This window comes from Parapusillimonas sp. JC17 (assembly GCF_052180245.1).
GTDB lineage: Bacteria > Pseudomonadota > Gammaproteobacteria > Burkholderiales > Burkholderiaceae_B > Parapusillimonas.
Genome location: NZ_CP197474.1, coordinates 2,085,406 through 2,140,821 on the forward strand (window position 1 = coordinate 2,085,406; position 55,416 = coordinate 2,140,821).

Annotated in this window: 53 protein-coding genes (2 of these 53 cut by a window edge); 32 read left to right on the forward strand and 21 right to left on the reverse strand. The window is 62.5% G+C overall.

What is annotated here, in order from left to right; genetic code table 11:
- Positions 1-907: the 3' portion of a M20 family metallopeptidase gene (locus ACSBPU_RS10085; RefSeq protein ID WP_442597773.1), read on the forward strand. It extends 563 nt beyond the left edge of the window; the window shows 907 of its 1,470 coding nt (coding positions 564-1,470); the start codon falls outside the window, past its left edge; the stop codon is at positions 905-907.
- Between the two features lies 1 nt (position 908).
- On the opposite strand, the gene ACSBPU_RS10090 is transcribed toward ACSBPU_RS10085, so the two are convergent.
- The 5 genes from ACSBPU_RS10090 to ACSBPU_RS10110 all read right to left on the reverse strand — a co-directional run bounded on the left by ACSBPU_RS10090 (position 909) and on the right by ACSBPU_RS10110 (position 5,721).
- Positions 909-2,015 carry an amino acid ABC transporter permease gene (locus ACSBPU_RS10090; RefSeq protein WP_442597775.1) on the reverse strand — a complete coding sequence of 369 codons (1,107 nt, stop codon included), beginning with the start codon at positions 2,013-2,015 and terminating at the stop codon, positions 909-911.
- Between the two features lie 6 nt (positions 2,016-2,021).
- Positions 2,022-3,200 (reverse strand): amino acid ABC transporter permease, encoded by a 1,179-nt coding sequence (locus ACSBPU_RS10095; protein ID WP_442597777.1) that lies wholly within the window; start codon positions 3,198-3,200, stop codon positions 2,022-2,024.
- A 69-nt stretch (positions 3,201-3,269) separates the two neighbouring features.
- Positions 3,270-4,295 carry an amino acid ABC transporter substrate-binding protein gene (locus tag ACSBPU_RS10100; RefSeq protein WP_442597779.1) on the reverse strand — a complete coding sequence of 342 codons (1,026 nt, stop codon included), beginning with the start codon at positions 4,293-4,295 and terminating at the stop codon, positions 3,270-3,272.
- Between the two features lie 245 nt (positions 4,296-4,540).
- Positions 4,541-5,266, reverse strand: coding sequence for a hypothetical protein (locus ACSBPU_RS10105; protein ID WP_442597781.1), 726 nt, complete (start codon positions 5,264-5,266; stop codon positions 4,541-4,543).
- A complete protein-coding gene (locus ACSBPU_RS10110) occupies positions 5,263-5,721 on the reverse strand; it encodes an Lrp/AsnC family transcriptional regulator (RefSeq protein ID WP_442597783.1) in 459 nt (152 codons plus the stop codon). The genes ACSBPU_RS10105 and ACSBPU_RS10110 overlap by 4 nt, the downstream gene beginning before the upstream one ends.
- Positions 5,722-5,853: 132 nt before the next feature.
- Here ACSBPU_RS10110 and ACSBPU_RS10115 point away from each other — a divergent pair, with 132 nt between their 5' ends.
- The 5 genes from ACSBPU_RS10115 to ACSBPU_RS10135 all read left to right on the forward strand — a co-directional run bounded on the left by ACSBPU_RS10115 (position 5,854) and on the right by ACSBPU_RS10135 (position 10,210).
- Positions 5,854-6,750, forward strand: coding sequence for a DMT family transporter (locus ACSBPU_RS10115; protein WP_442597785.1), 897 nt, complete (start codon positions 5,854-5,856; stop codon positions 6,748-6,750).
- Positions 6,751-6,824: 74 nt separating this feature from the next.
- Complete coding sequence (locus ACSBPU_RS10120; protein WP_442597787.1) at positions 6,825-7,202, forward strand: CidA/LrgA family protein; 378 nt, start codon at positions 6,825-6,827, stop codon at positions 7,200-7,202.
- Between the two features lie 4 nt (positions 7,203-7,206).
- Positions 7,207-7,932 (forward strand): LrgB family protein, encoded by a 726-nt coding sequence (locus ACSBPU_RS10125; RefSeq protein WP_442597789.1) that lies wholly within the window; start codon positions 7,207-7,209, stop codon positions 7,930-7,932.
- Positions 7,933-7,991: 59 nt separating this feature from the next.
- Entirely contained in the window at positions 7,992-9,653 is a 1,662-nt protein-coding gene (locus ACSBPU_RS10130; RefSeq protein ID WP_442597791.1) for an acyl-CoA synthetase, read from the forward strand.
- Between the two features lie 74 nt (positions 9,654-9,727).
- On the forward strand, positions 9,728-10,210 hold the full coding sequence (locus ACSBPU_RS10135; RefSeq protein WP_180069671.1) for a YajQ family cyclic di-GMP-binding protein: 483 nt from the start codon (positions 9,728-9,730) through the stop codon (positions 10,208-10,210).
- Positions 10,211-10,266: 56 nt separating this feature from the next.
- Here the strand turns inward: ACSBPU_RS10135 and ACSBPU_RS10140 are convergent, their stop codons facing one another.
- The gene (locus tag ACSBPU_RS10140) at positions 10,267-11,028 is read right to left on the reverse strand and encodes an ABC transporter permease (protein ID WP_442597793.1); all 762 of its coding nucleotides are present in this window, start codon (positions 11,026-11,028) and stop codon (positions 10,267-10,269) included.
- Positions 11,025-11,951, reverse strand: a complete 927-nt coding sequence (locus ACSBPU_RS10145) for an ABC transporter ATP-binding protein (RefSeq protein ID WP_442597795.1) — start codon at positions 11,949-11,951, stop codon at positions 11,025-11,027. Before ACSBPU_RS10145 ends, ACSBPU_RS10140 begins: the two co-directional genes overlap by 4 nt.
- Positions 11,952-11,993: 42 nt before the next feature.
- Here ACSBPU_RS10145 and ACSBPU_RS10150 point away from each other — a divergent pair, with 42 nt between their 5' ends.
- Entirely contained in the window at positions 11,994-13,472 is a 1,479-nt protein-coding gene (locus ACSBPU_RS10150) for an NAD(P)H-hydrate dehydratase (RefSeq protein ID WP_442597797.1), read from the forward strand.
- Here ACSBPU_RS10150 and ACSBPU_RS10155 read toward each other — a convergent pair.
- The gene (locus tag ACSBPU_RS10155; protein ID WP_180069659.1) at positions 13,461-14,291 is read right to left on the reverse strand and encodes a universal stress protein; all 831 of its coding nucleotides are present in this window, start codon (positions 14,289-14,291) and stop codon (positions 13,461-13,463) included. The genes ACSBPU_RS10150 and ACSBPU_RS10155 overlap by 12 nt on opposite strands.
- 239 nt (positions 14,292-14,530) lie before the next feature.
- On the opposite strand from ACSBPU_RS10155, the gene ACSBPU_RS10160 reads away from it, so the two are divergent.
- The 5 genes from ACSBPU_RS10160 (at position 14,531) to ACSBPU_RS10180 (ending at position 19,333) form a co-directional block, all read left to right on the forward strand.
- Complete coding sequence (locus ACSBPU_RS10160) at positions 14,531-15,379, forward strand: haloacid dehalogenase-like hydrolase (protein WP_180069656.1); 849 nt, start codon at positions 14,531-14,533, stop codon at positions 15,377-15,379.
- 19 nt (positions 15,380-15,398) lie between these two features.
- Positions 15,399-15,860 (forward strand): tRNA adenosine(34) deaminase TadA, encoded by a 462-nt coding sequence (gene tadA, locus ACSBPU_RS10165; protein WP_442598301.1) that lies wholly within the window; start codon positions 15,399-15,401, stop codon positions 15,858-15,860.
- A gap of 79 nt (positions 15,861-15,939) precedes the next feature.
- On the forward strand, positions 15,940-16,887 hold the full coding sequence (locus tag ACSBPU_RS10170; RefSeq protein WP_442597800.1) for an LD-carboxypeptidase: 948 nt from the start codon (positions 15,940-15,942) through the stop codon (positions 16,885-16,887).
- Positions 16,888-17,094: 207 nt separating this feature from the next.
- The gene (locus ACSBPU_RS10175) at positions 17,095-18,696 is read left to right on the forward strand and encodes an ABC-F family ATPase (protein WP_442597802.1); all 1,602 of its coding nucleotides are present in this window, start codon (positions 17,095-17,097) and stop codon (positions 18,694-18,696) included.
- Between the two features lie 28 nt (positions 18,697-18,724).
- The gene (locus tag ACSBPU_RS10180; RefSeq protein WP_442597804.1) at positions 18,725-19,333 is read left to right on the forward strand and encodes an IMPACT family protein; all 609 of its coding nucleotides are present in this window, start codon (positions 18,725-18,727) and stop codon (positions 19,331-19,333) included.
- 80 nt (positions 19,334-19,413) lie between these two features.
- Here the strand turns inward: ACSBPU_RS10180 and ACSBPU_RS10185 are convergent, their stop codons facing one another.
- Entirely contained in the window at positions 19,414-20,322 is a 909-nt protein-coding gene (locus tag ACSBPU_RS10185; protein WP_442597806.1) for a LysR family transcriptional regulator, read from the reverse strand.
- 100 nt (positions 20,323-20,422) lie between these two features.
- On the opposite strand from ACSBPU_RS10185, the gene ACSBPU_RS10190 reads away from it, so the two are divergent.
- From ACSBPU_RS10190 to ACSBPU_RS10200, 3 genes are read left to right on the forward strand one after another with little or no spacing between them, the layout of a single operon-like run.
- The gene (locus tag ACSBPU_RS10190) at positions 20,423-22,120 is read left to right on the forward strand and encodes an acyl-CoA dehydrogenase family protein (protein WP_442597808.1); all 1,698 of its coding nucleotides are present in this window, start codon (positions 20,423-20,425) and stop codon (positions 22,118-22,120) included.
- 51 nt (positions 22,121-22,171) lie between these two features.
- On the forward strand, positions 22,172-23,167 hold the full coding sequence (locus tag ACSBPU_RS10195; protein ID WP_442597810.1) for a Bug family tripartite tricarboxylate transporter substrate binding protein: 996 nt from the start codon (positions 22,172-22,174) through the stop codon (positions 23,165-23,167).
- 11 nt (positions 23,168-23,178) lie between these two features.
- Positions 23,179-24,348, forward strand: coding sequence for a CaiB/BaiF CoA transferase family protein (locus ACSBPU_RS10200; RefSeq protein WP_442597811.1), 1,170 nt, complete (start codon positions 23,179-23,181; stop codon positions 24,346-24,348).
- Between the two features lie 103 nt (positions 24,349-24,451).
- Here the strand turns inward: ACSBPU_RS10200 and trxA are convergent, their stop codons facing one another.
- Entirely contained in the window at positions 24,452-24,838 is a 387-nt protein-coding gene (gene trxA / locus ACSBPU_RS10205) for a thioredoxin (RefSeq protein WP_442597812.1), read from the reverse strand.
- Between the two features lie 155 nt (positions 24,839-24,993).
- Complete coding sequence (locus ACSBPU_RS10210) at positions 24,994-26,286, reverse strand: NCS2 family permease (protein WP_442597813.1); 1,293 nt, start codon at positions 26,284-26,286, stop codon at positions 24,994-24,996.
- An 89-nt stretch (positions 26,287-26,375) separates the two neighbouring features.
- Here ACSBPU_RS10210 and tsaD point away from each other — a divergent pair, with 89 nt between their 5' ends.
- On the forward strand, positions 26,376-27,431 hold the full coding sequence (gene tsaD, locus ACSBPU_RS10215) for a tRNA (adenosine(37)-N6)-threonylcarbamoyltransferase complex transferase subunit TsaD (protein ID WP_442597814.1): 1,056 nt from the start codon (positions 26,376-26,378) through the stop codon (positions 27,429-27,431).
- Between the two features lie 148 nt (positions 27,432-27,579).
- Here the strand turns inward: tsaD and plsY are convergent, their stop codons facing one another.
- Positions 27,580-28,221: a glycerol-3-phosphate 1-O-acyltransferase PlsY gene (gene plsY, locus ACSBPU_RS10220; RefSeq protein ID WP_442597815.1), complete on the reverse strand. Its 642-nt coding sequence runs from the start codon at positions 28,219-28,221 to the stop codon at positions 27,580-27,582.
- Between the two features lie 108 nt (positions 28,222-28,329).
- On the opposite strand from plsY, the gene surE reads away from it, so the two are divergent.
- From surE to rlmD, 6 genes are all read left to right on the forward strand, one after another.
- Positions 28,330-29,088 (forward strand): 5'/3'-nucleotidase SurE, encoded by a 759-nt coding sequence (surE, locus tag ACSBPU_RS10225; protein WP_442597816.1) that lies wholly within the window; start codon positions 28,330-28,332, stop codon positions 29,086-29,088.
- Positions 29,073-29,891 (forward strand): protein-L-isoaspartate(D-aspartate) O-methyltransferase, encoded by an 819-nt coding sequence (locus tag ACSBPU_RS10230; RefSeq protein WP_180069618.1) that lies wholly within the window; start codon positions 29,073-29,075, stop codon positions 29,889-29,891. The genes surE and ACSBPU_RS10230 overlap by 16 nt, the downstream gene beginning before the upstream one ends.
- A gap of 89 nt (positions 29,892-29,980) precedes the next feature.
- Positions 29,981-30,703, forward strand: coding sequence for a peptidoglycan DD-metalloendopeptidase family protein (locus ACSBPU_RS10235; RefSeq protein WP_442597817.1), 723 nt, complete (start codon positions 29,981-29,983; stop codon positions 30,701-30,703).
- Positions 30,700-31,476 carry a 3'-5' exonuclease gene (locus ACSBPU_RS10240; RefSeq protein ID WP_442597819.1) on the forward strand — a complete coding sequence of 259 codons (777 nt, stop codon included), beginning with the start codon at positions 30,700-30,702 and terminating at the stop codon, positions 31,474-31,476. Before ACSBPU_RS10235 ends, ACSBPU_RS10240 begins: the two co-directional genes overlap by 4 nt.
- A gap of 121 nt (positions 31,477-31,597) precedes the next feature.
- A complete protein-coding gene (locus ACSBPU_RS10245) occupies positions 31,598-32,239 on the forward strand; it encodes a hypothetical protein (RefSeq protein WP_442597821.1) in 642 nt (213 codons plus the stop codon).
- A gap of 122 nt (positions 32,240-32,361) precedes the next feature.
- Entirely contained in the window at positions 32,362-33,696 is a 1,335-nt protein-coding gene (rlmD, locus tag ACSBPU_RS10250; protein WP_442597823.1) for a 23S rRNA (uracil(1939)-C(5))-methyltransferase RlmD, read from the forward strand.
- Positions 33,697-33,774: 78 nt separating this feature from the next.
- On the opposite strand, the gene argH is transcribed toward rlmD, so the two are convergent.
- The gene (gene argH / locus ACSBPU_RS10255; protein WP_442597825.1) at positions 33,775-35,217 is read right to left on the reverse strand and encodes an argininosuccinate lyase; all 1,443 of its coding nucleotides are present in this window, start codon (positions 35,215-35,217) and stop codon (positions 33,775-33,777) included.
- Positions 35,218-35,317: 100 nt separating this feature from the next.
- On the opposite strand from argH, the gene ACSBPU_RS10260 reads away from it, so the two are divergent.
- The 3 genes from ACSBPU_RS10260 to ACSBPU_RS10270 are packed head-to-tail and all read left to right on the forward strand — an operon-like array spanning position 35,318 to position 37,563.
- Positions 35,318-36,658, forward strand: a complete 1,341-nt coding sequence (locus ACSBPU_RS10260; RefSeq protein ID WP_442597827.1) for a mechanosensitive ion channel family protein — start codon at positions 35,318-35,320, stop codon at positions 36,656-36,658.
- Between the two features lie 28 nt (positions 36,659-36,686).
- Positions 36,687-37,025, forward strand: coding sequence for a P-II family nitrogen regulator (locus ACSBPU_RS10265; protein ID WP_180069597.1), 339 nt, complete (start codon positions 36,687-36,689; stop codon positions 37,023-37,025).
- Between the two features lies 1 nt (position 37,026).
- Complete coding sequence (locus ACSBPU_RS10270) at positions 37,027-37,563, forward strand: YaeQ family protein (protein WP_442597830.1); 537 nt, start codon at positions 37,027-37,029, stop codon at positions 37,561-37,563.
- 84 nt (positions 37,564-37,647) lie between these two features.
- On the opposite strand, the gene ACSBPU_RS10275 is transcribed toward ACSBPU_RS10270, so the two are convergent.
- Entirely contained in the window at positions 37,648-38,241 is a 594-nt protein-coding gene (locus tag ACSBPU_RS10275; RefSeq protein WP_442597832.1) for a chorismate--pyruvate lyase family protein, read from the reverse strand.
- Between the two features lie 36 nt (positions 38,242-38,277).
- Here ACSBPU_RS10275 and ACSBPU_RS10280 point away from each other — a divergent pair, with 36 nt between their 5' ends.
- Entirely contained in the window at positions 38,278-39,012 is a 735-nt protein-coding gene (locus ACSBPU_RS10280) for a pseudouridine synthase (RefSeq protein WP_442597834.1), read from the forward strand.
- 57 nt (positions 39,013-39,069) lie between these two features.
- Here ACSBPU_RS10280 and ACSBPU_RS10285 read toward each other — a convergent pair whose 3' ends face one another.
- Together ACSBPU_RS10285 and ugpQ are read right to left on the reverse strand one after the other, a co-directional pair.
- Positions 39,070-39,924, reverse strand: a complete 855-nt coding sequence (locus ACSBPU_RS10285) for a 23S rRNA (adenine(2030)-N(6))-methyltransferase RlmJ (protein ID WP_442597836.1) — start codon at positions 39,922-39,924, stop codon at positions 39,070-39,072.
- A gap of 40 nt (positions 39,925-39,964) precedes the next feature.
- Positions 39,965-40,729, reverse strand: coding sequence for a glycerophosphodiester phosphodiesterase (gene ugpQ / locus ACSBPU_RS10290; protein WP_442597838.1), 765 nt, complete (start codon positions 40,727-40,729; stop codon positions 39,965-39,967).
- Between the two features lie 221 nt (positions 40,730-40,950).
- Here ugpQ and ACSBPU_RS10295 point away from each other — a divergent pair, with 221 nt between their 5' ends.
- Positions 40,951-42,912: a SurA N-terminal domain-containing protein gene (locus ACSBPU_RS10295; protein WP_442597840.1), complete on the forward strand. Its 1,962-nt coding sequence runs from the start codon at positions 40,951-40,953 to the stop codon at positions 42,910-42,912.
- A 200-nt stretch (positions 42,913-43,112) separates the two neighbouring features.
- Here the strand turns inward: ACSBPU_RS10295 and ACSBPU_RS10300 are convergent, their stop codons facing one another.
- Complete coding sequence (locus ACSBPU_RS10300) at positions 43,113-43,757, reverse strand: arylesterase (RefSeq protein ID WP_442597842.1); 645 nt, start codon at positions 43,755-43,757, stop codon at positions 43,113-43,115.
- On the opposite strand from ACSBPU_RS10300, the gene ACSBPU_RS10305 reads away from it, so the two are divergent.
- Complete coding sequence (locus ACSBPU_RS10305) at positions 43,756-44,478, forward strand: ABC transporter ATP-binding protein (RefSeq protein WP_442597844.1); 723 nt, start codon at positions 43,756-43,758, stop codon at positions 44,476-44,478. The two genes, ACSBPU_RS10300 and ACSBPU_RS10305, sit on opposite strands and share 2 nt — an antisense overlap.
- A gap of 2 nt (positions 44,479-44,480) precedes the next feature.
- On the opposite strand, the gene ACSBPU_RS10310 is transcribed toward ACSBPU_RS10305, so the two are convergent.
- Genes ACSBPU_RS10310 through ACSBPU_RS10320 form a run of 3 tightly spaced genes read right to left on the reverse strand, consistent with a single transcriptional unit; the run spans position 44,481 to position 47,258 of the window.
- On the reverse strand, positions 44,481-45,782 hold the full coding sequence (locus ACSBPU_RS10310; RefSeq protein ID WP_442597846.1) for a TRAP transporter large permease: 1,302 nt from the start codon (positions 45,780-45,782) through the stop codon (positions 44,481-44,483).
- Entirely contained in the window at positions 45,775-46,278 is a 504-nt protein-coding gene (locus ACSBPU_RS10315; protein WP_442597848.1) for a TRAP transporter small permease, read from the reverse strand. Before ACSBPU_RS10315 ends, ACSBPU_RS10310 begins: the two co-directional genes overlap by 8 nt.
- Positions 46,279-46,280: 2 nt before the next feature.
- Entirely contained in the window at positions 46,281-47,258 is a 978-nt protein-coding gene (locus tag ACSBPU_RS10320) for a TRAP transporter substrate-binding protein (protein WP_442597850.1), read from the reverse strand.
- 181 nt (positions 47,259-47,439) lie between these two features.
- Here ACSBPU_RS10320 and ACSBPU_RS10325 point away from each other — a divergent pair, with 181 nt between their 5' ends.
- The 4 genes from ACSBPU_RS10325 to ACSBPU_RS10340 all read left to right on the forward strand — a co-directional run bounded on the left by ACSBPU_RS10325 (position 47,440) and on the right by ACSBPU_RS10340 (position 53,164).
- A complete protein-coding gene (locus ACSBPU_RS10325; RefSeq protein ID WP_442597852.1) occupies positions 47,440-51,093 on the forward strand; it encodes a hydantoinase B/oxoprolinase family protein in 3,654 nt (1,217 codons plus the stop codon).
- Between the two features lie 191 nt (positions 51,094-51,284).
- Positions 51,285-52,097, forward strand: coding sequence for a peptidoglycan DD-metalloendopeptidase family protein (locus ACSBPU_RS10330; protein ID WP_442597854.1), 813 nt, complete (start codon positions 51,285-51,287; stop codon positions 52,095-52,097).
- A 42-nt stretch (positions 52,098-52,139) separates the two neighbouring features.
- Positions 52,140-52,817 (forward strand): AzlC family ABC transporter permease, encoded by a 678-nt coding sequence (locus ACSBPU_RS10335; protein ID WP_442597856.1) that lies wholly within the window; start codon positions 52,140-52,142, stop codon positions 52,815-52,817.
- Positions 52,818-52,819: 2 nt separating this feature from the next.
- A complete protein-coding gene (locus tag ACSBPU_RS10340) occupies positions 52,820-53,164 on the forward strand; it encodes an AzlD domain-containing protein (protein ID WP_442597858.1) in 345 nt (114 codons plus the stop codon).
- A 6-nt stretch (positions 53,165-53,170) separates the two neighbouring features.
- Here ACSBPU_RS10340 and ACSBPU_RS10345 read toward each other — a convergent pair whose 3' ends face one another.
- Positions 53,171-55,416 carry the 3' portion of a RelA/SpoT family protein gene (locus ACSBPU_RS10345; RefSeq protein ID WP_442597860.1) on the reverse strand. Its footprint extends 25 nt past the window's final position, so 2,246 of the gene's 2,271 nt are visible here — the last part of the coding sequence; its start codon lies beyond the right edge, outside the window; it ends in the stop codon at positions 53,171-53,173.

Consider the following 55,416-nt stretch of genomic DNA (forward strand, 5'->3'; position numbering starts at 1 on the left):
CGACGCCCTGCGCCATCGGCTGGGCAATGTCGCATTGGTGGTCTGTCTGGATTCGGGTGCCGGCAATTACGATCAGTTATGGATGACGAGTTCTCTGCGCGGCATGGTCGCGGGCACGCTGGAAGTGCAGGTTCTCGACGAGGGTGTGCATTCGGGGGACGCCAGTGGCGTCGTGCCGTCCAGCTTCCGCATTCTGCGTCACTTGCTCGATCGGCTCGAGGACAGCGCCACCGGCCGCCTGCTGCCGCAAAGTTTCCATTGCGAGATCCCCGCCGAACGCATCGAACAGGCCGAGGCCACGGCGCGCATACTGGGCGATGAAGTCTGGCGGCGCTTTCCCTGGAGCTGCGGGGCGGACGGCGGGTTCGTGCTGCCCATGACCACCGAGCCGCGCGAGGCGCTGCTCAATCGTACTTGGCGGCCCACCTTGTCGGTGACCGGTGCGGAAGGCCTGCCGCCGCTCGGCAGCGCGGGCAATGTCCTGCGACCCAGAACCGCATTCAAGCTGTCGCTGCGGCTGCCGCCGCTCATCGACGCCGTCAAGGCGTGCCAGGAACTCAAGGCGCTGCTGGAAGACGATGCGCCCTACAACGCCAAAGTGCTGTTCCGCCCGGATCCCGGGCAGGCGACGGGCTGGAATGCGCCCGCCACGGCGCCCTGGCTGGCGCGCGCGCTCGATAGTGCATCGCAGGCATATTACGGCGCCCCTTGCGGCCATATCGGGCAGGGAGGCACCATTCCGCTCATCAATCTTCTCCAGGAAGGTTTTCCCAAGTCGCAGTTCATGGTCTGCGGCGTGTTGGGGCCGCAATCGAATGCGCACGGCCCCAACGAGTTCCTGCATGTGCCCTATGGCAAGCGGCTGACGGCCGCGGTCGCGCAGACCATCGCCGCCATGCCGGTGTAGATCAGCGCGACTGGCGCATGTTGATGCGTTTCTCGATCCACTGGCTGTAGCGGGACATGCCGTAGCAGCACACCAGGTAGATCATGGCGATGAACAGATAGCCTTCGATGAAGAAGGCTTTCCAGTTCGGGTCGCCCAGGGCCAGCCGCAGGGCGCCGGTCAGGTCATAGAGACTCACCACGGTGACCAGCGAGGTGTCCATGAAGGTGCTGATGAAGGTATTCACCATCGGCGCCACCACGACGCGCAAGGCTTGCGGCAGGATGATCTTGCGCACGGTTTGCCAATATCCCAGGCCCATGGAGGCCGCGGCTTCATACTGGCCCTTGGGGATGGCTTGCAGCCCGCCCCGTATCGTCTCGGCAAGATAGGCTGCCGTGAACAGGATGATGCCTATCTGTATGCGCAGCAGGACGTCGATGTTGTACTGCGGCGGCAGGAAAAGCGGGAACAGGAAAGAGGCGGTGAACAGCACGGTGATCAGTGGGATGCCGCGAATGATTTCCACGTAGAACACGCAAAAGACGCGTATGGCCTTCAGCTTGGAGCGCCGCCCCAGTGCGATCAGGACGGCCAGGGGCAGGGCGAAGAAAAGGCCCACCACCGTCAGCATCAAGGTAAGGGGAAAGCCGCCCCAAAGATTGGTTTCCACGTAGCTCAGGCCGAAGACGCCGCCGCGCATCAGCACCAGGAAGGCGCCGAGCGCCGCAGCCCAGAGCAGCACCAGCCATTTGCGCCAGAAGCGCCGATAGCAGCTGATGGCCAGCGCCCCGACCATGATCACCGTGGCCGCGAGCGGGCGCCATTGTTCCAGATAAGGATACCGGCCGAAGAAGATGAGGCGCGATTTCTCGGCGATCATGCCCCAGCAGGCACCTTCCCGCGCGACCGCGCGGCAGGCCATGAAGTCCGGTGCGAAGACGGCGTTGCCGACCGCCCATTGATAGATGTCCGGAACGATGCTGATGGCCAGCCAGAGGATGGCCAGGGTGACCAGCGTGCTTTTCCAGCCCGAGAACAGGTTGGCGCGCAACCAGCCCAGGGCACTGGAGCGGACGACAGGCGCGGGACGAGGATGGGCGGTGGCGGGCGGAGGGAGAACGGACATGTCGGCTTACCTCTCCACCAGCGCCACGTGGTTGTTGTACCAATTCATGTAGGCGGCGATCAGCAGGCTGATGCACAAGTAGACGAGCATGATGATGGATATGCATTCAAGCGCCTGGCCGTTCTGATTGATGGCGGTATTGGCCACCGATACGATGTCGGGGTAGCCCACCGTCACGGCCAGCGAGGAATTCTTGGTCAGGTTCAGGTATTGATTGGTCAGCGGTGGAACGATGACGCGCATCGCCTGCGGCAGCACCACCAGCCTGAGCGTCTGGGCCCGCGACAGGCCCAATGCCGAGCTGGCTTCGAGCTGGCCGGCGGAAACGGCGAGAATGCCGGCGCGGACGATTTCCGCAATATAGCTGGCGGTGTAGAGCGTCAGGCCGATCAGCAGAGCAAGGAATTCAGGGGTCAACGATACGCCGCCGCTGATATTGAACACCGTGACTTCCGGAACATCGAACTCGCTTGGGGCGCCGCCCAGCAGCCAGCCGATCACCGGCAGAGCGACGAGACACAAAGCGCCCATCAGGCCGCTGCGGGGCGCCTGGCCGGTGCGCTCCTGACGGCGCCGCGCCGTCCGTCGCAAGAGAAGGGCGCACGCCACGCCGGTCACCAGGCCGGCGATCGCCCAGATCCAGCCGGCCGACCACACCGGCACGGGCAGTTGCAGGCCGCTTTTGCTGAGATAGGTATGCGGCAAGGGATGGAAGGCATCGTGCGCCGAAGGCAGCAGCTCGGTGATGATCAGGTAGGTCGCCAGGAGCTGGATCAGCAAGGGTATGTTCCGCAGGGTCTCCACATAGGTATCGCAGAGCTTGCGCAACAAAAAATTCTTGGACAGACGTCCGATGCCGACCAGTGTGCCGAGTAGGGTTGCAAGCACGATGCCGGCCAGTGACACCCGCAGCGTATTGCCGACGCCCACCAGGAATGCGCGCAGATAGGAGTCGCTGGATACATAGGAAAAAATGGTCTCGCCAATGTCGAAGCCGGCGCGCTGCGACAGGAAGCCAAAGCCTGACTTCACCTGCATGGCATCGAGGTTGCGGGCGGTATTGGAAAACAGGTACCAGCCCAGCAACGCCAGGATGGCGACGGCAATGATCTGATAGATGAGGCCGCGGCCGTTTTCGGTCGACCATGAAAACGAACGCTTCGGTCTGTTGTGCGAGGGGGGCATTGCGATGGTTCCAAACACAGAAGGAACAGGCGGGCCTGTTCCTTCCGGCTAACGCATGAGTCGTCGGTCTTAGCGGATGGGTGGCGCGTACATCAGCCCGCCGTCGTTCCACAGCTTGTTCACGCCGCGCGGCAGCTTCAGCGGCGAGTTTTCACCCATGTTGCGGTCGAAGCTTTCGCCATAGTTGCCCACCTGCTTGACGATGCGGTAGGACCAGTCCTTGTCCAGGCCCAGCAGCTTGCCCATGTCTTCGCCGGTGCCCAGCAGACGCTGAACATTGGGATCCTTGCTGTCAGCCTTGGTCTTGTCCACGTTGCCCTGCGTAATGCCCATCTCTTCGGCATTCTGCATGGCGAAGAGCGACCATTTCACGATCGCGAACCATTCGTCGTCGCCGCGGCGCACCGCGGGGCCGAGCGGCTCTTTGGAGATGACGTCGGACAGGATGACGTAGTCGTCGGCGTTGGGGCTTTGGGTCCGGATGCCTGCAAGTTCGGACATGTCGGTCGAAATCACCTGGCAGCGGCCCGAGAAAAACGCCGTGTGGGCGGCTTCGGGAGAGTCGAACACCACGGACTTGTAAGGAATGCCGTTGGCATTGAAATAGTCGGCCACGTTCTTTTCGGACGTCGTGCCCGATTGCAGGCAGATTTCAGCGTTCTTCAGCTGCTTTGCGCTGCTGACGTTGAATTTCTTGGGCACCATGAAGCCCTGGCCGTCGTAGTAGTTGATGGCCGTGAACACCGCGCCGACCGAAGCGTCGCGCGTCAGCGACCAGGTGGTGTTGCGGGCCAGCATGTCGATTTCGCCCGACTGCAGCGCGGTGAAGCGTTGCGGCGGATTCAAAGGTACGAATTTCACCTTGGAGGCATCGCCCAATACCGCCGCGGCAACGGCGCGGCAGACATCGACGTCGAGACCGTGCCATTCGCCTTTGCTGTCCGTGCCGGAGAAGCCGGGCGCCGAGGTGTTCACGCCGCACACGACCTGGTCCTTGGCCTTGACCGAGTCCAGTACCTTGCCGGCGTGCGCCGCGCCGCCCGCCGCCACGGCCATGCCGAGGAGGGCGGTGGAAAGAAGAGAAGTAGTTTTCATATTGGTCGCTCTTTTTATAATGGTTGCCGTGGTCGGGCAGAAGGCGCATTCGTGCGCCGAAAGGACGAATTATAGTGATTTGTGACCGCTTTGCAGCAACTGAAGCTTGAGGGGTCGGACCCCATGCGGGGTCCGACCCCTTTGACTTCTGCTGGGGTCAGACCCCGTACGGGGTCTGACCCCTCGACCTCTGCTCCGCATGGGGTCTGACCCCTCGGCTTTCGCGCCGTACGGGGTCTGACCCCTCAGCGCACGGGCAGGAAATTGAAGAAAAGCAGCCCCTGCATGTAATTGATCCCCACGCGGCGCAGGTTTTCGTCCAGCAGGTTGGCGATGAGATCCAGGCGGCCGATGAGCTGGCCGAATTCCCGCTCGAAACTCAGGTTGGTGGCGCCATCCGATATTTCATTCGCCAGCAGCAGCGGACGGCCATCGCCCAATCGCTTGCTGGCGAGCAGCCAGGCGGCGATTTCCACGTTGCGCGCGGCGTTATAGACATGCTGGGCATTCAGGACGTCGGTCACGTAGAAGCGCGTCTTGCCGTCGTGGGCGTTGATGATGGTGCTTGCCATGCCGGCAACGAAGGCGCCCACCCGGTCGCCGCGGTAGTTAGGATCCAGCGCCACCGACAGGATCTCGATGTCGCGCAAGCCGGCCAGCTCGGGCGGCGCCCGTCCTTCCCGTATGGCTTTGCGCCCTTGCTCGATGGCGGCTTCGATATCAGGTGCGCCCGTCTTGCGCCACTCGGCCGGGTTGCGCCGGTAGAGTTTTTCGAGCAGGCGGGCCAGGCTTTCGAGATTGTCGCGCATCGCTACCGAGACCGTCCGGTTGAAGTCGGTCTGCGCGAATTGCTCGATGGAGAGTTCTTCGGTGGACGGCCGGGAAGATACCGTCGCACCCTGAGGCAGGGCACAGCCCCCCAGCGCTGCCGCCGTGAAGAGAATCGCCGTGCACATGCGTATTCTTTTCATGCCGCATCGGAATCCGGCGAGGTGAGAGGCGGCAGGCGGCGCTTGACCGGCGTCGATTTCACAATGGAAGTGTTGGTTTCCGCCTGGTCGATGAGGGTATCAAGAATGGCATCGAGCTGTTCCATGGATCGAACGGCCAGGCGAGCCACGAAACAGTCCTCGCCGGTGACCTTGTCGCATTCGGTAAACTGCGGCGTTGCCTGGATGAGTCTTTCGATGGCGGGAAGGCGCCCCGGCATGGGCTTGATGCGCACGATGGCCTGCAGTTGGTAGCCGAATGCCTTGGGGTCGATGGTGACGGTGTAGCCGGTGAGCAGTCCCCGCGTTTCAAGACGCCTGAGGCGTTCAGCCACGCTGGGGGACGACAGCCCGCTGATTCGGGCCAGGTCTTTCAGCGTCCGGCGCGAGTCCTCGGTAAGCGCATTGATCAGGATACGGTCTATTTCGTCGGGCATGGGCTGGTTGATAAAGTAAAAATCTGAATTGCTTTACAAGAAAAAAGCAGAATACCGATTTTGCCTTGGAATTGCTATGGATCGCGAGATGGGAAAGGATCACACTTACGCCTGTCGCATCAGGAGCAGGAAATGGAAGAACAAGTAAAGCGCGGTTCGCTGGAGATGGCAAGCGCGATGCTCATATCGGGCACGATAGGCTGGTTTGTAGTGATGTCGGGGCAACCCGTCCTGGAGGTCGTATTCTGGCGCTGCCTGTTTGGCGCCGTCACCTTGCTCTTCATCTGCGGCGCCATGGGCCACCTGCGCCGCGGGATGCTCGATCGCACCACGCTGGGCTGGGCCGTCGTCAGCGGCGTTGCCATCGTCGGCAACTGGGTCTTCCTGTTCGCGGCCTACTCGCGCGCATCCATCGGTATCGCGACCGCGGTATACAACACCCAGCCCTTCATGCTCGTGGCCCTGGGCGCCGTATTCCTGGGCGAGCGCATCACATCGGACAAGATGCTGTGGCTGGGGGTGGCATTCGCCGGCATGCTGGCCATTACGGTTCAGGAAGGGGCGCCGGCATACGGGGCGGGCGCCTACCTGGTGGGCATCATGTTGTCCCTGGGCGCCGCCTTTCTGTATGCCGTGGCGGCCATCTTGGTCAAGCACTTGAGCGGGGTGCCTCCGCATCTGATCGCCTTGATCCAGGTGTGCACCGGCGTTCTGCTGCTGTCGCCCTTCGTGGGGCTCGGCGCCCTTGAATCCTCATCGCCGTTCACGTGGTTCACCCTGGTTTCAATGGGCGTGGTGCACACGGGTTTGATGTATGTGCTGTTATATGGCGGCATACAGAAGCTGCCCACGACCATGACGGGAGCCTTGTCCTTCATGTATCCGATTGTTGCGATACTGGTGGATTGGGCGGCATTCGGCCAGCATCTGCGCTGGCTGCAATGGGTCGGGGTGGCCGCGATATTCCTGGCGGTGACGGGAATGCGCCAGGGCTGGAAGCCTTTCTCATCCGTCTTCGCAAGACCATGAAAGCGTCTATGGATTCGCGCAGCGCTCTGTGCTAGTGTTTGGCGCTGCGCCATCCATTTATGGGCCATGCTTACATGCCGGTACTGCTAGCCGTCTTTTCTCTGTTTTTCATGCAAATCGCGGGCGAGACGCTGGTGCGCCTGACCGCGCTGCCCCTGCCGGGCCCTTTGGTGGGGATGCTGCTCATGCTTGTCGCCCTCATGGCATATGGGAAAGTGCCCGACGGCCTGCGCCATACGTGCCAGCATCTGCTCAAGCACCTGATGCTGCTGTTCATTCCGGCGGTCGCGGGAATCATTGCGTATTTCGGCACGCTGCAGCGCGAATGGATACCCTTTCTTGCGGCCTGCATCGGCGGCGTGGCGCTTACCATCGCCGTCACGGCGCTTACTCTGCGCTGGATGATGCGGCGCAGTAAAGGATCAGAGCCCATTGACCTCACCAGGCCCTAGGCTCATGAGCACGGCGCTTCAAGAATCATGGGCGTATCTCGCGGATTCCACCTTGTTCTGGCTGGCATTCACGGTGGCGGCCTACCTGATTGCGCTGAAGGCGTACCTGCGCTGTCGCGGCAATCCGCTGCTGCTGCCCGTATTGACGGCGGTGGCCATGGTGGTGGCGGTTCTATATGCCACCGACACACCTTATGAGGCGTATGCCGGGCATACCTGGTTTCTTACTTTCCTGATCGGGCCCGCCACTGTCGCGCTCGCGATACCGCTGTATGGCCAACTGGGCCGTCTCAAGCGGATGATGGCGCCGCTTTGCGTCGCGCTGCTGGCCGGTTCCGCCACGGCCATCGTGACGGGCATGGGCATCGCATGGATGCTGGGCGGCAGCCTGCAGACTCAATTGTCGATCGCTCCGAAATCAGCCACCATGCCGATTGCGATGGAGGTTGCGGCCTTGACCGGCGGTCTGCCTTCGTTGACCACGATAGCCGTTGCAGTGACGGGCATCGCGGGAGCGATTCTTTCGGGATTCCTGCTGCGGCTGCTGCGCATCGCGGACCCGGCGGCGCAAGGATTCTCGCTTGGCCTGAGCGCCCATGCCATCGGTGTGGCGCGGGCTTTCCAGGTGAATGAAACCGCCGGCGCATTCGCCGCGCTGGGCATGGGCCTGAACGGCATCGCCACGGCGATCCTCATTCCCTTCTGGCTGGCGCTACTGGCGCTTTTCTAGGCGCGGGACTATCATTTTATGTAAGCCCCGGCTGCCATAAGAACCACAGGAGACCAGGAATGTCCAGTATTTTCGACCGCGGTTTGCCGCAGACTCCGGCAAACCATGCAGCGATCACTCCGCTGTCCTTCATCGAACGCTCGGCTGCCGTGTATCCGGACCGGCTTGCGATCGTCCATGGCTCGGGGTCGCAAGCCTTGCGCCGGACCTGGTCCCAGCTGTACGCCCGCTGCAGGCGCCTGGCGAGCGCCCTGGAACAGCATGGAATCGGCAAGGGAAGCACCGTGGCGGTGATGCTGCCCAATACGCCTCCCATGGTAGAGGCCCATTTCGGTGTTCCCATGGCCGGCGCCGTGCTCAATGCCATCAATACCCGGCTGGATCCCTCCACGGTCGCATACATGCTGGACCACGGCGAAGCCCGGCTGGTCATCGTCGATACCGAGTTTGCGCCAACCATGAAGAAAGCGCTCGAACTCAGGCAGTCGCGCGAACCGATCACGGTCGTCGATGTCGTCGACCCTTTATATACCGGCGGGAACCCGCCCATCGGCACCCTCGAGTACGAAAGCCTGCTTTCCCAGGGCGATCCCGACTATGACTGGGCGCTTCCCGGCGATGAATGGGACGCGATTGCTTTGAACTACACCAGCGGCACCACCGGCAATCCCAAAGGGGTGGTCTACCACCACCGCGGCGCCGCGACCGCCGCCATTTCGAACATTCTTGAATGGGACATGCCCAAGCACGCCATCTATCTCTGGACCTTGCCCATGTTCCATTGCAACGGCTGGTGTTTTCCGTGGGCGGTTGCTGCCCGCGCGGGCGTGAACGTGTGTTTGCGCCGGGTCGAGGCACAGGCGATTTTCGACGCCATCCGCGAGCACGGCGTCGATCATTATTGCGGCGCGCCCATTGTCCACAGCATGCTGGTCAATGCGCCGCAGTCGATGAAGGAGGGCATGCCGTCCGGCGTGAAGGCCATGGTGGCCGGCGCGGCTCCGCCCGCGTCCATGATCGAGGGCATGGAGCGCATGGGCTTCGATTTGCTGCACGTCTACGGCCTGACTGAAGTCTACGGCCCGGCCACCGTTTGCGCCAAGCACGATTCCTGGAACGACCTGGACATCGGCGAACGCGCCCGCCTGAACGCGCGCCAGGGCGTCACCTACCATCTCGAACGAGGCATCGCCGTCATGGACCCAGCCACCATGCAGCCCGTGCCGGCCGACGGGCAGACCATGGGCGAGATCATGTTCCGCGGCAACATCACCATGAAGGGCTACCTGAAGAACCCCAAGGCCACGCAAGAAGCGCTTGCCGGAGGCTGGTTCCATAGCGGAGACCTGGCGGTGATGGATCCGGACGGCTACGTGAAAATCAAGGACCGCAGCAAGGACATCATCATTTCCGGCGGCGAAAACATCTCCTCCATCGAGGTCGAGGACGTCCTTTATCGTCATCCGGACGTACTCGCCGCCGCTGTTGTGGCGCGTCCCGACGAACGCTGGGGCGAGACACCCTGCGCCTTTGTCGAACTCAAGGAAGGCGCACGCGCCACCTCGGACGCCATCATCGAGCATTGCAAGAAACACATGGCGGGCTTCAAGGTGCCGCGCACGGTGGTGTTCTGCGAATTGCCCAAGACCTCCACCGGCAAGATTCAGAAATTCGAGCTGCGCAAACTGGCCGAAACGCTGGAACCCGCCAGCGCCGCCTGATTCCCCCACAGGCCGGCTTCGCGTCGGTCGGGTAAACTCGTTTTTTGTCGTTCTCGTATTCAAGGATTTGTTGTATGCCTTCGTTTGATGTCGTCTCCGAAGTAGACAAGCATGAGCTGAGCAATGCCATTGACCAGGCCAATCGCGAACTTTCGACGCGCTTCGACTTCAAGGGCACGAATGCCACCTTCGAGCTCGAAGGCTATGTGGTGACGCAGTCCGCGCCCAGTGTGTTCCAGCTGAACCAGATGCTAGACATCTTGCGCGGCCGGCTTTCCGCGCGAGGCATCGATGTACGTTGCCTGGACATCGGCGAGCCGCTGGAAAACGTCTCCGGCGCGCGCCGCAAGGTAACGGTGAAGCAGGGCATAGAGCAGGCGGTTTCCAAGAAACTGATCGCCGAGATGAAAAGCGCCAAGCTGAAAGTCGAGGCGCAGATCAATGGCGACAAACTGCGGGTAAGCGGGAAGAAGCGCGACGACCTGCAAACCGCGATTGCCCTGCTGAAAAAGACCGAGGTCGAACTGCCGCTGCAGTTCAATAATTTCCGGGATTGATGAAGGGGTCAGACCCCGTACGGGGTCTGACTCCTTGACCCCTCGGCTTCCCGCGCCTATCTTTTCAGCTTATACCCGGTCTTGAAGATCCATCCCACAATGGCCAGGCACAGTGCCAGGAAGACCAGCGTCATCGCCAGGCTGGTGTAGATGCTGACGTCGGCGACGCCGTAGAAGCTCCAGCGGAAGCCGCTGATCAGATACACGACGGGATTGAACAGCGTTACCGTCTGCCAGATGGGCGGCAGCATATTGATGGAATAGAAGCTTCCGCCAAGAAAAGCCAGGGGCGTGACGATGAGCAGCGGGACCAGCTGCAGTTTCTCGAAACCGTCGGCCCAGATGCCGATGATGAAGCCGAACAGGCTGAAGGTGACGGCGGTCAGGATCATGAAGGCGATCATCCACAGCGGATGATCGATGCGCAGCGGCACGAAGAAGGCGGCGGTCGCCAGGATGATGAGCGCCAGGATGACGGACTTCGTCGCGGCGGCGCCGACGTAGCTCAGCGTGATTTCCAGATACGAAACCGGCGCGGAAAGCACTTCGTAGATGGTGCCGGTGAATTTCGGGAAATAGATGCCGAAAGACGCATTCGAGATGCTCTGCGTGAGCAGGGACAGCATGATCAGGCCCGGCACGATGAAGGCACCATAGCTGATGCCGTCGATCTCGGTGATCCGGTTGCCGATCGCGCCGCCGAAGACGACGAAATACAGGGAAGTGGAAATGACCGGCGCGACGATGCTTTGCAGCAGCGTGCGCCACGCCCTCGCCATTTCGAAAACATAAATCGCGCGGATGGCGTGCAGATTCATTTTGCTTCCCGTACCAGTTTCACGAAGATTTCCTCCAGCGAGCTTTGCTTGGTGTGCAAGTCCCGGAATTCGATGCCGCTGCGCACCAGCGCGCCGAACAGTCCCGCTATATCGTGGTGGCCGCGCTGGGTGTCGTAGGTGTACACGATGCGGGAACCGTCGGCGTCCAGTTCCAGCCGATAGTCGGCCAGGGATTCGGGCAGGCTCTCCAGCGGGTGCTGCAGCTCCAGGGTAAGCTGTTTTTCGCCCAGCTTGCGCATGAGTTCCGCCTTCTTTTCCACCAGCACGATTTCGCCATTGTTGATGACCCCGACCCTGTCCGCCATTTCCTCGGCTTCTTCGATGTAATGCGTGGTCAGGATGACGGTGACGCCCGTGGCGCGCAGGGAGCGCACGACCTCCCACATCTCCTTGCGCAGCGACACATCGACGCCCGCCGTGGGCTCGTCAAGGAACAGGATGCGGGGCTCATGCGACAGGGCCTTGGCGATCAGCACGCGGCGTTTCATGCCGCCCGACAGCGTAATGAGCTTGTTGTCTTTCTTGTTCCACAGGGAAAGCGCCTTCAGCACCTTCTCGATGTGTGCGGCATCGGGTGGCTTGCCGAACAGGCCGCGACTGAAGCTGACAGTGGCCCAGACCGTTTCGAAGGCGTCGGTGGTCAATTCCTGTGGTACGAGGCCAATCAGCGAGCGCGCTTGACGGTAATCCGAGATGATGTCATGGCCGTCGGCCAGCACGGTGCCGGAAGTGGGCTGCGCGAGGCCGCAGATGATGCTGATCAGTGTGGTCTTGCCGGCGCCATTGGGACCCAGCAGGGCGAAGATTTCCCCGCGCTCGATGTCCAGGTTGATGTGTTTCAGGGCTTGCAGCCCCGTGGGGTAGGTTTTAGAGAGATTGCGTACGGAAATGATGGGTGGCATGGTGATTTCCAGGCGGCTCTGTTGCACAATAACATAATGACCATGACTTTATCCGAACGGGGCTGCGCCCTGCTGACGCCCGCCCAGATGGGGACGGCGGACCAGCTCGCCATCAAGGGCGGCGTGCACGGTGGCGCGCTGATGGAAGCGGCGGGAGCGGCGGTCGCCAATGCGGTGGCTCAGCGCTGGCGCAAGTGTCCGGTGCTGGTGCTGTGCGGTCCCGGCAACAACGGAGGCGATGGCTTCGTCGCAGCGCGTCATCTCGGTTTGGCCGGATGGCCGGTACGCGTCGGCTTGCTGGGCGACAGGCGGCTGCTGTCCGGCGATGCCGCCTATCATGCCGCGCAATGGAAGGGTCCGGTCGAGCAGATCGCGGTCGAAATGCTGGACGACGCAAAGCTGGTCATCGACGCCTTGTTCGGCGCCGGTATCAGCCGTCCATTGGCCGGCGTGGCCGCCGATCTGCTGAACACGGTCGTCGCACGCGGCTTGCCGCTGTGCGCGGTCGATGTGCCCAGCGGCCTGGACGGCGCCAGCGGCGAGGTCCTGGGCATGGCGCCGCGCGCCGACCTCACCGTCACTTTCTTTCGCTCCAAGCCGGGCCATTTCCTGATGCCGGGAAGAGCATTGTGCGGCGAACTCGTCGTGGCTGATATCGGCATCCCGGACGACGTGCTTGCCACGGTCCGGCCAGACACCTTCCATAATCGGCCGGCGTTGTGGGCCCGCCGTTACCCATGGCCCGCGATGGACGGTCACAAATACCAGCGTGGCCACGTGCTGGTGGTCGGAGGGCAGCTCATGACCGGCGCGGCACGCCTGGCGGCGCGGGCGGCATCCCGTGTCGGCGCCGGGCTGGTGACGATCGCGGCGCCTGCAGCGGTGTGGCCGATTTATGCCAGCGCGTCCCTGAGCATCATGGTGCAGGCAATACGCGAATCGGGCACGATCGAAGACATTTTGTCGGATCCGCGCAAGAACGCCATCGTGGTCGGGCCGGGCGCCGGTGTGCTGGACATCACCCGCAAGCACGCTTTGCAGGCCCTGGCGAGCAAACGCGCCGTCGTGCTCGACGCCGACGCCATCAGTGTCTTCGGATCCGACCCCGAGGCCTTATATAAGGCCATTGCGGGTCCCTGCGTACTTACGCCGCACGAGGGCGAGTTCAATCGAATTTTCGCCACGCGCGGCAACAAGCTGGAACGCGCCCGGCGCGCCGCGGCACAAAGCGGGGCGGTCGTCGTGCTTAAGGGTACGGACACGGTGATCGCGGCGCCGGACGGCCAGGCGATCATCAACGACAACGCGCCGCCCGAATTGGCCACGGGCGGGACCGGCGATGTACTGTCGGGATTCATCGCCGGCTTGATGGCGCAAGGCATGGAGCCGTTTCTCGCGGCTGCGGCGGCGGTCTGGCTCCATGGCGAATCGGCCCGGCGCTTCGGGCCGGGGCTGGTCTCCGAGGACCTCCCCGAATGCCTGCCCCGCGTACTGCGCCGGTTGAAAAGCTCAATGCGATAGCAGCACCGGCACCGTCATGGAGCCGAGCAGGACCTCTGACGCGCCGCCCATGATCCAGCGGCGCATGCGGCTGTGGCCGTACGCACCCATGACGATGAGGTCGCTGCCGTGATCGGTAGCGGTATTGAGGATGACGTTGCCCACCCCTATGCCTTCGCTTTTCTTGATGGTCTCTAGCGGCTTGGGATAGCCGCGCGCCGCGCAGAATGCCGCGAAGTCGTCGGCTTGCACATCGTTGTAGCGCAGGTCGCCCGGTTCGTGGTCGACGCAGAGCACGACGAGTTCCGAGCACGATTCCAAGAACGGGGCGGCGTCCGCAAAGGCGCGCGCCGCTTCGCGCCTGTGATCCCAGCAGAAAAGGATGCGTTTGCCGATGCTCGGAATGGCGCCCACCGCGGGAATCATCAGCACGGGGCGGCCGGCCGCCATGATGACCGCTTCGGGCAGCGAAGCGTTGAATTCGTTCACCGCCTCTTTGCCGACCTTGCTCATGACGAGCAGATCGCAATAGCGCGCATGCAGCGCCAGGGAGTCCTCGGCCGGCCCGCGCGGCGCGCGCCACTGGGCCTTCACGCCCGCCTGTTCCGTTTTCTCGGTGAAGAGGGCCTTCACTTCGGCCTCTACGTCGGCTTCCCGGTCGCGCAGCATTTTCGTCAGGGATGACGGGATGACCGGATCGTCGTAGCTGAGGGCTGACGGCCCGGCGGGATAGACGCCCACGAGTTCGGCGTTGTTTTGCCCGGCGAGCTTGATGGCGGTGTCCAGGCGCCTGGCAAGGCCCGCGTCTTTGCCGAGATGGATGGCGATACGTCCAAGCATGAGAGATCTCCTGGTTTGAATTGTGGATGAGGTTCTGCTTTGCAATGAGCCGTGTTGCTGCAGACATCATACCCGTCGGCCAAGATTTGGCACAGGAGAGGAGCCATGCAGATCATGACTTATATCAATCTTCTCGACGCCAATTCAGACACGCTACACTTTCGTTTTTGAATATACGGCCCGAGCTGCGGCGTCAGGCGAGTTTTTCCTCGCGTTCGCGGGCTCCGGAGAGTCGCTCAATGTCAGACGTTATTGCACTGGTTTTCGATTTCGACGATACCCTGGCTCCCGACAGCACGTCCGGCTTCCTGAATGAGATCGGCGTCGACGTCGAGGATTTCTGGTCGCGCAAGGTCGACCCCCTGCTGTTCGAGCAGGATTGGGACCCCGTTCCGGCGTTTCTGTATCAAATGATAGAGCTGTCACGGTCCGGGAAGCATGGCGCCATCACGCTCGATCGCCTGGAGGATTGGGGCCGGCGCCTGCCCCTGCATAGCGGTGTCGAATCGCTGTTCCAGCGGCTGCGCGTGCAGGTCGAGCGGGATCATCCCCAGATTAGACTGGAGTTCTACTTGATCAGCAGCGGCATAGGCGATGTCTTGCGCAATACGTCCATTGCCCATGAGTTCACCGATATCTGGGCGTCGGAATTCATCTACGATGGCGAAGGCGGAATCGAGTTCCCCAAGCGCGTGGTCAGCTTCACCGACAAGACGCGCTACCTTTTCCACATCCAGAAAGGGATTGTCGGCGCGTCATCGCGCAACAAGCCATTCGAGGTCAACCGCAAGATCCCGTCCGAGCGGCTGCGCGTGCCTTTCGAGCAGATGATATTCGTCGGCGACGGCTATACGGACATCCCGTGCTTTTCACTGATCCGCCGGTCCGGTGGAGTCGCATTCGGCGTCTGGGATCCCCGTCACCGCCACAAGCGCAGCCGGGCATGGGGGTTCATCCAGGAAGGCCGTGTTTCCAACCTGAACCAGGCGCGCTACGACGACGAGGCGGAGCTGTATCAATGGCTGGAAGAGGCCGTGGAAAGCCTGGCCGGCCGCATCGCGCTCAAGAATCGGACCTACCGTGGCTGAGGGCGCCGATATCGCAGCCATGCGCCTGGCGCTGGAACAGGCGGTTCTGGCGCGCGAGGCGGGCGAAGTGCCGGTGGGCGCGGTGATCGTCGGGGCGGACGGCGCCATCCTGGGCGCGGGGTTCAATCGTACGATCACCGATCACGACCCTACCTGCCACGCGGAAATCGTGGCTTTGAGGCAGGCGGCTGCAGTCCTGCGCAACTATCGCCTGCCGGGCGCGCGGCTGTACGTGACGCTCGAGCCTTGTGCGATGTGCGTGGGCGCGTTGCTGCATGCACGCGTCGCTCAGGTGGTCTATGGCGCTGCCGATCCCAAGACCGGGGCTTGCGGCAGCGTGCTCGATCTGCCCGGTATCGGGCACCTGAACCACCAGACCGAGTTCAGGGGAGGCGTGCTGGCCGACGAATGCGGCGAGATGTTGCGGGCGTTTTTCCGGGAACGGCGGCGCGCCCGGAAGTCGGAGCGTGTTCAGTCATAGGTCATGCATGCCGGCCCACGGTGCACCGCATGTATACTTATACGCGCGTTTTTTTTCATATGCTTCCGAAGGAATGAGCATGAACCACGCCGGCCACGAGCACGGTCCAGATTGCGATTGCGGCCATCAGCATGCCGCGCTATCGGGCATCTACCTGATCTCGCCTTCGGGCGCGATTCGAGATGCGGCCGCGCTGGCGCTGGCTCGCGAACGGCTGGCGAGCATCGGCTTCAAGTCCGCCGTCGACCGCACGGCGCTGGCCGTGCACGAGCGCTTCGCCGGAACCGACAAGCAACGCCTGGCGGCCATCCAGCGATCGCTGAAGCAGAAGCATCCCATCGTCATGGCAACGCGTGGCGGATACGGGCTGAGCCGCCTGCTGCCGTACATAGACTGGCGGGCGGTGGCCGACAGCGGCAAATTGTTCATCGGCCAGAGCGACTTCACGGCATTCAATCTGGCGCTGCTGGCCCAGACGGGGGCATACAGCTATGCGGGCCCCACGGCCATATTCGACTTCGGCAACAAGAAAATGGACGATCTCACCGCCGACTTGTTCGCAGAAAGCATGCGCGGCGAACTCGAGGTCCTGAGCTTCGAGTCCCCGGATTCTGATCCCGTGGATGCCCGCGGCATCCTTTGGGGCGGCAACCTGGCCATGGTGTGTTCGCTGATCGGCACTCCCTATATGCCGGACATCTCCGGCGGCATCCTGTTTCTTGAAGACGTGGCCGAACACCCTTTTCGCGTCGAACGCATGCTGACGCAGCTGTGGCACGCCGGCATACTGGCGCGCCAGCAAGCGATCGTGCTGGGCCGATTCACCGATTATCGTCTCGCGCCGCATGACAACGGCTATGATTTTCCTTCCGTCCTGGCATGGCTGCGGGCGCATGTCAAAGTCCCGGTCATCACCGGGCTGCCGTATGGACATGTCAAGGTCAAGGCGACCTTGCCGATAGGGCGCAAAGTGGGGATCGCCACCGAGGACGGCATGGCGTATCTGCTCATCCGCGAGCACGCCTGAGGGGTCAGACCCCGGTTGTGCCGATTGATATGGGGGTCAGACCCCGTACGGGGTCTGACCCCTTCTTCACACGGGTCTGACCCCTTCCCCAAAGATTTCCAGGGTCAGACCCCGCATGGGGTCTGACCCTTTTGAATACCAGAGCGCGTTTAATGGCGGCTTGTTAAAATACCAGGTTATTTTGACATCCTACGTGAAAACTCCTCTGTGATATCCACCGCAAATCTAACCATTCAGTTCGGCTCGAAACCCCTGTTCGAGAATGTCAGCGTCAAATTCGGCGAAGGCAACCGCTATGGCCTCATCGGCGCCAATGGCTCGGGCAAATCCACTTTCATGAAAATCATTGGTGGGGACCTCGAACCGTCGGCCGGCAATGTGTCGCTCGATCCGGGCGTCCGGCTGGGCAAGCTGCGCCAGGACCAGTTCGCCTACGAAGATACGCGGGTGCTGGACGTGGTGCTGATGGGGCACGAGGAAATGTGGCAGTGCATGTCCGAAAGGGACGCCATTTATGCGAACCCGGAGGCCACGGAAGACGACTACATGCACGCGGCCAACCTTGAAGCCAAGTTTGCCGAGTACGATGGCTATACGGCCGAGTCCCGCGCGGGCGAACTGCTGCTTGGGCTGGAGATCCCCGTCGAGCAGCACGACTTGCCGATGCGCGAGATTGCTCCGGGCTGGAAGCTGCGGGTACTGCTGGCCCAGGCCCTGTTTTCCAATCCGGACGTACTTTTGCTGGACGAGCCGACCAACAACCTGGACATCAACACCATACGCTGGCTCGAGGACGTGCTCAACGGCTACCAGAGCACGATGATCATCATCAGCCACGACCGCCACTTCCTGAACCAGGTGTGCACGCACATGGCCGACCTGGACTACCGCGAATTGCGCATCTATCCGGGCAATTACGACGACTACATGCTTGCTTCCACGCAAGCACGCGAACGCCAATCGGCGGCCAATGCCAAGGCCAAGGAGCGCGTGGCGGAGCTGCAGGATTTCGTGCGCCGTTTCTCGGCCAATAAATCCAAGGCGCGCCAGGCGACGTCGCGCCTCAAGCAGATCGACCGCATCAAGGCCGAGGCGGTCGAGGTCAAGCCGTCTTCCCGCCAGAATCCGTATATACGTTTCGAACAGAACAAAGTGCTGCACCGTCTGGCGGTTACGGTGGAAAACATCAGCAAAACTTACGATCGTCCGGTCATCAAGTCTTATTCGGCCATGATAGAAGCCGGGCAGAAGGTGGCCATCATCGGTGCCAACGGTGTGGGCAAGACCACCTTGCTGCGCATGCTGGCCGGCGATCTGCCGCCGGACTCGGGCACCGTGAAATGGTCGGAGGCCGCGGATATCGGCTATATGGCGCAGGACGTCTCCGACCAGTTCCAGTCCTCCAGCAACCTGTTCGACTGGCTGTCCGATTACCGGCAGGCCGGCGATGACGACCAGGCAATGCGCTCGGTGCTGGGCCGCCTGCTGTTTTCGGGCGACGACATCAGCAAGGAAGTCCGCGTATTGTCGGGCGGCGAAAAGAACCGCATGAGCTTCGGCAGGCTGATGCTGGGCCGGCACAACGTGCTGCTGCTCGACGAACCCACCAACCACTTGGACATGGAATCCATCGAGTCCCTGCAGTTCGCGCTCGAACTTTACGCCGGCACGCTGATTTTCGTCTCGCACGACCGTGAGTTCGTGTCCGGGCTGGCGACGCGCATCATCGAGATCCTGCCCAATGGCGAACTCATCGATTACCAAGGCAACTACGACGACTACCTGGCTTCGCGCGGCATCGAGGCCTAGAGGCCGTCAACGCTAAAAGGCAGGCGGCATGGCATACACCTTGGCCGGGCAGGCGACTTACCAGGAAGACATCAAGAAAAGCCGCTTCCTGGTTTTCGCCTCGCCGGTGCGGACGCCGGACGAAGCCATGGCGTTCTTCGCAGCGCACGCTGTCGGCGAAGCCACGCACAATTGCTGGGCGTACCGCATCGGAAACGAATACCGCTTCAACGATGACGGCGAACCCGGCGGCACGGCCGGTCGGCCCATCCTGCAAGCGATAGAAGGACAGGATTGCGACCGGGTCGCCGTGCTGGTGGTGCGCTGGTTCGGCGGTATCAAGCTGGGTCCGGGCGGACTCATTCGAGCCTATGGCGGCGCAGCCGCGCAATGCCTGCGCTTGGCAGAGAAAATCGAGATCGTCGACGAAGTGGAGCTAGATTGTTCCTGCGCCTTTTCCGACATGGCGCTGGTGCAGTCACGCTTTGCGAGCGTCGAGATCAGAGTGCTTCATGAAGCATTCGATGCGGAAGGCGTGCAGTGGCGGCTGGCCCTGCCGCGGGGCAGGGCGGACGAGTTTTTGCGTCTTTTCACCGACCTGACGCGAGGGCAGGGACGTTTGACGGGGTCAGACCCCGAATGGGGTCTGACCCCCTAGTCCCAACGACGTGCCGGAGTCAAACCCCATCCTTGGGGGGACAGACCCCGTACGGGGTCTGTCCCCTTACCGCGCCGGGATCAGACCCCATCCGGGGTCTGACCCCCACCCCAATGCTCGCGAATCAGTTCGATATGCTTGTCCTTGATGCGCGATTCATGCGCGGGCATCCAGATCAGGCTGCTGACCGACTTCCGATTGTGCTCGAAGTCCAGGAAGCGCAATCCAGCCAGGCGGCTGCGCGCCAGGCAGCGCGGGACGATGGATACACCGAGTTCCTGCGACACCAGTGTCGCGACGCTCAGCCAGTGGCGGGCCTCTTTTTTCACCGAAGGGAAGAACCCCGCCCGTAGGCACATGGACAGCAGGGTTTCGTAATAGCTCGGTGAAAACAGCCTCGAAAAGAAAATGAAATGCTCATCGGCCAGGGTTGCCAGGTCGATGGAATCGCCACGAGCGAGGGGATGGCGTTCCGGCAGGCAGACCGAGAACGGCTCTTCGACGAGGGTCAGGCAGGCCATGCCTTCGGGCACAGGGTTGGCGTGGATGAATCCGATGTCCAGGCCGCCGCGCTCCACCAGTTGAATCTGTTCCGCCGAGTTCAGTTCCAGCAGCACGTGCTCCACCTTGGGGTAACGCGCATCGAAACGCTTGAGCAGTTCTGCCAGGCCCCGGTACAGCATGGAGCCGACGAACCCGATGCGGATCTGCCCCTGGGCGCCCGCATCCACGCTGCGCACCAACTGCTTGACCTCTGCGTTTCGCTGCAACAGGAACATGGCCTCTTTGTAGAGCGCGGCGCCCGCCGCGGTAAGCGCTACATTGCGGCTGTTCCGATCCAGCAGGCGTACTTCCAGAGCCTCCTCCAGCTGCTTGATGGCGTAGCTGAGGGGAGGCTGTGAAATATGCAGGCGTTCGGCCGCGCGGCTGAAGCTCAGCTCTTCGGCGACCGCTGCAAAGTAGCGCAGCAGGCGTGGGTCCAGGTCCATGGTCTATCTATACAAATCGTATATCAATAATAAGAAATTTGGTATTTGTGGATATTAATTCGGAAACTTAAGATGGATCAAATCAAACGAGGTGACCATCATGAACGCTCCCATGCCCGCTTCGGTTGCGGCCTCCAACATCCCCGATTCGAGGGGCATCAATCTGTTCGCCGCAGATCCTTATGCGGCGCCCATGCTGCAGCTGTATCTGCCGCCGGATCTTCATGCTCACTTGCTGCCGACCTTCGATGAGCTGGGTGGCCTGGCCGGCGGCAGCCTGGACGAACTTGCCGATATCGCCGACAAGCATCCCCCAACGCTGTCCGTACGCACGCGGGACGGCCGCGACCAGCCGGTGATCTCCAAGCATCCCGATTATGTGCAGCTGGAGAAGGTGGCCTACGCCAAACTGGGTCTTGCGGCCATGTCCCACCGCCCCGGTGTCCTGGGCTGGCCTGCGCCCATGCCGCCCGCGGCCAAGTACGCACTGAGCCACCTGTTCGTGCAGGCGGAGTTCGGCCTGTGCTGCCCGGTAAGCATGACGGATTCCTTGGCTCGCACCCTGCGCAGGTACGGCGACGATGAGCTGGTGAATAAGGTGTTGCCTCAGGTCACGGCACTCGATTTCGACGAGCTCCGGCAGGGCGCCATGTTCATGACAGAGCAGGCGGCCGGGTCGGACGTGAGCGCGACGGAGACCCGGGCGGAGCGGGCAGCCGACGGCAGTTGGCGGCTGACCGGAGACAAATGGTTCTGCTCGAATCCCGATGCCGGCTTCGCCATGGTTCTGGCGCGCAGCGAAGCGAAAGCGGGGCTGGGCGGCGTGTCCCTGTTCCTATTGCCCAGGGATCTTCCGGACGGCGGCCACAATCACTACCGCATCCTGCGCTTGAAGGACAAGCTGGGTACGCGCTCGATGGCCAGCGGCGAAATACGCCTGGAAGGCGCATTTGCGTGGCTGGTGGGCGAGCGTGGGCGCGGTTTCCAGCAGATGGCCGACATGATCAACAACTCGCGGCTGTCCAATGGCATGCGGGCCGCGGGGCTGATGCGGCGCGCTCTTACCGAGGCCGTGTACGTTGCGCGGCATCGCCGGGCATTCGGCTCGCGCCTGGTGGACATGCCGTTGATGCAGCGCCAGTTGCTGAAGATGCTGGTGCCCACGGAACAGGCGCGATCCATCATGTTCCAGACGGCGGCGGCGCTGGAGCGGGCGGATCAGGGTGACGAAGCTTCGCGCTCGCTGGTGCGCATCCTGACGCCATTGATCAAGTTCCGCGCTTGCAGGGATGCCCGCAAGGTGACGGGCGATGCGATGGAAGTCCGCGGAGGCTGCGGCTACATCGAGGAATGGGTGGAGCCGCGCCTGCTGCGGGATGCCCACCTGGGATCGATCTGGGAAGGCACGAGCAATATCGTCGCCCTGGACGTGCTGCGTGCGATCGAGCGCAATGGCTGCCTGCCGGTGCTGCGGGAGCACGTGCGCCGCCTGCTGACTGAAGGGCGGGCTTGCCCGCCGGAGCTGGCGCCGCTGCAGGAAGAAGTCCTGGACAAGGCATTCTCGCTGGCCGAGCATGCTGCGCGCGGCCGGCACGCCGAGCTTGCGCGCCAGGCCGCGAGCGCTTTGTACAACGCCCTGACGCTCGCTGCGCTGCGCTGGGAAGCCGCGCACGAGGGACTGGAAACGCGCGGCGCCATCGCCGACCTGGTGCTGCGGCATCGGCTCGCTCCCCGCGATCCTTGCGCGCCGGATGCCGCCGGACCCGAACTCGACGCCCTCAGGGCACTGGTTTTCTGATCCTGCGCCACAGGATTGCTTTGCCTATTTTCATAACGAAACGGAGACAATATGAACAAGCTTTCTTCACGTGTCACGCTGGCCGCGGCCGGCCTGCTGGTGGCTGCGCAAGCCGCAATGATGCCCATTCCCGCCATGGCGGCGGATTATCCGGATCAGCCGGTGAAGCTGATCGTTCCGTTCCCGCCGGGCGGGCCGACCGATGCGCTGGCGCGCCGCCTGGCGCAAAGCTTGAGTGAGCCGCTGGGCCAGCCGGTGGTCGTCGAGAACAAGGCGGGCGCAGGCGGCAATATCGGTTCCGATTACGTGGCCAAGTCCAGGCCAGACGGCTACAACATCCTGTTCGGCACATCCGGCCCGCTTGCCATCAATATCGGCATGTACAAGAACCTGGGATACGATCCGCGCACCAGCTTCGAACCCATCATACGCATCGGCCATTTGCCCAACATCCTGGTGATCAACCCGCAAGTCCCGGCCAGGACGCTTCAGGAACTGATTGCCTACGCCAAGGCGAATCCGGACAAGCTATCCTACGCATCCTCGGGAAATGGCGCCTCTTCGCACCTGGCTGGAGTCCTGTTCAACCAGATGGCGGGCACCAGCATCCTGCACGTTCCTTACCGTGGCACGGGGCCGGCCCTGAACGACTTGCTCGGAGGACAGGTGTCGATGTCCTTCACCGACATCCTCACTGCCTTGCCGCATGTGAAGGCGGGAACCCTCATACCGATCGGACTTGCAAGCGCGGAGCGGTCCGAGGCCTTGCCGGATCTTCCCACCCTGGACGAGCAGGGGCTCAAGGGCTATGACGTCAGCGTATTCTTCGGCATCGTCGCGCCCAAGGGCACGCCGGGTCCGGTTGTGGACAAGCTCAACCGCGCGTTCGTTCAGGCCCTGCACGCGCCGGAAATTCGCGAAACGCTGGCCAAGCAGGGCATCGTCGAGGCGCGGGACCAGACTCCGCAAGGGCTGGCGTCCTTCATCGCGGCCGAAGTCCCCAAATGGGGTGCATTGACCAAGGCGGCCAATATTTCTCTGGATTGAACGGAACCAAGATGAATCAGAAAACGAACACACCGGCCGGAGCCTTGCAGGGCTGCAAAGTCGTCGATCTATCCCGTGTGCTGGGCGGCCCATACTGCACGCAGATCCTGGGGGATCACGGCGCCGAGGTGTTCAAGGTCGAACCGCCGGCGGGGGACGAAACCCGCGGCTGGGGCCCCCCCTTTCAAGAGGGCACGGCGTCGTATTTTCTGGGCGTGAATCGCAACAAGCTTGGACTCAGCCTTGATCTTTCAAGCGCGGACGGCCAGGGCTTTCTGCTGGCCATGCTCGAAGATGCCGATGTCCTCGTCGAGAACTTCAAGCCAGGCACGCTTGAAAAATGGGGCCTGGGCGCCGATGTGCTGCAGCAGCGCTTTCCGAAACTGGTACATTGCCGCATCAGCGGCTTCGGCGCGGACGGCCCCTTGGGAGGCCTGCCGGGGTACGATGCTTGCGCCCAGGCGATGTGCGGGTTGATGAGCGTGAACGGCGAGGCCGACGGCGCCGCAACGCGTGTGGGCCTTCCTGTGGTCGACATGGTGACGGGGCTCAACGCCGCCCTGGCCATACTCATGGCCTTGAATGAAAGGCATCGCAGCGGCTTGGGCCAGTTTCTGGACATCACGCTCTTCGATTGCGCGATTTCACTGCTCCACCCGCACGCGGCCAATTTCTTCCTGAGCGGCAAGGTGCCGCAGCGTTCGGGAAACGCGCATCCCAACATTGCGCCTTACGAAACCTTTCTCACTCGCTCGGGGGAAATTTTCCTGGCGGTGGGCAACAACCGCCAATTCCATCTATTGGCCGAAGAGCTGGGGCAGAAGTCTTTGGCGGACGACCCTCGCTACGCCAGCAACGCGGACCGCTTGCAGAACCGCGCCGCTTTGCGGGCCATGCTGACGGAGCTGCTTGCCGGACACGAGGCCGCCGCGCTGTCGCAGCGGCTGCTGAAGAAAGGTGTACCGGCCGCGCCGGTCATGAACGTGGAGGAACTGCTGGATCATCCGCACACTCGCCATCGTGGAATGGTCTTGGACGAGAATGGGTACCGCGCCATTGCCTCGCCCATCAAGCTCTCAAGGACGCCTGCCGCCCTGCGCCGCCTGCCGCCTCGGTTCGGGCAACACAACGCAGAAGTGGCGGAAAAGCTCAAGGGGCCGGATCCCGGACCGGGCCCTTGATAAATTGCAGGGTCAGACCCCATTCGGGGTCTGACCCTTTTTAGCTGGCGGGGCCAGACCCCGGATGGGGTTTGGCCCTTTAAACCTGTTGTAGCCGGCGGGGTCAGACCCCGGATGGGGTCTGACCCCCTTCATTCTGGGCAGCGATTTCGGCGTGAACCTGCTCCATGTCCACTTGCTTGACTTGCTCCAGCAGTTCGTTGAGCTGGCCAGCGGAAAGCGCACCGGCTTGCGAGAACAGCAGGACACGCTCGCGGAACACCATCAGTGTCGGAATGGAGCGGATGCCCATTCCGGTGGCGAGTTCCTGTTCTTCCTCGGTATTCACTTTGGCGAAGATCACGTCTTCGTGTTCGTTGGATGCGGCATCGAACACCGGGGCGAAATTTCGGCATGGACCGCACCACGGCGCCCAGAAATCGACGATCAATGGCTTGTCGCCCTGTATGGCTTCCTGGAAGCTGTCCTTGTTCAGATCAATGGTGCTCATAAGCCCCCCTGTTAAACAAAAAAGCGGCTTGGCAAGCCGCTTGTGATGTCGTTTAAGTTAGTGCGTGAGTCCAGTGTACAGCCAATATCGCGATCTTGCGAGGCGGTGCGCGCTCAATGCAACAGAGTGCGACCGCGAGCTGGAACACGCCACCGTCACTCCGGAAAAGCCGCATACTTGACCACGAACAGCAGCGCGACCAGCAAGGTGGCCGGGTGGATGTCACGATAGCGCCCGGTAACGGCCTTCAGCACTACATAGCTGATGAAACCGAAAGCCAGGCCATTGGCGATGGAGTAGGTGAAGGGCATGGTCATCGCGGCCAATGCCGCGGGCGTGGCTTCCGTGACGTCGTCCCATTGGATTTCCGTGATTTCACGCAGCATCAGGCCGGCAACGTACAGGAGCGCCGGCGCCGTGGCATAAGCGGGCACCGCGCTCGCAAGCGGCGAAAGAAAGAGCGCCAGCAGGAACAGCACGCCGATCGTCAGGGCTGTAAGCCCGGTACGGCCGCCCGCCTGTACGCCGGCGGCGCTTTCCACGTAGGCGGTCGTGCTGCTGGTGCCGAGCATCGAGCCGGCCACGATGGCGCTGCTGTCGGCAAGCAGGGCGCGGCCCAGGCGGCCGGGCTTTCCTGGCTGGATCAGGTTCGCGCGCGTGGCGACGCCGATCAGCGTGCCGGTGGCGTCGAAGACCTCGACCAGGACCAGGACCAGGATCACGTGCACGATGCCGGTCTGCAGCGCGCCCATGATGTCGAGCTGGAAGAAGGTGGGTGCCAGGCTGGGCGGAGCGGAGACGATGCCGTGGAATTGCGTGTGTCCGGTGAAAATGGAGAGAACGGTGACCACCAGGATGCCGATGAGGATGGCGCCGCGGACCTTGAGCGCATCCAGCGCGGCGATGAGGAAGAATCCCAGGATGGCATACAGGGGCGGGGCGGTGGTGAGATCGCCCAAGGCCACTTTGGTGGCGGGGTTGGCCACCACGATGCCGGAGCTCACGAGAGCAATGATGGCCAGGAACAGGCCGATGCCCGCCGCGATGGCCGAGCGCAGCGACTTGGGTATGCCCGCGATCAGCCATGAGCGCACCCCGGTGACGGTAATGAGGATGAAGATCACGCCGGAGATGAAGACGGCGCCCAGGGCCTGCTGCCACGTATACCCCAGGCCGCCGACGACGGTGAAGGCGAAGAAGGCATTCAGGCCCATGCCCGGCGCCATGCCGATCGGCCAGTTGGCCACGAACGCCATGATGAAGGTGCCCAGCGCGGCGGCCAGGCAGGTGGCGACGAACACTGCATTCTTGTCCATGCCAGTGGTGGACAGAATTTCGGGATTCACGAAGATGATGTAGGACATCGTGAGAAAGGTCGTGATCCCGGCAACGATTTCGCTGCGGGGAGTGGTCCCGTGTTCACGTAATTGGAATAGTTTTTCAAGCATGTGTTTTCCCGAGGGATGTGGCGTGGTCCGAGATGAACGATAATGAAGCCTGAATTCTAAGTCCGTTTCACCTCCAAACCCTAGCGCCAATGATCATCATCGGATTCGAAAGTTCCTGCGACGAAACCGGCGTCGCCCTGGTGTGCACCGAAAAAGGCCTGTTGGCCCATGCGCTTCACAGCCAGATCGCCATGCACCAGGAATATGGCGGCGTAGTGCCCGAACTCGCGTCCCGCGACCACATCCGGCGGGTGCTGCCTCTTACGCGCGAAGTCCTGAAAGAGGCGGGCATCGGCATGGAGCAGATCGACGCGGTCGCCTACACGGCGGGGCCGGGGCTGGCGGGCGCGCTGCTGGTCGGCGCCAGCGTGGCTCAGTCCTTCGCCTGGGCGCGCCGCTTGCCCGCCATTCCCATCCATCACCTCGAAGGGCATCTGCTTTCGCCGCTCCTGGCGACCCCCAGGCCCGAATTCCCGTTCGTCGCGCTGCTCGTGTCCGGGGGGCACACGCAGATCATGCGGGTGGGGGGCGTGGGCGATTACGAACTGCTGGGCGAAACCCTGGACGATGCCGCCGGCGAAGCCTTCGACAAAAGCGCCAAGCTGCTGGGCCTGGGCTATCCGGGCGGGCCGGCATTATCCAGGCTGGCGCAAGAGGGCGATGCCGGCCGCTACGACTTGCCGCGCCCGATGCTGCACAGCCGCGACCTGGATTTCAGCTTCAGTGGTTTGAAAACGGCGGTGCTTACGCGGCTCAGGTCCATCGAGAAAGAGTCGGGCAGGCTGGATGACCGGCAACGCGCCGATCTGGCCGCCGCCACGGAAAGCGCCATTGTCGATGTCCTGGCCGCCAAGGCCATCAAGGCCATCAAGCAAACCGGGCTGAAGCGCCTGGTCGTCGCGGGCGGCGTGGGGGCCAATCGCCACCTGCGCACGCAACTGGTCGGCGCGGCCGCCAAGCTGCGCTGCGAGGTGTTCTTCCCGCCTTTGGACTTGTGTACCGACAACGGAGCCATGATCGCCTTCGCCGCCGCCATGCGGGTCAATGCCGGGCTGGTAAATCTCGACTCGGCACACCACGCCTTTACGGTCAGGCCACGCTGGGACCTGGAAGACATTTGTGGGTCGGTGGCCGCGTCAGCGTGATTCGATCCTGGGGTCGGACCCCATGCGGGGTCCGACCCCTCTCAAAACAGATCGGCATTCAGGGGTCAGACCCCGGTCAAAACGGTCTGTGGGGTCAGACCCCGTACGGGGTCTGACCCCATTCAAGATCTGTTGGGGTCTGACCCCTTCATTTCTTCGCCGAGCCGATGCGGCTTTCCTTGCCCGTCATCAGCCGGCTGATATTCGCTTTGTGCCGGAACAAGAGCACGACACTTATCACCACGATCGCCATTGCCATGGGCTTGTCCAGCGGCCAGGCAATGTTTCCGCCCAGCAGATAGAACAGCGGGGCGAACACGGCCGACAATATGGCCGCCAGCGAGGAATAGCGGGTGACATAGGCAATGATCAGCCAGGTGGCTGCCGTGGCGAACGCCAGCCAGGGGCTGACGGCAAGCAGGACGCCCAAGGCCGTGGCGACGCCTTTTCCGCCCTTGAAGCGCAGGAACACCGGAAACACGTGCCCCAGGAAAACCGCCAGCGCGCAGATGGCGACGACGACCGAGGGCAGGCCCAGGTCTTCCGCGATGCGGGCCGCAAAATAAACCGCCACCCAGCCTTTGGCCGCGTCGCCAAGCAAGGTAAGCGCCGCCGCCGCTTTGTTGCCCGAGCGCAACACGTTGGTGGCGCCGGGGTTGCCCGATCCGAACGTGCGCGGGTCCTTGAGCCCCATCGCCCGGCTGACCACGACCGCGAACGGGATGGATCCGATGAGATATGAGGCGATGATCAGGCCGAGCGCGGAGAGGGCGAGAAGGGCGGAAGACATGGGTTCCTGTGCTCCAAATAGTTGTGCGGCGATTCTAACCACAGTCGCTCAAAAACCAAAACGAGCGGGTACAATTGGCTACGTTCAGTTGAATCTAAATGGAAGGCAATGCGCATACTGGTATCCAACGATGACGGCTACAATGCCGCCGGTCTTGAAGCGTTGGTGCAGTCCCTGAAAGGACTGGGCGAGCTTACCGTGGTGGCTCCGGAAACGAACTGCAGCGGGGCGTCCAATTCGCTCACGCTCAACCGGCCGCTGTCGGTGGGACAGGCGGCCAACGGTTTCTATTATGTTAACGGGACGCCGTCCGATTGTGTGCACATCGCGCTTACCGGCCTGCTCGACTTTCGTCCCGACCTCGTGGTTTCCGGCATCAACAACGGTGCCAACATGGGCGAGGACACGCTATATTCCGGAACCGTCGCCGCGGCCACCGAAGCCTATCTGTTCGGCATACCGGCCATCGCCTTTTCGCTGGTCAAGCGCGGGTGGGAGCACCTGGACACGGCCGCGCGGGTCGCCCGCCAAGTGGTCGAGCGCCACATCGAGAATCCCCTGGTGGGCCATGTGCTGCTCAACGTCAATGTCCCGGCAGTGCGCTACGATGCTCTGCAGGGCATACACGTCACGCGCCTGGGTAAACGCCATCCGTCCGAGCCGGTCGTAAAAAGCAGCACGCCCTATGGCGACACCGTGTACTGGATAGGCCCGGTAGGCAGCGTTTCCGATTCCGCCTCAGACACCGATTTCGGCGCCATCGAACAGAACGCCGTGTCCGTGACGCCCCTGCGCTTCGATCTCACGCACTACGAGCAGCTGGAGCAGTTCCGTGATTGGACGGGGCCCTTATGCGTAAGCCGGTAGTCCCGTTCCCCTTTGCCACCGGCACGAGCAACCGGTTCGGGCGCTCCAGCCTGGGTGGCGGCCTGGCGGCCACCAACAGCAATGCGCGGGTGTATACGCAAGCCGTCCCGGCGCGCGCGGTTGTCAACGCAGCGCCAGGTTCGTCAACAATGGTCAATTTGGGTTTGAACTCCGAGCGCTCGCGTGGCATGATGATCGAGCGTTTGCGCCGGCAGGGCATACAGGATGAACGCGTGCTGGATGCCATGATGGCCGTGCCCCGGCATTTGTTCGTCGACGAAGGGCTGGCCAGCCGCGCATACGAGGACGCCGCTCTGCCTATCGGCTACAGCCAGACCATCTCCCAGCCCTGGGTCGTCGCCCGCATGATTTCCGTGATATGCGAAAATAAGGCGCCCGCCAAGGTATTGGAAGTGGGGGCCGGCTGCGGCTATCAGGCTGCGGTGCTGGCCCAGTTCATCAAAGAGATCCATGCCATCGAGCGTATTCGCGGCCTGTACGACATGGCGCGTGATAATCTCAGGGCATTGAAACTCTCGTCCCGTGTCCGGCTCTCGTTCGGAGACGGTATGGAAGGTTTGCCCGGCGTGGCGCCGTTCGATGCCATCATCATCGCTGCCGCCGGTATTAGAATTCCCCAGGCCCTGCTCGAACAGTTGGCGGTCGGGGGCCGTTTAATTGCCCCGGAGGGAACGACGGCGCAGCGTCTGATTCTGATCGAGCGCACCGGTGCTGCCAACTGGCATCGCGCAGAGCTCGAGTCAGTGCGTTTCGTGCCGCTCCGTGCCGGGACCCAGTCTTAAGCTTTCAGGAGAATCACATGCAGGCAGGGACGTTTCGGTCAGACGCAGCTTCGACACTAGAACCCCCTAAGCGCACGTCTCGTAAATTGATGCTGGCAGCCGTGGTTGCCAGCGCAGTCCTTGCCGGCTGCGCGGGCCGCGGCACGCAAGCGCCCGTTACAGATATGTCGCAGGGCACCACCACCGAGCCCGCCAAGGGCGGCACCTATATCGTCAGGCCGGGCGATACGCTCTACAAGATCGCGCAAGCAAACAACATCGAGCTTGCCGAACTCATCCGCCTGAATAACATCACGGATCCCAGCCAACTGCGGCCCAACCAGGTGCTGCGACTGGATTCCTCCACGCCCGCGCCTGCCGCGCCGGTTGCGGGGCCCGCCACGCCTGTCCCGGTCACGCCGGTCAAACCGGTGGAGCCTGTCAGCACGGCAAGGGCAAACGATGCCTCTCTTATCAGCTGGGGCTGGCCGGCTTCGGGCAAGATCATCCAAAGCTTCAATGCCAATACCAAGGGCATCGACATCGAAGGCAATGCCGGGGACCCGGTCCACGCTGCGGCAGATGGCAAGGTCATGTATGCCGGCAACGGCGTGCGCGGCCTGGGCAACCTGATCCTGCTGGGCCACAGCAACGGCTTCATCACGGCTTACGCCCATAACCAGTCCTTGCTCGTCAAGACGGGCGACCAGATCAAGAAGGGCGCCAAGATTGCGGCCATCGGCCAGACCGACACCACCTCGCCGCGGCTGCATTTCGAAATCCGCCGCCGCGGAACGCCGGTGAATCCGATGTCGTACCTGCCGGCCCGATGATCCCCACGCTCGTCTTCGACCTGGAAACCATCCCGGACGCCGAAGGGCTGCGCAAGCTGCATCCGGAATGGGATGCGGGGATGTCCGAAACCGAGGTCATCGAAGCTGCGCTGGCCGCCCGCCGCGAAACGCACGGAAATGATTTTCTTCCTCTGCACCTGCACAAGGTGGCGGTGGTCGGCTGCGCCTTTCGTGACGATAACGGCTTCCGGGTGAAAACGCTGGGCGCGGCCGACGACCCCGAGTCCACGCTCCTCACCGGGTTCTTCAAGACCATCGAGCGCTATACGCCCCGGCTCGTGAGCTGGAATGGATCGGGCTTCGATCTTCCCGTGTTGCATTACCGCAGCCTGATACACGGCGTGCAGGCGCCGCGCTATTGGGACATGGGAGAGGACGACCGGGACTTCAAGTTCAACAACTACATCAGTCGCTACCATACCCGCCACATCGACCTCATGGATTTACTGGCCAAGTACAACGGTCGAGCCAATGCGCCGATGGACGACCTGGCCAAGCTTTGCGGTTTCCCGGGAAAACTGGGCATGGACGGCAGCCAGGTCTGGAAGGCCTGGTCGGAAGGGCAGGCCGACGACGTGCGCGCCTATTGCGAAACCGACGTCGTCAACACCTGGCTGGTGTATTGCCGCTTTCGATTCATGAAGGGCGAGCTCGATCAACCCGCCTATGAATCCGAGGTACAGCTGGTGCGCGACACTCTTGCCGCCAGCGAGGCGCCGCACTGGAAGGAATACATGGCGGCGTGGGGCTGAAAGGCATGAGCCCGCGAGCGTCTGCTGAAATCCACTGAAAGAATCGGGCTCGCGCCTGAAACAAGACCGAAATCGGCGCAACGGCACAATGAGGCCTCCTAACCAGTCAAAAGGAATCCTCATGAAAACCACCAAGTTCTCTGTGCCCGCCCTCGTTGCCGCCACCGCCGCCGCTTTCGTCTTCAGCGCTTCGCATGCGGCGACGCCTGCCGCGGGCGATACGGCTGCAACCGCCGCACAGGAAAATTCGGTACAAGCCGAGAAGTCCGGCCAGCGTGGAGAGCGCCGATTCCACAAGGACGGTCATCATCACAAGCATATGAAGCACGGCCATGCGGACGCCGGTTTGTGGGTGCCCGGCTATGGGCCGGTCAGCAAGCGCTTCGTAGACACCCTGAGCCTGACCGAGCAACAAAGCAAAGTTCTGGACGATGCGCGCAGCGCACAGAAGCAACTGAGGGCAGATCGCGGCGATGGCATGAAAGCGGCGTTCAAAGAAAAACGCGAACAGGTCAAACAAGGCAAGATCGATCCTCGCGCGGCCCTGAAACAGGCCGACGCCAAGCATGAGCAGCTGCGCGCCGAGCGCCGCCAGATCGACGAGAAATGGCTGGCGGTCTGGGAATCGCTGGACCAATCCCAGCAGGATAAAGTCGTTGCCCATATGAATGAGCGGGCCGAGAAGCTGGCCAAGCGCATGGAAGAACGCAAGGACCGCAAGGCGCGTTCCACGGAAAAGCCAGCAGAGAAAGTCGCTTCTTGATGCGCCAATCGTGGGGTCAGACCCTGTACAGGGTCTGACCCCGGGTCGCTCGCGTCATCCCGGCTCGACTTACTTTCTCGGGAATGTCAAAATTCGGGGCTGATTTTCTGGATGCACGAATAATGACGTTCGAAGTTCTAAGTATTGAATCCCTGGATCTCGAGGCGCGTGGTGTCGCGCGCCGCGAAGGCAAAGTCGTTTTTGTCGACGGTGCGCTGCCCGGGGAACGCGTGCAGGTGTCCATCACCCGTCGCAAGCCTTCCTATGACACCGCTCGCCTTGAAAAAATCCTGAAGCCTTCTTCCCAGCGTGTGCAGCCTCCCTGTCCGCACTTTGGCGTGTGTGGTGGTTGCGCCATGCAGCACCTGGATCCCGCCGCGCAGGTAGCGGTAAAGCAGCGCGTGCTGGAAGATGCCTTATGGCATATCGGAAGACTGCATCCGGACCGCGTCCTGCCTCCCATGCATGGACCTTCGCTGGGCTATCGCTATCGGGCCCGTTTGTCCGTGCGCGTGGTCCGTAAGAAAGGCGGCGTGCTGGTGGGCTTTCGTGAGCGGCGGGGCAGTTATGTTGCCGATATGCGGGAATGCAAGGTTCTTCCTCCGCATGTTTCAGACATGCTGATGCCGCTGCGCACGCTGGTCGGGTCCTTGGCTCAGCCGGACCGGATTCCGCAGATCGAAGTGGCGGTCGGCGATCAGACGACGGCATTGCTGCTGCGCCACATGGAGCCGCTGACCTCGGGCGATATTGTGCTGCTGCGGGAGTTCGCGGCGCGCCATCAAGCCACATGGTGGCTGCAGCCCAAAGGGCCTGAAACCGTGCATCCGCTGGATGCCGTGGATGAAGGCAGGCTGGCTTACGCCTTGCCGGAGTTCGGCTTGCGCATGCCTTACCGGCCGACGGATTTCACCCAGGTGAACCATGCCATCAATCGCACGCTGATTTCCAAGGCCTTGTCGCTGCTTGAGCTTGCGCCGGAACACCGGGTGGCGGATCTGTTCTGCGGCTTGGGGAACTTCACGCTGCCGCTGGCCACTCGCGCCGCGCAAGTCGTTGGCATCGAAGGCAGTTCCGCGCTGACGACGCGCGCGCTGGAAGCGGCACGCCGGCACGGCCTGGACTCGAAAACGTCCTTCGCTACCCTGAACCTGTTCGAGGTGGATGCGGAATGGCTGCGGAAGCTGGGGCATTTCGACCGCATATTGATCGATCCGCCGCGAGAGGGTGCGGAAGCGGTGTCCCGCGCCTTGGCCGCCCTGGCGGCCGAAGAGCGCCCGGCGCGCATGGTGTATGTGTCGTGCAACCCCGCCACCCTGGCGCGCGACGCCGGCATCCTTGTGCATGAAGGCGGCTATCGGCTGGAAAGCGCCGGGGTCATCAATATGTTTCCACACACCGGACATGTGGAGTCGATCGCGGTTTTCGGTCGGGGTCAGACCCCGGATGGGGCCTGACCCCAAGATCAAACCGGAGCCGGGCAGTGGGGGGACAGACCCCGTTCGGGGTCTGTCCCCATACAACTCAAATCGGGGTCAGACTCCCGTTACGGGGTCTGACCCCTCGGTTTCATCCAATACCCGCTGCGCTTCTTCCCGGACGCGCTCCGGCGCGGTGCCGCCGACATGCTTGCGGGAGGCGACCGAGCCTTCCAGAGTCAGGACCTCGAAGACGTCGTCTTCGACGAGCTCATTGACGCCCTTCAGTTCTTCTAGGGTCAGGTCGGCCAGATCGCAGCCGCGCTCGTCGCACATGCGCACGGCATGGGCGACGGTTTCGTGCGCGTCGCGGAAGGGCACGCCTTTCTTGACCAGGTAATCGGCCAGGTCGGTCGCGGTGGCGAAGCCTTGCAGCGCCGCGGCGCGCATGGCTTCCGACTTGACGCGGATGCCGCCGACCAGGTCGACGAAAATGGTGAGCGTGTCGCGGATCGTGTCAGCGGAGTCGAACAGGCCTTCCTTGTCTTCCTGGTTGTCCTTGTTGTAGGCCAGCGGCTGGCCTTTCATCAGGGTCAGGAGCGCGATAAGATGCCCGTTCACCCTGCCCGTCTTGCCGCGTGCCAGTTCGGGGACATCAGGGTTCTTCTTTTGCGGCATGATGGAGCTGCCGGTGCAGAAGCGGTCGGCCAGGTCGATGAAGCCGACGCGGGGGCTCATCCACAGCACCAGCTCTTCAGACAGGCGCGAGACGTGGGTCATGATCAGGGCCGCCGCAGCGCAGAATTCGATGGCGAAGTCGCGATCGGAAACGGCATCGAGGGAGTTGCGGCACACGCCGTCGAAGCCCAGGGTGCGTGCGACGCGCTCGCGGTCGATGGGGTAGGAAGTACCGGCCAGGGCGGCAGCGCCCAGCGGCAGCCGATTGACGCGCTTGCGGCAGTCGGCAAGGCGTTCGGCGTCCCGGCCGAACATTTCGGCATAGGCCAGCAGATGATGCCCGAACGTTACCGGCTGGGCGACTTGCAGATGCGTGAAGCCGGGCAGGATGGTGGCGGCATGCTTGAGCGCGAGCTCGGCCAGCTTGCGCCGCAGTTCGCGCAGCAGGTCCAGAGAGATGTCGATTTCGTTGCGCACCCACAGCCGGATGTCGGTCGCCACCTGGTCGTTGCGCGACCGGCCGGTATGCAGGCGTTTTCCGGCATCGCCGATGAGCTCGACCAGGCGCTTTTCGATGTTCAGGTGCACGTCTTCCAGGTCCAGGGACCACATGAAGGTATCCGCATCGATCTCTTCGCGGATGCGGGCCATGCCTCGTTCGATGGAGATTCTGTCCCCTTCGGAAATGATGCCGATGGAAGCCAGCATCTCGGCATGGGCGAGCGAGCCTTCGATGTCGAAATGGGCCATGCGCTTGTCGAAATGGACGGAAGCGGTGTAGCGCTTGACGAGATCGGAGACGGGTTCGGAAAAACGGGCGGACCAGGCTTGCGATTTGTTGGCAAACTGGTCTTGGAGATCGGGTGCGGAGTTCTTGGTCATAGTGGCCGAATTATAAGGGACGTGGCAGCTACGTTATATTACCCGTTTACCATGGATGCACCAGGGACTGCGGGCAGGCTCGGGGCGGCGGAACAAGGCGATGCAAGAAGAAACAATGATCGAGCAATGGGTGGGCGAAAGCTGGATCGCGCACAACATGCCCGACACGCTCTGGGCTCAGATCGTGCTCGGCGTGGGGGTGCTGCTCGTGCTGAGCATCGTTACCGGCTGGATCGCATCCAGGGTGCTGTCCAGGCTCGCCCAGCGCACGCTGGATGCGGTTGGACGCGAGGATTGGGCCCGCGCGCTGTCGCGCCGGCGCGTCTTCCGCAGCATCAGCTATGCGGTGCCGCTGCTGTTCATCATGGCCAATATCGGGCTGCTGCCGATCGCGGATCCTTACCTGAGCTTCGTCGGCCGGATTTTCCTGGTGGCGGGCATCGTCTTCCTGTTCATGGCGCTCAATGGCCTGCTGGCCGCCTGGCAGGATATCTACGACGCCAGCCGGCGGGCGCAGACCCGTTCGATCAAAGGATACCTGGAGCTGGGCAAGATCGTGCTTTGGGCGGTCTGCCTGATACTGGCGATCTCCATTCTCGTGAACCGTTCCCCCTTGCTGATGCTGTCCGGACTGGGCGCTTTGTCGGCGGTGCTGCTGCTCGTTTTCAAGGACACCTTGCTGTCTCTGGTTGCCAGCACCCAAATGACGTCCAACGATATGCTGCGCATCGGCGACTGGATCGAGATGCCGCAGGCCGGGGCGGACGGTTTCGTCATCGATATTGCGCTGCATACCGTCAAGGTCCAGAACTGGGACAAGACCGTCACCACCGTCCCGACCTATAAATTGTTTTCCGAGAGCTATCGCAATTGGCGCTATATGTTCGAGTCGGGCGGACGCCGCATCAAGCGCACGCTGCGCATCGATGCGAGCACGGTCCGTTTCTTGACCGAAGAAGAGATTGCGGGCTTGAGCCGTTTCGCCCTGCTGAAGGACTACCTGGACGGCAAGCAGCGCGAGCTTGAAGAAACCAACAAGTCCATGGGCGAGCTCGCCGGCCTGCAGAGCAATCGCCGGCGCCTGACCAATATCGGGACGTTCAGGGCCTATGCGCTCGCCTACCTGAAGCGCCAGCGCGAACTCCATCAAGACATGCTGATGATCGTGCGCATGATGGAACCGGACGCGCAGGGCATCCCCATCGAGGTCTATTGCTTCGCCAACAACACCGCCTGGGTAGAGTACGAGCGCATACAGGGAGATATCTTCGATCATCTGCTGGCCATCCTGCCCGAGCTTTCCCTGCGCCTGTACCAGGCTCCCTCCGGCGCCGATTTTGCGCGAGCCTGGGATGCCGGCCAGGCGCAACCGGCTCCCGGCGCAATGTCCGCGCAGGCTCCCCCGGACACCGTCCGCGCGGAACACGCGGCCGTGCGATAATTTTTCCTTTATCCGTCTGGAGTCTGCAATGAAACTAGTAGCGGCCATCATCAAGCCGTTCAAGCTCGACGAAGTGCGCGAGGCGCTTGCCGATATCGGCGTCAATGGCCTGACCGTCACCGAGGTCAAGGGCTTTGGGCGCCAGAAAGGCCATACCGAGCTGTATCGCGGCGCCGAATACGTGGTCGATTTTCTTCCCAAGATCCGGGTCGAGGTCGTCCTGCCGGCCGCCATGGTCGATGCCGCCATCGATGCCATCATCAAGGCCGCTTTCACGGGCAAGATCGGCGACGGCAAGATCTTCGTGACTGCGGTGGAGCAGGCCATACGCATCCGCACCGGAGAAAGCGGAATCGACGCGCTCTAACATGGCTCTGCGCGCAACGATATTCAAGCTCGAGCTGCATGTGGCCGACATGCGGCGCGGCTACTACGGCAGCCACACGCTGACGCTGGCTCGCCATCCCTCCGAAACCGACGAGCGCATGATGCTCAGGGTGCTTGCATTCGCGCTTCATGCGGACGAGAACCTGGCCTTCACGCGCGGCTTGAGCACTACCGAAGAACCCGCAATCTGGCAGAAGGACCTGACGGGCGACATCCACGCCTGGATAGATCTCGGGCATCCCGACGAGCGCCGCCTGCTGCAGGCGGCGGGCAAGTCGCGGCGCGTGGTGGTGTTCTGCTATGGCGGGCATGCCAGCAAAGTATGGTGGCAAGGGGTTCAGGGCGCGGCCGACCGCATGCGCGACCTGGCCGTGTACTCCGTCGACCCGGCCAGCGCCCAGGCATTGGCCCGGCTCGCGCAGCGCAGCATGAATCTCCACGCCACCATAGACGAAGGCTCGATCCTGCTGTCGTCGGGCGAAGACAGCGTGAGCGTGGAGTTGGAAACCTGGCGGTAGGGGTCAGACCCCGTATGGGGTCTGCCCCCTCGGTCGGATCAAATGGGGTCAGACCCCATGCGGGGTCTGACCCCAGATTGAGGCCTAAGGGGTCAGACCCCGTACGGGGTCTGACCCCTCAGCTCCAGCCAGAGACCAGAACTCAGGAAGAAAGCATTCCGCGACGAGCAAAGGCTGCCCGTGCCGCCAGAAGGCGGAGCAGCGCGCGACGAGGCGTTGCGGTGCCGGGCACTGCGGGCCGAGTATGCGCTGGCCGGTCTTGTAAAGAGGATTGTGCAGACCCGGCTGGCATGCCAGGAAGGGCGAGCGCGTGATTTCAGAGCTGTGGTACAGCATGTCGGCCAAAGGGCGGGTGCGCAGGCGGCGCATGCCTTGCCAGAGGCCATGAGAGGCGGCGAGCGGCGTGAAGCTGCGGGCGTAGACGCTGTCCACGCCGTCGATGGACATGATGATCTCGCGCACCCAGATCGGGCTTCGCGGCTTGAGGCCCAGCATCCATGCTTCGGACGGCAGCAGGCCGTCGGGGTGCTCGGCCGTGACCCGAAGCTGTACGTGGCCGATGCGGCGCAGGCCCGCGGTCAATGCGCCGGGGCGGAAAAGCCAGTGTTTTTGCAAGCGGCTGAACGACGGCGCGGGCCGTGCCAGCCAATCGGTATGGTGAGGCGGATGTAATTCCATAAACGGTATTATCGCCAAAGTCATAAAATGCTGTTTATGGAAAAAATACGAATTTCAAAATTGATGGCCGAACAAGGCCTGTGTTCGCGACGCGAAGCAGACGCTTACATAGAGCGCGGCTGGGTACGCGTCGATGGCGTGGTGGTGTCCGAACTGGGCAGCAAGGCGTGGCCGAATCAAAAGATCACGCTCGATAAGCAGGCGCGGGCGCGGCAGACCGCGCGGGTCACCATTCTGCTGAACAAGCCTGTCGGCTATGTTTCCGGCCAGGCCGAACAGGGATACCGGCCGGCGGTGTCCCTGATCACCGCCGCCAATCAGTATCGCGCCGGCAAGTCGGTCACGCGCTTTGACCCGGCCCACTTGCGCGGCCTCGCTCCCGCCGGCAGGCTGGACATCGATTCGCAGGGGCTGCTGGTGTTGACCCAGGATGGGCGTATCGCGCGCCAGTTGATCAGCGACGACTCCGACATCGAAAAAGAATACCTGGTACGAGTCACCGGCAAGATCGCAGGCAATGGGCTGGCTATGCTGAATCACGGCCTTTCCCTCGATGGGCAGCCGTTGCGGCCGGCCGAAGTCAGCTGGCAGAACGAGGACCAGCTGCGATTCATCCTGCAAGAGGGCAAGAAGCGCCAGATTCGGCGCATGTGTGAACAGGTCGGCCTCAAGGTGGTGGGCCTGAAGCGTGTGCGGATGGGGCGTATCGTCCTGGGCGACCTGCCCCCCGGGCAATGGCGCTATTTGAAGGAAGGCGAACGCTTCCTGTAATGCCGGTGCTACTTTATGGCGGGGGTCAGACCCCGTATGGGGTCTGACCCCTTAAAGTCAGTTGCCCTGTTGCTTGAGCGCGAAGGTGGCGCGGTCATCCAGCTTGAGCTTCTCGCTGAGCCAGGGTAGGGCCCTGGTCAATTCGGCATGCAGCGTCCAGGGCGGATTCAGAACGAACATGCCGCTGCCGTGCAGCCCAAAGCCGTCGCGCGCCGGCTTGCGCACGGTCAGCGAGGCATTCAGCCAGGGCGTCTTCAGGCGCTCCAGCGAGCGCAGCATTTCTTGCACTTCCCGGCGCTGGACCAGCGGATACCAGACGATGAAGCAGCCGGTGGCGAATCGTTTCAGTCCGTCGTCGATGGACTGCAGCGTTTTTCGGTAATCTTTCTTGTCTTCATAAGAAGGGTCGATGATGACGACTCCGCGCCGGGGTGTCGGTGGCAATTGGCTCTTCAGGCCTTCAAAGCCGTCCGCCTCGTAGATGGTGGTTTGCCGCAAGGCGCCGCGCCCCTGGGATTGCAGATTGCGCCTGAGGACCTCGGCCTCGGATGGATGCATTTCGAACAGGCGCAGGCGGTCCTGCGGCCGCAGGGCGCGCAGCGCCAGCCAGGGCGAGCCGGGGTAGAAGTTGGCAATGCCGTCGGGGTTGAAATGCTCGACTTCTTCAAGATAGCGTTCGATCAGCGGCGGCATAAGGTCCGCACCCAGCAAGCGGTCCAGGCCGTCGGCGAATTCGCCGTTCTTGAGCGCCCATTCGCTACGAAGGTCGTATAGCCCCGCGCCGGCGTGGGTGTCGATGACCCAGTAGGCCGCATCCTTGCGATTGTAGTGGTCCAGAATGTGCACGAAGACGGCGTGCTTCAGGACGTCGGCGTGGTTGCCTGCGTGAAAGGCATGTCGGTAGCTGAACAAAAGAATTCCCTAAATAAAAACCAGTAACACGGCGAGGCGATCAAAGCGATGCGGCCCACTCGGGGTTGAGGGTGGCGACTTCGTCGGTGACGATGGCATCGCAGCCCCAGTCGATAAGTTCTTTGGCGCGTGCGATGTCGTTGACGGTCCAGATTGCGAGCGTTAGGCCGGCCGCCTTGATCTGTTCGACCAGGGCTTTTCCAGTGTACTTGTGGTTCAGGTTCAAGCCCAGGCATTGCAGCCGTTTGACACGTTCCCGCCAGTCTTGCGGGACTTCCTTTTCGATCAGCAGCGCGCGAGGCAGCTCGGGCGCTGCTTCGAGTGCCGCCTGCAAGGCCGTTTCGGAAAACGAGGAAAGCAGTGGAGGGAGCGTGGCGCCAGCCCAGAGTTCGCGCGCCAGCAGCGCGACCTGCCTGCCGGTTTCCGCTTCCAGGCCGGGATGCGGCTTGATCTCGATATTGCTGTGTATGCCATTGGCCAGCGTGTAGGCGGCAATGGCGTGCAGTGTCGGTATGGGTTCGCCCGCATAGGCCACCGAGTGCCATAGGCCGAAATCCAGCCTGGAAAGCTCGGCCAGCGTTTTATCTGCCGCCGGCCCTTGCCCGTTGGAGCAGCGATTGACGGTGTCGTCGTGCAGCAGGACGGCGACACCGTCCCGGCTGAGCTTGACGTCGTACTCCATCATGCGAAAGCCGTACGACGCGCCCAGACGAACGGAGGCCAGCGTATTTTCCGGGGCGAAGCGGCCGGCGCCGCGATGGGCGATCAGTTTGGGGTAGGGCCAGGAAGAATGCGTATGGGGCATGGCTTGTCGAATCGGATATAGGGGGCGCAGCGTCCTGCGAAGGGTTGTCCCGTATTTTATAGCGTGACCTGAAGACACTGAAAAATCAGGCAAGTGTGGTGGTAAACTCCATGAAATTTCGTGTTCTACTCGCGTTCTTTGTAATCTTGGCGATTCTTATCGCCTTTTTTGATTCAACCGTCGCGCAGTTCCGTCCGGGGCTGCGTGTCAGTGAGTGATTAATGTTCGATTTCATTCGTACGCATCAGCGTTTGATGCAATTGATTCTGCTGGTACTGATTCTGCCGTCCTTTGTCCTGATCGGCGTCAGCGGCTACACCAATTATGTGTCCGGCGATCAAGATCTCGTAAAGGTGGGCGATTCAGCCGTGACCTTGCAGGATTTCGACCAGGCACGCCGCAATCAGTTGCAGCAATTGCAGCAGAACAGCCAAGGTGGATTCGATCCATCCGTGCTCGACAACCGCGAAGCGCGCAGCGCCTTGCTGGAATCGTTGGTCGACCGTCGTCTGCTGGTCAATACCGCAACCAAAGAGCGCTTCAGCGTATCCGATGCCGTCTTGCGCCAGACCATTTCCTCCATGCCGCAGTTGCAGGAAAACGGCCAGTTCTCTCCAGCGCGCTATAACCAAGTGCTGGCATCGGTCGGCTTGACCACCCGCGACTTCGAACAGGGTCAGCGCGCCGAACTCTCTCTGGACCGCGTGCTCGGCCCGGTCGCCTTGACCGCCAACGTCCCGCCGTCCGTGGTCGGGCTCGTCGGAAAATCCCTGACCGAAGAGCGCAGTGTCAGGCTCCTGGCCTTTCCGGCCGAAGACTATGTAAAGGACGTCGCAGTCAGCGAAGACGATATCAAGTCGTGGTATGAGCAGAACAAGCAGACGCTCGAATTGCCGGAGCAGGTCCAAGCCCAGTATGTGCTGCTGAACGAAGCGGCGGCCATGGCGAATCTGCCTGCGGTCGGCGAAGAAGACCTGCGGCGGTATTACGATCAGAACAAGACGCGCTATGTGCAGCCGCCTCGGGTGGACGTCAGCCACATCCAGATCAGCGTCGCGGCCACCGCGTCTGACGACGAACGGAAGAAGGCGCTTGCCAAGGCCGAAGAAATCGCGGCGAAGGCAAAGGCCGAACCCGCATCCTTTGCCGAGCTTGCCAAGGCCGAGTCGCAGGACGCCGGTACGGCCAAGGACGGCGGGCGGCTTGGCTGGATCACGAAGGGGTCATGGCCCGCCAACCTCGATCAGATCATTTTCTCGCTGGGCAAGGGCGACGTCTCCGACGTGGTCGACGGGCCTGGCGGTTTCCATGTTTTCCATGCCAACGAGGTCCAGGCCGAGCAGGGCGAGTCCTTCGACGAGGCCCGCGCCAAGGTGGAATCCGAAGTGCGGCGTCAGCTCGGGGCCGATCGGTTCGCGGAAATGGCCAGCAAGCTCACCAGCCTGGTGTATGACAACCCGGCCAGCCTGCAGCCCGCCGCCGATGAGCTCGGCTTGAAGATCAAGTCCGCGGCCGGCATCGCGCGCGACCGCTTGCTGCCTTCGGACCAGGTCCCGGCCGACGCGGCATCCGCCAGCGAGGATGCGGCCATACTCGACGACGTGCGCGTGCGCCGTGCGCTGTTCTCGCCACAAGCACTGGCCGAAAAACAAAACTCGGGCGTGATCGAGATCTCGCCCGATACCATGGTCGCGGTCCGGGTCGAGAAGCTCATTCCCGCGCATGTGCCAGAGCTGGCCCAGGTCTCGGATCATATCCGCGAGCTATTGGTGCAGGAACGCGCGCTGGCGGCAAGCCAGAAAGCCGGCGAGGAAGCCTTGGCCGGCTTCCAGAAGGAATCCGCGTCCGACGCGCCCGAAAAATTCGGCTCGGTCCTGGCCATCAGCCGCATGAACCCTCAAGGCCTGACCAAGTCCATTACCGACGCGGCGCTGGCCATCGACAGCGAAAAGCTGCCGCAGTATCTGGGCGTGAACGTGCCTCAAGGCTATGTGGTGCTGCGTGTTGAAGGCGGCAAGGCCGGCGAGCTCGACGAGTCCATGCAGGCGACCTTGTCCTCGCAATTGGCCCAGGCCTGGGGCAAGGCGGAAGAACAAGCCGTGCTGCGCGAGATGAAAGTGCAGGCCAAGGTGACCATGCTGCCCGAAGCCGAAGAGGCCTTGGCGGGAGAGCGGACGGAGTAATTCGAAGGGGTCGTTTGAGGGGTCAGACCCCGAACGGGGTCTGACCCCAAAGTCATGTTTCGAAGGGGACAGACTCCGAATGGGGTCTGTCCCCACAGGCAGGTTTTGAAGGGGTCAGACCCCGCATGGGGTCTGACCCCACGGCTGTGTTTTGAAAGGGGTCAGAACCCATTCGGGGGTCTGACCCCGGCCCACGGGACTCATTGCTTCAGCATGGGTCCCAGTTTTTTCCAGACGTTCTCGGCCAGCGTGGCTTGCGCCGCCTCATTGGGATGTATGCCGTCGGCCTGGAAAAGCTCCATGTTCGTCGCCATGCCTTCAAGCAGGAAGGGAACGAGTTCCACGCCGTGCTGCTCGGACAGTTCGGCAAAAAGCCGCTGGAACTGTTCCGTATATGCGCGTCCGTAATTGGGGGGAATCTGCATGCCAACCAGCAGAACTTCCGCGTTCCGGTCCTTGGCCTGTTCTATCATTTTGCCCAGGTTGTCGCGAGTGGCGCTCAGCGACAGGCCTCGCAGCGCATCGTTGCTGCCCAGCTCGATGACGACGATGCGCGGCTGATGGGTGGATAGCGCCGCGGGTAGGCGCGACAGGCCGCCGCTCGTGGTGTCGCCGCTGATGCTGCTGTTGAGTATCTGGTATTCTGGCGCCTCGGCCACAAGCCGGTCGGCGATCAGCTTCACCCATCCGGTATCGCGCCGCAAGCCGTATTCGGCCGATAAACTATCGCCTATGACCAGTATGGCATTTTGCCCTCCGGCTTGAGGGGGTGCCGCCTGGGCGTTTGCCGCCACGACCTGAGAACAGCACAGCGCCATCGCTGCCAAATATCCGCGTATCCACATGAGTCAGCCATATTCCATTGAAGTCAGACAGTTGAGCCAGAGAGTCTCGGACTCTACCGGCTATCTGGATATTTTAGACAATGTCAGTTTCACGGTGGCCGACGGCGACGCGTTGGCCATCACAGGCAGCTCGGGGTCGGGGAAGTCCACGCTGCTCGGGCTGATGGCGGGCCTGGATGTCCCCAGTTCGGGCCAGGTGCTGCTGCTTGGACACGACCTGTTCGCCTGCGACGAAGAGCAGCGTGCCGCACTGCGCGCTGCCCACGTCGGATTCGTGTTCCAGTCCTTCCAGCTACTGCCCAATCTGACGGCGCTGGAAAACGTGATGCTGCCGCTCGAGCTGGCGGGCCTGCCCGCGAAAGACGAGGCGACCGCCATGCTGGAGCGCGTAGGCTTGAAGGACCGTCTGCATCATTATCCGCGCACGCTGTCGGGCGGCGAGCAGCAGCGCGTATCGCTGGCCCGGGCCTTCGTGGTCAGGCCGCGCCTGCTGTTCGCCGACGAACCCACCGGCAGCCTGGACACGCAGAACGGCGAGAAAGTCATCGACCTGATGTTCGCGCTGCATCGGGAACAGAACACCACGCTCATCCTCGTTACGCACGACCCGCAGCTTGCGGCGCGTTGCACGCACGAGATCAGGCTGGTGGGTGGGAGAGTGGGGGCGTTGGGGTCAGACCCCGTACGGGGTCTGACCCTTCGAACCGCGGCCGAGGTCTGACCCTAAGGCGCCATCTGCGCAGGCATCCAGGTGGCGATTTCCGGTATCGCGTAAATGACCAGCACCCCCAGTATCATCAGCAGGAACATGGGGAACGATACGCGTGACAAGTAGGGCAGTTCCTTCTTGGTCATGCCCGAGAGCACGAACAGGTTGAAGCCTACGGGCGGAGTGATCTGGGCCATTTCTATGGTGAACACCAGAAAGATGCCGAACCACAGCAGATCGATTCCGGCCGCGTTGACGGTGGGCAGCAGTACGCCCATGGTGAGCACTACGATCGAGATGCCGTCGAGGAAGCAACCCAGGATGATGAAGAACACCATCAGCGCGATGATGAGCCCGAACTGCGACAGGCCCAGCGAGGCGATCCACTCGGCCAATGCGCGGGGCAGGCCTATATAGCCCATCGACAGCGTCAGGAACTGCGCGCCGGCCAGGATGAGCGCGATCATGCAGTAGAGCCGCGTTGCGCCCATCAGGGATTCCTTGAATACCTCCCAGCTCAGCGAGCCCTGGGCCGCCGACACGATCAGCGCACCGACCACGCCCACGGCAGCTGCTTCCGTCGCGGTGGCAAAGCCCGTGTAGATGGTGCCCAGGACCACGGCGATCAGCAAGACGACCGGGATCAAATGCCGGGATTGATACAGCTTTTGCCCGAAGCTCATGCGCTCGTCGGCATGCGGGATGCGGTCGGGATGCAGCAGCGACCAAATGGCGATGTATCCCATGAATAAAAGGGCCAAAAGCGCGCCTGGCAGGATACCGGCGATGAACAGCTTGGAGATCGAGACGTCGGCGGCGACGCCATAGACGATCATGATGATGGAGGGCGGGATCAGCAGCCCCAGCGTACCGGCGCCGACCAGCGTTCCGATGATCTGGTCTTGCGGATAGCCGCGGCGGGTGAGTTCCGGTATGGTCATCTTCCCGATGGTCGCGCAGGTGGCGGCCGACGAGCCCGACACGGCGGCGAATATGGCGCAGCCCACGACGTTGGTATGAAGCAGGCGGCCGGGAATGCGGTCCAGCCAGGGTGCGAGGCCTTTGAACAGGTCTTGCGACAGGCGCGACCGGAACAGGATCTCTCCCATCCATAGGAAGAGTGGCAGGGCGGTGAGCGTCCAGCTGGATGCCGCCCCCCAGATGGTGATCGCCATGGCATCGCCCGCCGGCCGGCTGGAGAACAGTTCCATGCCCAGCCAGGCAGTGCCGGCCAAGGTCAGGCCGACCCAGACTCCGCAGGCCAGGAAACCGAAGATGGAGACGACGAGCAGCGTGATGACCAGTGCTTCATTCATAATGGGTTTCTTCGCTCTGGGATTCGAGCTTGCCCTGGAAGCGTCTCAGGGTTTCGTCGAGGACGGCGACAAAGAAAATGACGGTGCCCACCGCCATGGTCAGTTGGGGAATCCAGAGCGGCGTTGCGTCGTCGCCGGTGGAGATGTCGTTGTAGGCGTAGGAATCAAGCACCAGCTTGATGCTGAACCAGCACAGGTTGCCGGCAATGACGCAGGCCACCAGCAGTGCGAAGATATCGAGCCGCAGGTTGCCTTTGGCCGGCAGGGCCGACAGTACGAGCGTGACGCGGATGTGTTCGCCGCTTTTGAATGTATGGGCCAGCGCCAGAAAGCCCGCGGCGGCCATCGAGTAACCGGCGTAGGCGTCCAGCCCGCCGATGTGTATGCCCAATTGCCGGGTGGCGATGGACAGGATCACGGCGACCAGCACGCCTACGGTGAAGACGGCCGCAAGGCCGCCCGCCACCCGGTACAGCGCATCGAGGAAGGCCCGCATTCTTATTTGGCGGCCCGGTAGGTGTCGATGACTTTCTGGCCGTCAGGCCCCGCCCGCTTGATCCATTCGGCAAGCATGGTCTCGCCCACCTTGTCCAGTCCCTTCATGAGCTCGTCGCTGGGCTTGATGATGGACATGCCGTTCTTGGCCAACTGGTCCAGATACCATTGGGTCTTTTCCTGCGACAGCGCCCAGCCGGCTTTTTCCGCTTTCTCGCCGGCCTGCAGCAAGGCTTTCTGGCTCTTTTCGCTGAGCTGGTCGAACGCCTTCTTGTTCATGATGACGGCGTTCTTGGGCAGCCAGGCCTGAGTGTCGTAGAATTTTTTGATGTACTCGTAGGTCTTGGTGTCCCAGCCGGTAGAGCCCGAGGTCATGAATGCTTCGACGACCCCGGTGGCCATGGCCTGCGACAATTCCGACTGCTGGATGGTCACGGGCTGGGCGCCGACCAATTCGGCGATGCGGGCAGTGACGGGGCTGTAGGCGCGCCATTTCACGCCTTTCAGGTCGTCGACCTTGTTGATCTCCTTGTTGGCGAAGATGCCTTGCGGCGGCCAGGCCACCGAATACAGCAGCGTCATGCCTTGCGACGCAAGCTTCTTGTTCAGGAGTTCTTTCTGCGCCTGATAGAGCTTCCACGCCGCTTCGTAGCCCGTGGCCAGGAAGGGCAGGCCGTCGAGGGCGTAGATGGGGTCCTCGTTGGCGAAGTTGGTCAGCAGGATTTCGCCGATCTGCGCCTGGTTGCCCTGTACCGCGCGCTTGATCTCGGGCGCCTTGTACAGCGAGGCATTGTTGTGCAGCGTAATGTCGAGTTCCCCGCCAGAAAGCTCCTTGACGTCCTTGACGAATTGCTCCAGCGTCTGGGTATGGAGGTTCGATGCGGGATAGGCGCTGGGCAGGTCCCATTTGGTGGCGGCCTGAACGTTGAGGGCAAATGCCGCAGCGCCGGTAGCTGTCAGCAAGGCAAACATTTTTTTCATTGAAATATCCTTTGGTTGACAATACGCACGGGAACTCAGTGGTCGACCGATTGTAGTGTGCGAAGTCGCGCCTGCTTTGTCGGTGTGATCAATTTAGGGGTTATTCCTAGGGCATGTACGACCTGCGGCGTTCTTGCGGGTTCTATGATTGCGCAAGCTGTTACCAAAGGAGTGGACGAGCATGAAATGGCAGTTCTGGATCGATCGCGGCGGCACTTTTACGGACATCGTGGCGTACAGTCCCGAAGGGGACATCCTGAGCTGCAAGATGCTTTCCGACAATCCGGAGCAGTATCGCGACGCGGCCGTCGCCGGCATCCGCCGGATACTCGGCGTCGCGCCTGGGGAACGCATACCGGCGGAACGCATCGACAGCGTCAAGATGGGAACGACGGTCGCAACCAATGCGCTGCTGGAACGCAAGGGCGAGCCGACCGTATTCGTCACGACCCGCGGATTTCGCGATGCGCTGCGCATCGCCTACCAGAACCGGCCGCGGCTCTTCGATCGCCACATCGTCTTGCCGGAGCAGCTGTACGCCGGCGTCATCGAGGCCGATGGGCGGCTGGATGCGGAAGGCAAGGAACGGCAGGCGCTGGATCTCGACGCCCTGCGCGACGCTCTGAGGCAAGCTCATGCCCAAGGGTTGCGGGCGGCAGCCATCGTATTCATGCACGCATGGATCAATCCGGCGCACGAGGCAATGGCGGCTAAGCTTGCACGCGAGATCGGCTTCACGCAAGTGTCCGCCTCGCACGAAGTCAGTCCGTTGATCAAGTTCGTGTCGCGGGGCGACACGACGGTCGTGGACGCCTACCTGTCGCCCATATTGCGTCGCTATGTCGGCCAGGTGGCCGCGGAGCTGCCGGGCGTCCCGCTGCTGTTCATGCAATCCAGCGGCGGCCTGGCGCACGCCGATCGCTTTCGCGGCAAGGACGCGATCCTCTCGGGGCCGGCCGGCGGCATCGTCGGCATGGCGCGAAGCAGCCAGCGCGCGGGTTTCGACAAAGTCATCGGCTTCGACATGGGCGGAACGTCCACCGACGTTTCCCATTTCGCCGGAGAGTTCGAGCGGGAGTTCGAGACCCAGGTCGCCGGCGTGCGCATGCGCGCGCCCATGATGCGCATTCATACCGTGGCCGCCGGTGGAGGCTCCATTCTGCATTTCGATGGCGCGCGCCTGCGCGTGGGGCCGGACTCGGCGGGCGCGAATCCCGGACCCGCCTGCTATCGCCGAGGCGGCCCGCTGGCCGTCACGGATTGCAACGTCATGCTGGGCAAGATCCAGCCGGACTTCTTTCCCCGTGTATTCGGGCCGCAGGCCGACCAGCCGCTGGACGTCGACGCCGTGCGCCGTCAGTTCAGCGCCCTGGCGGATACCGTGACCCGCCAGACGGGCACGGTGATGTCGGCCGAGTCCTTGGCGGAGGGCTTCCTGTCCATCGCGGTCGGCAACATGGCCGAGGCAATAAAACGGATTTCCGTGCAGCAAGGGCACGATGTCACTCGCTACGCGTTGACCGTCTTTGGCGGTGCGGGCGGCCAGCATGCCTGCATGGTGGCCGACGCGCTGGGCATGACCCGCATCTTCTCGCATCCGTTGGCGGGCGTGTTGTCGGCCTATGGCATGGGACTGGCCGACCAGATCGAGATACGCCAGCAAACGGTGGAGAAACCGCTCGATGCCGGACTGCTCCCCGAGCTGGACGACCTGGTGGCCGCATTGTGGACGCAGGCGGCGGAAGGACTGGGGGAACGGCATGGCGGGGAAAGCGTCTTGCGAAAGGCGGCAAGGCTGCACTTGAAATACGAAGGGACGGACACGGCGCTGGAGGTCGATCTGGGCACCGACTTGCCGTCCATGCAGGCCGCGTTCGAACAGACTTATCGCCAGCGGTATTCCTTCCTGATGCCCGAGAAGCGCCTGGTCGTGGAAGCAATTTCCGTCGAGGCCAGCCTGGCGGCACCTGATGTTGCGGAACGACCGGCCCCGTCTGCCTTGCGCGCGGGCCTGCCCCAGCCAGGCGCGCGGCGCCCCATGTATTGCGCAGGGCAGTGGCATGAAACGCCCGTGTACGAGCGCGCCGCGCTGCAGGCCGGCGATGTCCTGGACGGGCCCGCCATCATCGCCGAGCCCAACCAGACGCTGGTGATCGAACCGGGCTGGCGGGCGCGGCTCGACGAGCGCGACCACTGGCTGCTGGAGCGTGTCGAACCACTTGGGGCGCGGAGCGATGTGGGGTCGGAAGTCAACCCCATCATGCTGGAAGTCTTCAACAATCTCTTCATGTCGATTGCCGAGCAGATGGGCGTGCGGCTGCAGAACACGTCATACTCGGTCAACATCAAGGAGCGCCTGGATTTCTCCTGCGCGGTGTTCGATGCCCAAGGCAATCTCATCGCCAATGCGCCGCACATGCCGGTGCATCTGGGCTCGATGAGTGAGTCCATCAAGACCGTCATACGGGAAAATGCCGGCGCGATGCAGCCCGGCGATGCCTATGTGGTCAACGATCCCTACCACGGCGGCACCCACCTGCCGGACGTTACCGTGATCACGCCGGTATTCGATGCCGCGGGCAAATCCATATTGTTCTTCGTCGGTTCGCGTGGCCATCATGCCGACATCGGCGGCCTGACGCCGGGCTCGATGCCGCCCAATTCCCGCCGCGTGGACGAAGAGGGCGTGCTCTTCACGAACTTCCAGTTGGTCAGGCGAGGAGTGTTCCGGGAAGCCGAGGCCAGGGCCATACTGGGATCGGGTCCATGGCCTGCGCGCAATCCGGAGCAGAACCTGGCCGATATGCGCGCCCAGATCGCCGCCAACGAGAAGGGCGTGCAGGAGCTTTTGGCCATGTGCGAAGCGTTCGGACTGGACGTGGTCCAGGCCTATATGCAGCACGTGCAGGACAATGCCGAAGAATCCGTGCGCAAGGTGATCACACAACTGGCGGATGGCCGCTACGATTATCCGCTGGACAATGGCGCCCGGATAAAGGTGGCGATCACGGTGCATAAGCAGACGCGCAGCGCCACCATCGATTTCACCGGCACGTCGGCGCAGCTGGACAACAACTTCAATGCGCCGGCGTCGATCGCGGTGGCTGCGGTGCTGTACGTGTTCCGCACGCTGGTCGAGGACGACATACCGCTCAATGCAGGCTGTCTCAAGCCGCTGGACATCATCGTGCCGCCCGCGTCCATGCTCAATCCGGACCCGCCGGCGGCGGTGGTCGCCGGCAATGTCGAAACCTCGATGTGCATCGTCAATGCGCTGTATGGCGCCTTGGGGGTGCTGGCGGCCAGCCAGGGCACCATGAACAACTTCACCTTCGGCAACGCGCGCTACCAGTACTACGAAACCATATCCGGCGGAACGGGCGCGGGGCCGGAACGCATCGGCCGGCCTTTCGAGCAAGCGGGAGGCTTTCCGGGTACGTCGGTCGTGCAGGCACACATGACCAATTCCCGGCTCACCGATCCCGAAGTCCTGGAACTGCGTTTTCCGGTACTGCTGGAGTCTTATGAGATCCGGACCGGCTCCGGAGGAAAAGGCCGTTGGCCCGGTGGCGACGGCGGCGTGCGCCGCATCAGGTTCCTCGAACCCATGACGGCGGCCATTCTGTCGAACAACCGCCGGCATGCTCCCTTCGGGCTGGCCGGGGGAATGCCCGGCGAAGTCGGCCGGAACCATGTCGAGCGAGCCGGCGGCGCCAGGGTGGAGCTCGGCCCGCAGGACAGCATCGAGCTCGAAGCCGGCGACGTTTTCGTGATCGAGACGCCGGGCGGCGGAGGATATGGGACGCCGAGGGGTCAGACCCCGGATGGGGTCTGACCCCAACTTCTGCTTTATGGGGTCGGACCCCGTACGGGGTCCGAGCCCTCGGCCCTCTCCAGGAACGGGGTCAGACCCCATGCGGGGTCTGCCCCCCTTCGGCTCGGCTCCGAGTACGTTATCATTCCCCGCTGTGGAACAAAAGTGTGTCAGGCATGAGGCGATTCGGCTTAATTATTCTCGCAATCAGCATGTGTTTGCTTCCCCTGGCCACGCAGGCCCAGGGCTATATCGAACGCGTGCTTCATCGTCCGGTGCCCGGCGGGGTGGCGATCGTGGGGCTCGGGTCGGGCGCTGCGCCGCCCAAGGCCTATTTCAAGGGCGATGAGGTCATGGTGCTGCGCGAGGGCGCGGGGCAGTGGATTGCCGTCGTGGGACTGGATCTGAAGACGCCGAAAGGCAGCACGCAGCGCATCGTCGTGGATGGCGAGCAGGGACGGCGCGAGATTCCCTTCCAGGTGGGAAGCAAAGCCTACGCTTCCCAGCACATCAAGCTCAAGAACAAAAGCCACGTGAATCCGGATCCGGAACAGACGCGGAGGTTCGAGCGCGAATACAAAGAGCAAATGGCGGCGTACGCCAGTTTCCGCAATACGGGTCCGAGCAACATCATCCTGGACAAACCGGTCGACGGCCGCCTGTCCAGCCCCTTCGGCCTGCGACGATTCTTCAACGGGGAAGAGCGGAATTCCCATTCCGGGCTGGACTTTGCCGTGCCGACGGGCACGCCGGTGAGGGCGCCCGCGGATGGCGTCGTCACCATCGTCGCCGACTATTTTTTCAACGGAAAAACGGTATTCCTTGATCACGGGCAGGGCTTCATCACGATGTATTGCCACTTGTCCGAGTTCCAGGTCGCTCCGGGCCAAGCGATCAAGCGCGGGCAGATCATCGGCAATGTAGGCGCAACCGGGCGCGCGACGGGACCGCATCTGCACTGGAATGTCAGCCTCAACAATGCCCGCGTCGATCCAGCCATTTTCATCAATGCCTTCAAGCCTTGAAGCGGCTCTGCCGGCCTTGCGCCCGGAAGGCGCCGTGTCCTTATGAGTTCTGCTTTTTTTCGAGGCCTGGCCGCCAGCCTGTCGATCGTGGTGGGCTATGTGCCGGTCGCCATCTCCTTCGGCCTGGCGGCGATTTATGCCGGGTTCTCCGCGCCTCTGGCGGTACTGGTTTCGGTATTGGTCTATGCCGGCGCAAGCCAGTTCATCCTGCTGACCCTGGTGGCGGGCGGCGGTACGGCGGCCAGCGTCGTCGGCATCGTATTCCTCATGAATCTGCGCCACCTGTTCTACGGGCCCGCGCTGGCCAGCCGCCTGGGAAAACCCCGCCGCCTGCCCTTGCTGGCTTTGGCTTGGGGGCTGACGGATGAAGTATTCGCGACCGCGGTCAGCAGGCTGGAGCGGCAAACGGAAAAAGACCGCGAGGCCTGGTATATGGGCCTGCAACTGGGCGCCTACTCGTCCTGGGTGGGCGGAACGGCGGTCGGAGCCTTTTTTGGCCAGGACTGGATCAAGGATTCCGAGATCCTGATGCAGACATTGGGATTCGTGCTGCCCGCGTTGTTTTTCGCATTGCTGCTGGAGATCATGCCCTTGGTCAGCCGTGGCGTGTTGTGGGCGGCCGGTGCGGTTGCTGTGCTGGCCTTGCTGGTGCTGCCCGCATACGGCGCCATCATCGCGGGCATGCTGGCGGGCGCGCTCTATGCATCGAGGAGGTCCTGAGAATGTTGAGCGGCAACGAGCTTGTCTGGGTGATTGCCTTGAGTGGCGCCGCAACCCTGTTGATACGATGGCTGCCCATGGTATGGCAAGCCCGCAATGCGGGGCGGCGCGAGCCCAACCAGCGCCTGCGCCGCTGCCTGGATGCCATCGGGCCGTCCGCCATCGTCGCGCTGCTCGCCGCTTCGTTCTGGGGCATGGTGGCGCCTCAACCGTCCGTGAAGGCGGTGCTGCCCATACTGTGCGGATTGGCCGGGGTTGCGCTGGGAAGGAAGGTGCTCAAGACCATCGCCTGGGCGACATTGAGCGGGGTGCTGGCGTACGGCCTGACCGTATGGGCCTTGGCCTAGGGCCGGCTAGCCTTTGATGCGCACGATCTTCTGCACCTGCGGCACGTGCCGGATTGCGCGGATGACTTGAGCCAGATGCTTGCGGCTGTCGACCTGGATGGTCAGGTGCAGCAGCGAGCTTGCCGATGCGTCGTCCTGCATGGTCAGGTGCATGATGTTCGAATCGGCTTCCGTGATCTCGGCCGCGATGCGCCCCAGCACGCCGCGCTCGTTCAGCACCGTGATGTCCAGCCGGGTGGACAGATGGCGCGCGGTATTGATGTCCCAGGCGACCGGAATCCAGCGCTCGGGCTCGCGTGCGCGCTGGCGCTGCGCGACCGCGCATTCTTCCATGTGCACCACCAGGCCGTGGCCCAGGCGGATGCCGCCGATGATGGCGTCGCCGGGCAGCGGGCCGCAGCAAGGAGCCAGCTGGACCGCCTGGCCCTCGTTGCCATGAATGAGTATGGGGGTATTGGCGGTTGAGGTGATTTCATCGACCGCGGCGGCGGTGGTGGCGACCAGGTTGTTTTCGGGCGCGAAGCGCCGGGCAACCACGGCAGCCAGGCGCTTGCCGAGCCCGATGTCCGCCAGGATTTCATCGCGTGAACTGGCGCCGGAGCCTTTGGCGAGCTTCTCCCATTCGGGGTCGTCATCCGCAGGGTGGGGCAGGCGCAATTCGTCGAAGGCCTGATTGAGCAGGCGCTGGCCGAAGGCAACGGACTCTTCGTACTTGACCGTACGCAGGTAGTGGCGGATTTCCGAACGCGCCCGCCCGGTGCGCACATAGTTTAGCCATTGCGCGCTGGGCCGGGAGGCGGGCGACGTGACGATTTCGACGGCGTCACCGCTTTTCAGTTCGGTGCGCAGCGGCGCGAATTCGCCATTGATCTTGGCGGCGACCGCCTGGTTGCCGATGTCGGTATGGATGGTGTAGGCGAAATCGACCGGCGTCGCTCCGCGCGGCAGGGACAGTATCTTGCCCTGCGGCGTGAACACATAGACGGCATCGGGGAACAGGTCGACCTTGACGTGTTCCAGGAATTCGCCGGAATCGCCGGTCTGGCTCTGGATGTCGAGCAAGGACTGCAGCCATTGATGGGTGCGTTTCTGGAGGTCGTTGAGCGTGACGTCGTCGTCCTTGTACAGCCAGTGCGAGGCGACGCCTTCTTCAGCGATATGGTCCATGTCGCGCGTGCGGAACTGGAACTCGACCGGTGTGCCGTATGGACCCACCAGCGTGGTGTGCAGCGACTGGTAGCCATTGAGCTTGGGAATGGCGATGTAGTCCTTGAACTTCCCGGGCACGGGGCGGTACAGCTGGTGCAGCGTGCCGAGCGCCAGATAGCATTCGGGCAGCGTGTGCACGATGACCCGGAAGCCGTAGATGTCGAGGACATCGGAAAATGACTTCTTTTGCTCGGTCATTTTCGTGTAGATGCTATACAGCGATTTTTCCCGTCCGCTGACTTCGGCCTCGATGCCGGCGGCGGGCAGCGCGACCCGCACGGCGTCCGAAATCTTGCTGAGCACTTCGCGACGATTGCCGCGCGCGGCCATGAGCGCTTTATGCAGGACTTCGTATCGGTTCGGATAGATCGCCTTGAAACAGAGGTCCTGCAACTCGCGGAACAGCGCGTTGAGCCCGAGCCGATGCGCGATCGGCGTGTAGATCTCCAGCGTTTCGCGTGCAATGCGCCGCCGCTTTTCGGGGCTGACCGCGCCCAGCGTGCGCATGTTGTGCAAGCGATCGGCCAACTTGATCAGAATAACGCGGACGTCGCGGGCCATGGCCAGCAGCATCTTGCGGAAGCTTTCCGCCTGTTGTTCCGCCTTGGTCGCGAACTCGAGGCGGTCCAGCTTGGACAGGCCGTCGACGATTTCCGAGACATCGGCGCCGAATTTCTCGGCGAGCTCCTGCTTGGTGACTCCCTGGTCTTCGATGACGTCATGCAGCAGGGCGGCCATCAGCGAATCGGCGTCGAGCTTCCAGCCGGCGCAGATCTCTGTAACGGTGATCGGATGAGAAATATAGGGCTCGCCGCTGGCGCGGAATTGCCCGAGATGGGCCTGATCGGCAAAGCGATAGGCTTCTTTGATGCGTTCGACGTCTTTGGGATCGAGATAGCGGCTGACGATCTGTGTCAGCGGCGCCAGCGACGCAATGGTGTTCGGACTGGCTTCGATCGCGGCAGCGGGACTGGCGTTCTTGGATGGCTTGCGCCGGCGCAGGCGAGGACCCTTCTTGAGTACCGCCAAGAGCCCGGAGGATG

Coding starts and splice junctions, on each gene's coding strand:
- ACSBPU_RS10090 (WP_442597775.1), bottom strand. CDS start 2,015: ATGTCCGTTCTCCCTCCGCCCGCCACCGCCCATCCTCGTCCCGCGCCT.
- ACSBPU_RS10095 (WP_442597777.1), bottom strand. CDS start 3,200: ATGCCCCCCTCGCACAACAGACCGAAGCGTTCGTTTTCATGGTCGACC.
- ACSBPU_RS10100 (WP_442597779.1), bottom strand. CDS start 4,295: ATGAAAACTACTTCTCTTCTTTCCACCGCCCTCCTCGGCATGGCCGTG.
- ACSBPU_RS10105 (WP_442597781.1), bottom strand. CDS start 5,266: ATGAAAAGAATACGCATGTGCACGGCGATTCTCTTCACGGCGGCAGCG.
- ACSBPU_RS10110 (WP_442597783.1), bottom strand. CDS start 5,721: ATGCCCGACGAAATAGACCGTATCCTGATCAATGCGCTTACCGAGGAC.
- ACSBPU_RS10115 (WP_442597785.1), top strand. CDS start 5,854: ATGGAAGAACAAGTAAAGCGCGGTTCGCTGGAGATGGCAAGCGCGATG.
- ACSBPU_RS10120 (WP_442597787.1), top strand. CDS start 6,825: ATGCCGGTACTGCTAGCCGTCTTTTCTCTGTTTTTCATGCAAATCGCG.
- ACSBPU_RS10125 (WP_442597789.1), top strand. CDS start 7,207: ATGAGCACGGCGCTTCAAGAATCATGGGCGTATCTCGCGGATTCCACC.
- ACSBPU_RS10130 (WP_442597791.1), top strand. CDS start 7,992: ATGTCCAGTATTTTCGACCGCGGTTTGCCGCAGACTCCGGCAAACCAT.
- ACSBPU_RS10135 (WP_180069671.1), top strand. CDS start 9,728: ATGCCTTCGTTTGATGTCGTCTCCGAAGTAGACAAGCATGAGCTGAGC.
- ACSBPU_RS10140 (WP_442597793.1), bottom strand. CDS start 11,028: ATGAATCTGCACGCCATCCGCGCGATTTATGTTTTCGAAATGGCGAGG.
- ACSBPU_RS10145 (WP_442597795.1), bottom strand. CDS start 11,951: ATGCCACCCATCATTTCCGTACGCAATCTCTCTAAAACCTACCCCACG.
- ACSBPU_RS10150 (WP_442597797.1), top strand. CDS start 11,994: ATGACTTTATCCGAACGGGGCTGCGCCCTGCTGACGCCCGCCCAGATG.
- ACSBPU_RS10155 (WP_180069659.1), bottom strand. CDS start 14,291: ATGCTTGGACGTATCGCCATCCATCTCGGCAAAGACGCGGGCCTTGCC.
- ACSBPU_RS10160 (WP_180069656.1), top strand. CDS start 14,531: ATGTCAGACGTTATTGCACTGGTTTTCGATTTCGACGATACCCTGGCT.
- tadA (WP_442598301.1), top strand. CDS start 15,399: ATGCGCCTGGCGCTGGAACAGGCGGTTCTGGCGCGCGAGGCGGGCGAA.
- ACSBPU_RS10170 (WP_442597800.1), top strand. CDS start 15,940: ATGAACCACGCCGGCCACGAGCACGGTCCAGATTGCGATTGCGGCCAT.
- ACSBPU_RS10180 (WP_442597804.1), top strand. CDS start 18,725: ATGGCATACACCTTGGCCGGGCAGGCGACTTACCAGGAAGACATCAAG.
- ACSBPU_RS10185 (WP_442597806.1), bottom strand. CDS start 20,322: ATGGACCTGGACCCACGCCTGCTGCGCTACTTTGCAGCGGTCGCCGAA.
- ACSBPU_RS10190 (WP_442597808.1), top strand. CDS start 20,423: ATGAACGCTCCCATGCCCGCTTCGGTTGCGGCCTCCAACATCCCCGAT.
- ACSBPU_RS10195 (WP_442597810.1), top strand. CDS start 22,172: ATGAACAAGCTTTCTTCACGTGTCACGCTGGCCGCGGCCGGCCTGCTG.
- ACSBPU_RS10200 (WP_442597811.1), top strand. CDS start 23,179: ATGAATCAGAAAACGAACACACCGGCCGGAGCCTTGCAGGGCTGCAAA.
- trxA (WP_442597812.1), bottom strand. CDS start 24,838: ATGAGCACCATTGATCTGAACAAGGACAGCTTCCAGGAAGCCATACAG.
- ACSBPU_RS10210 (WP_442597813.1), bottom strand. CDS start 26,286: ATGCTTGAAAAACTATTCCAATTACGTGAACACGGGACCACTCCCCGC.
- tsaD (WP_442597814.1), top strand. CDS start 26,376: ATGATCATCATCGGATTCGAAAGTTCCTGCGACGAAACCGGCGTCGCC.
- plsY (WP_442597815.1), bottom strand. CDS start 28,221: ATGTCTTCCGCCCTTCTCGCCCTCTCCGCGCTCGGCCTGATCATCGCC.
- surE (WP_442597816.1), top strand. CDS start 28,330: ATGCGCATACTGGTATCCAACGATGACGGCTACAATGCCGCCGGTCTT.
- ACSBPU_RS10230 (WP_180069618.1), top strand. CDS start 29,073: ATGCGTAAGCCGGTAGTCCCGTTCCCCTTTGCCACCGGCACGAGCAAC.
- ACSBPU_RS10235 (WP_442597817.1), top strand. CDS start 29,981: ATGCTGGCAGCCGTGGTTGCCAGCGCAGTCCTTGCCGGCTGCGCGGGC.
- ACSBPU_RS10240 (WP_442597819.1), top strand. CDS start 30,700: ATGATCCCCACGCTCGTCTTCGACCTGGAAACCATCCCGGACGCCGAA.
- ACSBPU_RS10245 (WP_442597821.1), top strand. CDS start 31,598: ATGAAAACCACCAAGTTCTCTGTGCCCGCCCTCGTTGCCGCCACCGCC.
- rlmD (WP_442597823.1), top strand. CDS start 32,362: ATGACGTTCGAAGTTCTAAGTATTGAATCCCTGGATCTCGAGGCGCGT.
- argH (WP_442597825.1), bottom strand. CDS start 35,217: ATGACCAAGAACTCCGCACCCGATCTCCAAGACCAGTTTGCCAACAAA.
- ACSBPU_RS10260 (WP_442597827.1), top strand. CDS start 35,318: ATGCAAGAAGAAACAATGATCGAGCAATGGGTGGGCGAAAGCTGGATC.
- ACSBPU_RS10265 (WP_180069597.1), top strand. CDS start 36,687: ATGAAACTAGTAGCGGCCATCATCAAGCCGTTCAAGCTCGACGAAGTG.
- ACSBPU_RS10270 (WP_442597830.1), top strand. CDS start 37,027: ATGGCTCTGCGCGCAACGATATTCAAGCTCGAGCTGCATGTGGCCGAC.
- ACSBPU_RS10275 (WP_442597832.1), bottom strand. CDS start 38,241: ATGGAATTACATCCGCCTCACCATACCGATTGGCTGGCACGGCCCGCG.
- ACSBPU_RS10280 (WP_442597834.1), top strand. CDS start 38,278: ATGGAAAAAATACGAATTTCAAAATTGATGGCCGAACAAGGCCTGTGT.
- ugpQ (WP_442597838.1), bottom strand. CDS start 40,729: ATGCCCCATACGCATTCTTCCTGGCCCTACCCCAAACTGATCGCCCAT.
- ACSBPU_RS10295 (WP_442597840.1), top strand. CDS start 40,951: ATGTTCGATTTCATTCGTACGCATCAGCGTTTGATGCAATTGATTCTG.
- ACSBPU_RS10305 (WP_442597844.1), top strand. CDS start 43,756: ATGAGTCAGCCATATTCCATTGAAGTCAGACAGTTGAGCCAGAGAGTC.
- ACSBPU_RS10300 (WP_442597842.1), bottom strand. CDS start 43,757: ATGTGGATACGCGGATATTTGGCAGCGATGGCGCTGTGCTGTTCTCAG.
- ACSBPU_RS10310 (WP_442597846.1), bottom strand. CDS start 45,782: ATGAATGAAGCACTGGTCATCACGCTGCTCGTCGTCTCCATCTTCGGT.
- ACSBPU_RS10315 (WP_442597848.1), bottom strand. CDS start 46,278: ATGCGGGCCTTCCTCGATGCGCTGTACCGGGTGGCGGGCGGCCTTGCG.
- ACSBPU_RS10320 (WP_442597850.1), bottom strand. CDS start 47,258: ATGAAAAAAATGTTTGCCTTGCTGACAGCTACCGGCGCTGCGGCATTT.
- ACSBPU_RS10325 (WP_442597852.1), top strand. CDS start 47,440: ATGAAATGGCAGTTCTGGATCGATCGCGGCGGCACTTTTACGGACATC.
- ACSBPU_RS10330 (WP_442597854.1), top strand. CDS start 51,285: ATGTGTTTGCTTCCCCTGGCCACGCAGGCCCAGGGCTATATCGAACGC.
- ACSBPU_RS10335 (WP_442597856.1), top strand. CDS start 52,140: ATGAGTTCTGCTTTTTTTCGAGGCCTGGCCGCCAGCCTGTCGATCGTG.
- ACSBPU_RS10340 (WP_442597858.1), top strand. CDS start 52,820: ATGTTGAGCGGCAACGAGCTTGTCTGGGTGATTGCCTTGAGTGGCGCC.